Origin of the sequence: Burkholderia sp. MSMB1459WGS (assembly GCF_001534535.1) — a bacterium.
Classification (GTDB): Bacteria; Pseudomonadota; Gammaproteobacteria; order Burkholderiales; family Burkholderiaceae; genus Burkholderia.
This window is the reverse complement of record NZ_LPMU01000023.1, coordinates 57,672-114,310: the sequence shown is the minus strand read 5'-3', so window position 1 is coordinate 114,310 and position 56,639 is coordinate 57,672. Positions and strand designations below refer to the sequence as shown.

General features: G+C 68.6%; 50 protein-coding genes and 1 pseudogene (1 of these 51 only partly in view). 29 read left to right on the top strand and 22 right to left on the bottom strand.

Annotated features, from left to right (window positions below; genetic code table 11):
* Window positions 1–823: the 3' portion of a LysR family transcriptional regulator gene (locus tag WT97_RS08255; RefSeq protein ID WP_060036009.1), read on the top strand. Its footprint begins 152 nt before the window's first position; 823 of the gene's 975 nt are visible here — the last part of the coding sequence; its start codon lies beyond the left edge, outside the window; the stop codon is at window positions 821–823.
* A gap of 57 nt (window positions 824–880) precedes the next feature.
* Here WT97_RS08255 and WT97_RS08250 read toward each other — a convergent pair whose 3' ends face one another.
* The 4 genes from WT97_RS08250 to WT97_RS08235 form a co-directional block, all read right to left on the bottom strand.
* Complete coding sequence (locus WT97_RS08250) at window positions 881–1,942, bottom strand: asparaginase (RefSeq protein WP_060036010.1); 1,062 nt, start codon at window positions 1,940–1,942, stop codon at window positions 881–883.
* A gap of 256 nt (window positions 1,943–2,198) precedes the next feature.
* A complete protein-coding gene (locus tag WT97_RS08245) occupies window positions 2,199–3,221 on the bottom strand; it encodes a DUF2891 domain-containing protein (RefSeq protein ID WP_059795685.1) in 1,023 nt (340 codons plus the stop codon).
* Window positions 3,222–3,240: 19 nt separating this feature from the next.
* A complete protein-coding gene (locus WT97_RS08240) occupies window positions 3,241–4,191 on the bottom strand; it encodes a DUF979 domain-containing protein (RefSeq protein WP_059500799.1) in 951 nt (316 codons plus the stop codon).
* On the bottom strand, window positions 4,188–4,877 hold the full coding sequence (locus WT97_RS08235) for a DUF969 domain-containing protein (protein WP_060036011.1): 690 nt from the start codon (window positions 4,875–4,877) through the stop codon (window positions 4,188–4,190). The genes WT97_RS08240 and WT97_RS08235 overlap by 4 nt, the downstream gene beginning before the upstream one ends.
* 271 nt (window positions 4,878–5,148) lie before the next feature.
* Between WT97_RS08235 and WT97_RS08230 the strand changes: the two genes are divergently transcribed.
* Window positions 5,149–5,373, top strand: a complete 225-nt coding sequence (locus tag WT97_RS08230) for a hypothetical protein (protein WP_060036012.1) — start codon at window positions 5,149–5,151, stop codon at window positions 5,371–5,373.
* Between the two features lie 324 nt (window positions 5,374–5,697).
* On the opposite strand, the gene WT97_RS34850 is transcribed toward WT97_RS08230, so the two are convergent.
* Window positions 5,698–5,916, bottom strand: a complete 219-nt coding sequence (locus tag WT97_RS34850; protein ID WP_257127255.1) for a hypothetical protein — start codon at window positions 5,914–5,916, stop codon at window positions 5,698–5,700.
* A gap of 179 nt (window positions 5,917–6,095) precedes the next feature.
* Here WT97_RS34850 and WT97_RS08225 point away from each other — a divergent pair, with 179 nt between their 5' ends.
* Both WT97_RS08225 and WT97_RS08220 read left to right on the top strand, forming a co-directional pair.
* Window positions 6,096–7,097, top strand: coding sequence for a chemotaxis response regulator protein-glutamate methylesterase (locus WT97_RS08225; RefSeq protein WP_059500800.1), 1,002 nt, complete (start codon window positions 6,096–6,098; stop codon window positions 7,095–7,097).
* A gap of 76 nt (window positions 7,098–7,173) precedes the next feature.
* The gene (locus WT97_RS08220) at window positions 7,174–8,226 is read left to right on the top strand and encodes a PleD family two-component system response regulator (RefSeq protein ID WP_059795636.1); all 1,053 of its coding nucleotides are present in this window, start codon (window positions 7,174–7,176) and stop codon (window positions 8,224–8,226) included.
* Between the two features lie 19 nt (window positions 8,227–8,245).
* Here the strand turns inward: WT97_RS08220 and WT97_RS08215 are convergent, their stop codons facing one another.
* Window positions 8,246–10,495, bottom strand: coding sequence for a bifunctional diguanylate cyclase/phosphodiesterase (locus WT97_RS08215; protein ID WP_059500802.1), 2,250 nt, complete (start codon window positions 10,493–10,495; stop codon window positions 8,246–8,248).
* Window positions 10,496–10,975: 480 nt separating this feature from the next.
* Between WT97_RS08215 and WT97_RS08210 the strand changes: the two genes are divergently transcribed.
* The gene (locus tag WT97_RS08210; protein ID WP_060036013.1) at window positions 10,976–11,698 is read left to right on the top strand and encodes a haloacid dehalogenase type II; all 723 of its coding nucleotides are present in this window, start codon (window positions 10,976–10,978) and stop codon (window positions 11,696–11,698) included.
* A gap of 30 nt (window positions 11,699–11,728) precedes the next feature.
* On the opposite strand, the gene WT97_RS08205 is transcribed toward WT97_RS08210, so the two are convergent.
* A complete protein-coding gene (locus tag WT97_RS08205; protein WP_060036014.1) occupies window positions 11,729–12,688 on the bottom strand; it encodes a LysR family transcriptional regulator in 960 nt (319 codons plus the stop codon).
* 158 nt (window positions 12,689–12,846) lie between these two features.
* On the opposite strand from WT97_RS08205, the gene WT97_RS08200 reads away from it, so the two are divergent.
* The 3 genes from WT97_RS08200 (at window position 12,847) to mmsB (ending at window position 16,721) form a co-directional block, all read left to right on the top strand.
* Complete coding sequence (locus WT97_RS08200) at window positions 12,847–14,166, top strand: MFS transporter (RefSeq protein ID WP_059500805.1); 1,320 nt, start codon at window positions 12,847–12,849, stop codon at window positions 14,164–14,166.
* Between the two features lie 114 nt (window positions 14,167–14,280).
* Window positions 14,281–15,807: a CoA-acylating methylmalonate-semialdehyde dehydrogenase gene (locus tag WT97_RS08195; protein WP_060036015.1), complete on the top strand. Its 1,527-nt coding sequence runs from the start codon at window positions 14,281–14,283 to the stop codon at window positions 15,805–15,807.
* Between the two features lie 23 nt (window positions 15,808–15,830).
* Window positions 15,831–16,721, top strand: a complete 891-nt coding sequence (mmsB, locus tag WT97_RS08190) for a 3-hydroxyisobutyrate dehydrogenase (protein WP_060036068.1) — start codon at window positions 15,831–15,833, stop codon at window positions 16,719–16,721.
* Window positions 16,722–16,839: 118 nt separating this feature from the next.
* Here the strand turns inward: mmsB and WT97_RS08185 are convergent, their stop codons facing one another.
* From WT97_RS08185 to WT97_RS08170, 4 genes are all read right to left on the bottom strand, one after another.
* Window positions 16,840–17,172, bottom strand: a complete 333-nt coding sequence (locus WT97_RS08185) for a hypothetical protein (protein ID WP_059500807.1) — start codon at window positions 17,170–17,172, stop codon at window positions 16,840–16,842.
* A 136-nt stretch (window positions 17,173–17,308) separates the two neighbouring features.
* On the bottom strand, window positions 17,309–19,795 hold the full coding sequence (locus tag WT97_RS08180; protein WP_257127548.1) for a c-type cytochrome: 2,487 nt from the start codon (window positions 19,793–19,795) through the stop codon (window positions 17,309–17,311).
* Window positions 19,785–20,288 (bottom strand): (2Fe-2S)-binding protein, encoded by a 504-nt coding sequence (locus WT97_RS08175; RefSeq protein ID WP_060036016.1) that lies wholly within the window; start codon window positions 20,286–20,288, stop codon window positions 19,785–19,787. Before WT97_RS08175 ends, WT97_RS08180 begins: the two co-directional genes overlap by 11 nt.
* A gap of 175 nt (window positions 20,289–20,463) precedes the next feature.
* Window positions 20,464–21,621, bottom strand: a complete 1,158-nt coding sequence (locus WT97_RS08170) for an FAD-dependent monooxygenase (protein WP_060036017.1) — start codon at window positions 21,619–21,621, stop codon at window positions 20,464–20,466.
* Window positions 21,622–21,919: 298 nt separating this feature from the next.
* Between WT97_RS08170 and WT97_RS08165 the strand changes: the two genes are divergently transcribed.
* The 5 genes from WT97_RS08165 (at window position 21,920) to WT97_RS08145 (ending at window position 27,733) form a co-directional block, all read left to right on the top strand.
* A complete protein-coding gene (locus WT97_RS08165; protein WP_006483547.1) occupies window positions 21,920–22,672 on the top strand; it encodes an Asp/Glu racemase in 753 nt (250 codons plus the stop codon).
* 24 nt (window positions 22,673–22,696) lie between these two features.
* Window positions 22,697–23,527: an alpha/beta fold hydrolase gene (locus tag WT97_RS08160; protein ID WP_060036018.1), complete on the top strand. Its 831-nt coding sequence runs from the start codon at window positions 22,697–22,699 to the stop codon at window positions 23,525–23,527.
* 42 nt (window positions 23,528–23,569) lie between these two features.
* Window positions 23,570–24,610 (top strand): hypothetical protein, encoded by a 1,041-nt coding sequence (locus tag WT97_RS08155; RefSeq protein WP_059792076.1) that lies wholly within the window; start codon window positions 23,570–23,572, stop codon window positions 24,608–24,610.
* 19 nt (window positions 24,611–24,629) lie between these two features.
* Window positions 24,630–25,283 (top strand): isochorismatase family protein, encoded by a 654-nt coding sequence (locus WT97_RS08150; protein WP_059792094.1) that lies wholly within the window; start codon window positions 24,630–24,632, stop codon window positions 25,281–25,283.
* A gap of 164 nt (window positions 25,284–25,447) precedes the next feature.
* A complete protein-coding gene (locus tag WT97_RS08145) occupies window positions 25,448–27,733 on the top strand; it encodes a xanthine dehydrogenase family protein molybdopterin-binding subunit (RefSeq protein ID WP_060353266.1) in 2,286 nt (761 codons plus the stop codon).
* A gap of 18 nt (window positions 27,734–27,751) precedes the next feature.
* Here the strand turns inward: WT97_RS08145 and WT97_RS08140 are convergent, their stop codons facing one another.
* Window positions 27,752–28,198 (bottom strand): MarR family winged helix-turn-helix transcriptional regulator, encoded by a 447-nt coding sequence (locus tag WT97_RS08140; protein WP_060036020.1) that lies wholly within the window; start codon window positions 28,196–28,198, stop codon window positions 27,752–27,754.
* A gap of 535 nt (window positions 28,199–28,733) precedes the next feature.
* On the opposite strand from WT97_RS08140, the gene WT97_RS08135 reads away from it, so the two are divergent.
* Both WT97_RS08135 and WT97_RS08130 read left to right on the top strand, forming a co-directional pair.
* Window positions 28,734–30,041: an MFS transporter gene (locus WT97_RS08135; protein WP_059500815.1), complete on the top strand. Its 1,308-nt coding sequence runs from the start codon at window positions 28,734–28,736 to the stop codon at window positions 30,039–30,041.
* Between the two features lie 295 nt (window positions 30,042–30,336).
* Window positions 30,337–31,098: a DUF4397 domain-containing protein gene (locus WT97_RS08130; protein ID WP_059500816.1), complete on the top strand. Its 762-nt coding sequence runs from the start codon at window positions 30,337–30,339 to the stop codon at window positions 31,096–31,098.
* 63 nt (window positions 31,099–31,161) lie between these two features.
* On the opposite strand, the gene WT97_RS08125 is transcribed toward WT97_RS08130, so the two are convergent.
* A complete protein-coding gene (locus WT97_RS08125; RefSeq protein WP_059500817.1) occupies window positions 31,162–31,713 on the bottom strand; it encodes a DUF3005 domain-containing protein in 552 nt (183 codons plus the stop codon).
* A gap of 189 nt (window positions 31,714–31,902) precedes the next feature.
* Here WT97_RS08125 and WT97_RS08120 point away from each other — a divergent pair, with 189 nt between their 5' ends.
* The 6 genes from WT97_RS08120 to WT97_RS08095 all read left to right on the top strand — a co-directional run bounded on the left by WT97_RS08120 (window position 31,903) and on the right by WT97_RS08095 (window position 37,655).
* A complete protein-coding gene (locus WT97_RS08120) occupies window positions 31,903–32,151 on the top strand; it encodes a hypothetical protein (RefSeq protein ID WP_257127549.1) in 249 nt (82 codons plus the stop codon).
* 251 nt (window positions 32,152–32,402) lie between these two features.
* Window positions 32,403–33,953 (top strand): NCS1 family nucleobase:cation symporter-1, encoded by a 1,551-nt coding sequence (locus WT97_RS08115; protein ID WP_059500818.1) that lies wholly within the window; start codon window positions 32,403–32,405, stop codon window positions 33,951–33,953.
* Between the two features lie 22 nt (window positions 33,954–33,975).
* Window positions 33,976–34,704 (top strand): aspartate/glutamate racemase family protein, encoded by a 729-nt coding sequence (locus WT97_RS08110; protein WP_060036021.1) that lies wholly within the window; start codon window positions 33,976–33,978, stop codon window positions 34,702–34,704.
* A gap of 61 nt (window positions 34,705–34,765) precedes the next feature.
* The gene (locus WT97_RS08105; RefSeq protein WP_060036070.1) at window positions 34,766–35,941 is read left to right on the top strand and encodes a LysR family transcriptional regulator; all 1,176 of its coding nucleotides are present in this window, start codon (window positions 34,766–34,768) and stop codon (window positions 35,939–35,941) included.
* Window positions 35,942–36,110: 169 nt separating this feature from the next.
* A complete protein-coding gene (locus WT97_RS08100; RefSeq protein WP_059792063.1) occupies window positions 36,111–36,542 on the top strand; it encodes a DUF1090 family protein in 432 nt (143 codons plus the stop codon).
* A gap of 126 nt (window positions 36,543–36,668) precedes the next feature.
* Complete coding sequence (locus WT97_RS08095; RefSeq protein ID WP_060036071.1) at window positions 36,669–37,655, top strand: ABC transporter substrate-binding protein; 987 nt, start codon at window positions 36,669–36,671, stop codon at window positions 37,653–37,655.
* Between the two features lie 29 nt (window positions 37,656–37,684).
* Here WT97_RS08095 and WT97_RS08090 read toward each other — a convergent pair whose 3' ends face one another.
* A complete protein-coding gene (locus tag WT97_RS08090) occupies window positions 37,685–38,059 on the bottom strand; it encodes a phage protein NinX family protein (protein WP_059500822.1) in 375 nt (124 codons plus the stop codon).
* 119 nt (window positions 38,060–38,178) lie between these two features.
* On the opposite strand from WT97_RS08090, the pseudogene WT97_RS32405 reads away from it, so the two are divergent.
* A pseudogene (locus tag WT97_RS32405) lies at window positions 38,179–38,370 on the top strand (TauD/TfdA family dioxygenase); the annotation flags it as partial.
* 45 nt (window positions 38,371–38,415) lie between these two features.
* Here the strand turns inward: WT97_RS32405 and WT97_RS08085 are convergent.
* Window positions 38,416–40,077: an ABC transporter substrate-binding protein gene (locus WT97_RS08085; protein ID WP_060036022.1), complete on the bottom strand. Its 1,662-nt coding sequence runs from the start codon at window positions 40,075–40,077 to the stop codon at window positions 38,416–38,418.
* A 371-nt stretch (window positions 40,078–40,448) separates the two neighbouring features.
* On the opposite strand from WT97_RS08085, the gene WT97_RS08080 reads away from it, so the two are divergent.
* Together WT97_RS08080 and WT97_RS08075 are read left to right on the top strand one after the other, a co-directional pair.
* Complete coding sequence (locus WT97_RS08080; protein WP_060036023.1) at window positions 40,449–40,856, top strand: DUF427 domain-containing protein; 408 nt, start codon at window positions 40,449–40,451, stop codon at window positions 40,854–40,856.
* Between the two features lie 205 nt (window positions 40,857–41,061).
* The gene (locus WT97_RS08075) at window positions 41,062–42,054 is read left to right on the top strand and encodes a sulfonate ABC transporter substrate-binding protein (RefSeq protein WP_060036024.1); all 993 of its coding nucleotides are present in this window, start codon (window positions 41,062–41,064) and stop codon (window positions 42,052–42,054) included.
* 39 nt (window positions 42,055–42,093) lie between these two features.
* Here WT97_RS08075 and WT97_RS08070 read toward each other — a convergent pair whose 3' ends face one another.
* Complete coding sequence (locus tag WT97_RS08070; RefSeq protein WP_060036025.1) at window positions 42,094–42,678, bottom strand: putative glycolipid-binding domain-containing protein; 585 nt, start codon at window positions 42,676–42,678, stop codon at window positions 42,094–42,096.
* Window positions 42,679–42,874: 196 nt separating this feature from the next.
* Here WT97_RS08070 and WT97_RS08065 point away from each other — a divergent pair, with 196 nt between their 5' ends.
* Window positions 42,875–43,783 (top strand): LysR family transcriptional regulator, encoded by a 909-nt coding sequence (locus tag WT97_RS08065; protein WP_060036026.1) that lies wholly within the window; start codon window positions 42,875–42,877, stop codon window positions 43,781–43,783.
* A 3-nt stretch (window positions 43,784–43,786) separates the two neighbouring features.
* Here WT97_RS08065 and potE read toward each other — a convergent pair whose 3' ends face one another.
* The gene (gene potE, locus WT97_RS08060; RefSeq protein WP_060036027.1) at window positions 43,787–45,172 is read right to left on the bottom strand and encodes a putrescine-ornithine antiporter; all 1,386 of its coding nucleotides are present in this window, start codon (window positions 45,170–45,172) and stop codon (window positions 43,787–43,789) included.
* 61 nt (window positions 45,173–45,233) lie between these two features.
* On the bottom strand, window positions 45,234–47,534 hold the full coding sequence (locus WT97_RS08055) for an Orn/Lys/Arg decarboxylase N-terminal domain-containing protein (RefSeq protein WP_059792055.1): 2,301 nt from the start codon (window positions 47,532–47,534) through the stop codon (window positions 45,234–45,236).
* 506 nt (window positions 47,535–48,040) lie between these two features.
* Here WT97_RS08055 and WT97_RS08050 point away from each other — a divergent pair.
* Window positions 48,041–50,221, top strand: coding sequence for an ornithine decarboxylase (locus tag WT97_RS08050; protein ID WP_060036028.1), 2,181 nt, complete (start codon window positions 48,041–48,043; stop codon window positions 50,219–50,221).
* A gap of 115 nt (window positions 50,222–50,336) precedes the next feature.
* Here the strand turns inward: WT97_RS08050 and WT97_RS08045 are convergent, their stop codons facing one another.
* The 3 genes from WT97_RS08045 to WT97_RS08035 form a co-directional block, all read right to left on the bottom strand.
* The gene (locus WT97_RS08045; protein WP_060036029.1) at window positions 50,337–51,494 is read right to left on the bottom strand and encodes an iron-containing alcohol dehydrogenase; all 1,158 of its coding nucleotides are present in this window, start codon (window positions 51,492–51,494) and stop codon (window positions 50,337–50,339) included.
* The gene (locus WT97_RS08040) at window positions 51,491–51,826 is read right to left on the bottom strand and encodes a putative quinol monooxygenase (RefSeq protein WP_059500888.1); all 336 of its coding nucleotides are present in this window, start codon (window positions 51,824–51,826) and stop codon (window positions 51,491–51,493) included. The genes WT97_RS08045 and WT97_RS08040 overlap by 4 nt, the downstream gene beginning before the upstream one ends.
* A 243-nt stretch (window positions 51,827–52,069) precedes the next feature.
* A complete protein-coding gene (locus tag WT97_RS08035) occupies window positions 52,070–52,789 on the bottom strand; it encodes an SDR family oxidoreductase (protein ID WP_060036030.1) in 720 nt (239 codons plus the stop codon).
* Window positions 52,790–52,923: 134 nt separating this feature from the next.
* Here WT97_RS08035 and WT97_RS08030 point away from each other — a divergent pair, with 134 nt between their 5' ends.
* The 3 genes from WT97_RS08030 (at window position 52,924) to WT97_RS08020 (ending at window position 56,191) form a co-directional block, all read left to right on the top strand.
* Entirely contained in the window at window positions 52,924–53,901 is a 978-nt protein-coding gene (locus WT97_RS08030) for a LysR substrate-binding domain-containing protein (RefSeq protein WP_060353265.1), read from the top strand.
* A 233-nt stretch (window positions 53,902–54,134) separates the two neighbouring features.
* Window positions 54,135–55,523 (top strand): nucleobase:cation symporter-2 family protein, encoded by a 1,389-nt coding sequence (locus WT97_RS08025; protein ID WP_059500831.1) that lies wholly within the window; start codon window positions 54,135–54,137, stop codon window positions 55,521–55,523.
* A 242-nt stretch (window positions 55,524–55,765) separates the two neighbouring features.
* Window positions 55,766–56,191, top strand: coding sequence for an NUDIX hydrolase (locus tag WT97_RS08020; RefSeq protein WP_060036031.1), 426 nt, complete (start codon window positions 55,766–55,768; stop codon window positions 56,189–56,191).
* A 59-nt stretch (window positions 56,192–56,250) separates the two neighbouring features.
* On the opposite strand, the gene WT97_RS32395 is transcribed toward WT97_RS08020, so the two are convergent.
* Entirely contained in the window at window positions 56,251–56,463 is a 213-nt protein-coding gene (locus tag WT97_RS32395) for a hypothetical protein (RefSeq protein WP_082725156.1), read from the bottom strand.
* Window positions 56,464–56,639: the final 176 nt, after the last annotated feature.

Here is a 56,639-nt window from a genome sequence, read left to right as displayed (position 1 = left end):
GGCGCTCGGGGTCGCGCTGCTGCACCGCTCGACGCACAGCGTGACGCTCACCGAAGCCGGCCATATCTATCTGGAGCGCGCGGTCACGCTGATCGCCGATCTCGACGACACGCTGCGCGTCGTCGCCGAGCTGAATGCGCAGCCGAGCGGCCCGCTGAAGCTCACCGCGCCGGTCGCGTTCGGCCGCCGTCACCTCGCGCCGCTGATCGCGCCGTTCCTGGCGCGCTATCCGACGATCCAGCTCGACGTGCGGCTCACCGACAACCACAACGACCTCGTGGCCGGCGGCTTCGACCTCGACATCCACGAAGGCGAGAACTACCTGGACAACCTGGTCGTCCACCGGCTGTCGCGCAACGACAGCATCCTGTGCGCGACGCCCGGCTACCTCGACCGCTGCGGGCGCCCGGCGACGCCGGACGACCTGAAGCACCACAACTGCCTGCGCTACGTGCATCCGGAAGGCGATCCGCGCTGGGCTTTCGTGAACGGCGACACCCAGCACAGCGTGCTGCCGGCCGGCAATCTCGTCACCGACCATTCGGAGCTGCTGCTGGAAGCGACCTGCGCGGGGCTCGGCATCGCGGAATTCGAGATCTGGCTGGTGCGCGACCTGCTCGCGAGCGGCCAGCTCGAAGCCGTGCTGCCGCGCTACCGGCTGCAGAACCGGCTGACCGGCGAATTCATCTACATCGCATATCTGGCGAACCGGCGCAGCTCGGCGAAGCTGCGCGTGCTGAAGGATTTTCTCGTGGAACACCTCGCGCAGATCGGCGAGCTGTCGGATCGGGAACTGGCGAAGCTTCACCACGCACGCGCGTAGCGTGCGCCGATGCACGGCCCGGATCGCGGGCTGGCGGCATCGGCGCGGCGGCCGCGTTCAGGCCGCCTGCAATTCGAACGGGAACGTCACGTGCCCGAACTCGACTCCCTGCGTGTTGAGCATCCGCGGCCGGTGAAAGCCAGCCAGTTGCGCGCGCTGCTCGGCCGTGCCGATCTGCAGCCGCTCGAGGATTTCGCTCACGACCATATAGAGCACGTCGAGATTGCCGTCCTCGATCTTCACCGAGATGCCGAGCGCGCCGTCCGCGCCGAGTTGCCGCGTGCGTTCCGACGCGCGCACGCCGATCCCGTAGCACGCATCCGCGCCGAGCTTGCCGACCACCTGCCCGCCGAACGCGTTCATCAGCACCGTGCAATAGCGCCCGTCGCCTGCGACCAGTTCCGGATAGGCGGTCATCGCACGGTGAATGCGCGCCAGTGCGCGCACGCGATCGGTGAGCGCGCCGCCCGCTTCCGCCGCGTCCGCGCCGTCGGCCAGCGACGCGTACAGGCGCGCCAGCCGATCCAGCGAGAACGCCGGCGTCGGCAGGTTGCAGCCGTCGATGCCCCAGTCGACTTCGTCGTCGCGCAGGCCGCACGCGTCGGCCACCGCGTGCTTCACGCGCACCTGCATCGGATGGTCGGGCAGATGGTAATCGGCGATCGCGGCGCCGATCGCGCGCGCGCCCGCCAGCATCCCGACATGCTTGCCCGAACAGTTGCTGCATACGCTAGTCGGCGTGTAGTCGCGCTTGATCCATGATCGGTACACCGCGTCGGACAACGGCGGATGGCCGCCGCAGCGCAAATCCGATTCGTGCGCGTCGACCTTCTCGAGCATCGCGCGCGTGCGTTCGATGTGACGGTCCTCGCTGCTGTGCGACGCGCACATCAACGCGATGTCCGCGTCGTCGAAGCCGAAACGTTCCGGCGCGCCCGTCTCGATCACCGACAGCGCCTGGGCCGGCTTGGCGGCCGACCGCGCGAGCGTCATCCGGAACGGATCGCCGAACCGGGCCAGCAGCCGGCCGCGGGCGTCGACTACCGCCACATGGGCGACGTGCGTGTTCTCGATCGCATTGCCGCGGTACGTGACGACCGCTGCGCGTGGGGTGTCCATCCTCTTCTGTCTCCTTGCTCGGGGGCCTGATGCCGGGGCCCGTCCAACCGGTACGGCAGTGTAGCGAGTCGTCGTCGCCGCGCGTCGGTCCCGTCATGGAAAGCGGTGTTGCGCACGATGCAAAGCCGGTCGAACGGCAGCGGCAACGCGTCGATTGGCTGCCCATCGGGATGGCGCCACACGTCGCGGTCGATCCGGCATTCGGCGCACGGCAGGTCGGACGGTGCCCGGTCCTGCCCGGCCGGGCGATTTCGCGCTACGCGTCCAGCGCGAGCAACGCGAACGTCGCGAGCCAGTGCTCGCCCATGTAGTCGCCGGCCACGTGCGCGAGTGCGCTCGCGAGATGCCGGTCGGCCGCGTCGAGCAGCTTCGCACGCCGTGCATCGCCTGCCGGCAGCGCGCCGGCCAGCGACCGCTGGCACCACGCGCGGCTCAGGTTCAGCCCGTCGAGGTGCGCGATCTTGCCGTCGCTGCGGTCGCTGACGGTCGCCGGCTCGAACAGCGTCGCGGGCTCGCCGCGCGCGAGGTCGGGCAGGAAGCGCGCGAACCAGCCGTCGAATTCGGCGGCCGGCAGCACGCGCCGCATCAGTTCGGCCTCCATCAGCGCGGGCGACAGGAATTCGTCGCCCGACGGTTCCCACGCCTGGCATGCGACGTCGTTCAGGTGCCAGCGCTTCGCGGTATCGACGATCAGCGCGGCAAGCCCGTCGCGCTGCGTGTCGCGGGCGAAATCGAGCGCGAGCGCCAGCGCGAACGCGGTGTTGAAGTGCGTGCCGACACGCAGCGGATAGGTCGCCTTCGGCAGGAAAGTCTCGAAGCGCGACACGAACAGGTCGGCCAGCGGCGCCATCGTCTTCGCCCAGCGCGCGGCCTGCGGCAGCACGCCCTTCAGCGCGAGCCGCTCGAGCTGCGCGGCGAGCGCGAGCAGCCACGCCCAGCCGTACGGCCGCTCGAAGCCGGCGTTGTGCGGCCGCGCGAGATACGCGCGCTCGCCGGCGACGTTCGCGTCGGTGAAATGCGCGTCGACGATCGCGACGATGCGTTCGGCTTCCGGCAATGCCGGGTAGCGTTCGAGCACGCGCAGCACGAGCCAGTAGCCGTGCACGCACGAGTGCCAGTCGTAGCTGCCGTAGAAGATCGGATGCAATGCGCGCGGCCCCTGCACGTCGTGCGGACCTTCGAGCGCATGCGTGAGCTTGTTCGGATATTCGCGGGTCAGGTGCGCGAGCGCGAGCGACGCGAATTTCGACGCGAGTTCGGGAGTGAGTCGGTCGGTCATGAGGATCTCGTCCATCGAGTCAGAAGCGGAATACGAACGCGTACATCAGCAGCGTGTTCACGGCCAGCAGCAGCACGGCCGTCGGCCACTGCATCTTGATCACGCCGTTCTTGTCCTTCAGTTCGAGCAGCGCCGCGGGCACGATGTTGAAGTTCGCGGCCATCGGCGTCATCAGCGTACCGCAGAAGCCGCTCAGCATCCCGATCGCGCCCATGATCGCCGGATTGCCGTGGAACTGATGGACGATCAGCGGCAGGCCGATGCCCGCCGTCATCACCGGGAACGCGGCGAAGCCGTTGCCCATGATCATCGTGAACAGCGCCATGCCGACCGTGTAGGCCGCGACCACCGCGAACGGCGAATCGATCGGCACCCATTCCTTCACGAGCCCCGACACCACCCCGCCAACGCCCGCGATCGCGAACAGCGCGCCGAGCGCCGCGAGCATTTGCGGCAGGATCGCGGCCCAGCCGACCGCATCCATCGTATGGCGCGCTTCCTTCAGCGCGTGCACGGGCGAATCGCGCAGCATCGCGAGCGCGACGACGAACGCGACGATCGTGCCCAGCACGAGCGAGATCAGCGTCACGCTCTTCGGGTCGACGAACGGCACGAGTTTCAGTGCGAACGTGCCGATCAGCGTGACGACCGGAATCAGCAGCGCGGGCAGGAACAACCGGTTGCCGAAGCGTTGCGCGAGCGTCTCGCGCCGCACGGCCGCCGCTTCGCCGGCCTCGTCCGACCGGCCGCGGCCGAGCCTGCCCGAACCGGCGATCAGCGCGAGCGCGATCGCGAGGCAGCCCGTGACGAAATGCGGCAGCAGCGCACCGAACAGGAACGTGACCGCGTAGATGGCCCAGAACGCGAAATTGACGACGCGCCGCGGGTTCGTGCGGTCCGTCAGGTTGAAGTACGCGAACGCGGCGAACATCAGCCCCGCGAGCGTGTACAGCGATTCGAGGCCGATCATCGCGCGCCCTCCTGCTTCACCAGGCCGAAGCCGCGCGCGAGCCGGCGGTCGAGCAGCGCAAGGCGCGTGCAGTGAATCAGCAGCGCGGCGATCGCGGTCGGGATCGCCCACACCGACAGGTGCAGCGGCTCGATGGCGATGCCGTTCTGTTCGAGAAAGCCCTTGATCAGCAGGATCGACTGGATCGCGATGAAGATGTCCTCGCCGAAGAACACGGCGACGTTGTCGGCGCCCGACGCGTGCGCGCGGATCTGCTGTCGCACCGACTCGGGCAGCTCGCCGTGCCGGCTGACCGCGGCGGCCTCGGCCATCGGCGCGATCAGCGGCCGCACCATCTGCGCGTGGCCGCCGAGCGACGTGAGACCGAGTGCGGCCGTCGCCTGGCGCAGCACGAAATACAGCATCAGCACGCGGCCCGTGGTGGCCGCATGCACGCGCGAGATCATCCGCTTCGCCTGCTCCTTGAGCCCGTTGCGCTCGAGCAGCGCGATCACCGGCAGCGTGAGCCAGATCAGCCCCATGTAGCGGTTCTCGGCGAACGCCTTGCCGAACGCGCCGACGATGTCGACGAGATTCAGCCCGCCCGCCAGCCCCGTCGCGATCCCCGCGATCGTGACCACCAGCAGCGCATTGAAGCGCAGCGCGAAGCCGATCACGACGATCGGCACCCCAATCAGCACCAGCATTTCTCCTCCGTGTGTCTGGACGCGCGGCACGTCGGCAACGCGTTGGCGGCCCGGTTTGCATCGGGCTCGGACGGCGAAATCTAACACGAGACTTTATCGATAAAAAGTCGACAATTTGCCGATTCGGGTAAACGTTGAAGCCGGCGGATACCGTGCGCGCGCCGTGTGTCGAGCGCATTTCATCGGACGAATCGGGTCGGCCCGCGCGCGTGGCGCAGCCCCGGGACGGCGACTACACTGAAAGGCATCGGCAACGTACGGGAGAGCCGCCATGATTGACGTATTCCAGACCATCGGCAGCCGCGCGTTCTCCGCTCATCTGGCGAAGGACGGGATGGTGACGCTGATGGAGCAACACCATGAAGTCGACCGCGTGACGCTCGCGACCGCTTATGCCGCGCTCGTCGAGGAAGCCGAGCAGGAAGGCGACCTGCGCGACGCGACGGTCGAAGGGATGATGCGCGCGCTGATCCAGGGCTACGCACGTAGCCATTGACGGTGCGGCGGGCGCGTACGCTGCGCGGCCCGATGCTCTCGACGGCCCGGTACGGCTCGCTACGGCCCGCCACGCGGCCGGCGCGCGCCCGCGCCCATGCCGGACCCACCGGCCCTCGCGCGGTTGCCGGTCGTCAGCCTGCGTGAAGCGCCTCGGCAAGTTCGCTGCCGCGCCATTGCCGGCGCGATCGCGTTCCGTCATGAAGGCTTCGGCCTCGTCGCGGCCGGCACACGGGATCGTGCTGAAATAACGCGCGCGCTGCGCATCGCGTTCGACCGGACAATCGCGGTAGATCGACGCATATCCGCTCTCGATGTAGATCCTCTACGGCAAACGGCCGTCGCGCGCGGTCGCGACCGGTGCGAACGGCGCGCGGCTGACGACGAGCAGGGTTTCGCGCGCGGTCCTCGGGATCCCGCTTTCTTTTTTTCGATGCCGGCACGGTAACATGCGGACTTTTGCGGCCTGTCCGGACAGGATCGACTGGCCCGCTTGCAGGCAATGCGGCACAGTCATAGAGGAAACGCACTGAAACGGCATCATGCGCTCATTTTTCGATTGCCGCCGCCCGCGCTGCATGACAGCATTCGGGCGTCGTCAACCGAAAAGAATGCCGCGCCGTCCGGCCGCCGATGCCGCCCGGCAGCGAGCGCCGAACAGGCTGCCCCCTCCATGAACCCGGCCCACCTCCAACACTACGAACCGACCGGAGAATTCCGCTTGTGAACATCGGCATCGTCAACGACCTCCCGCTTGCCGTCGAGGCGATGCGCCGCGCGATCGCGCGACGGCCCGAGCACCGCGTGCTGTGGGTCGCGACCGACGGCGCGCAGGCCGTCGAACTGTGCGCCGCGCAGCCGCCCGACATCGTGCTGATGGACCTGATCATGCCGAAATTCGACGGGATCGAAGCGACACGTCGGATCATGCGTTCCGAACGACCGTGCGCGATCCTGATCGTGACGAGCTGCATCGGCGCGAACGCGTGGCGCGTGTTCGAGGCGATGGGCGCCGGCGCGCTCGATGCGGTCGACACGCCGCGGCTCGGCGACGGTGCCGCCGGCGACACGACGAAACTGCTGCTCGCGAAGATCGACCAGATCGGCCGCCTGCTCGACGCGCCGGGCGGCACGCGCGTCGCCGGCGCGGCCGCGCGCGGCGGCGGCCCGCTGGTCGCGATCGGCGCATCGGCCGGCGGCCCCGGCGCGCTCGCGTCGATCCTCGGCAGCCTGCCGGCCGATTTCAATGCGCCGATCGTGATCGTGCAGCACGTCGATCGCGCGTTCGCCGAAGGCATGGCGCAATGGCTCGACGGTCAGACGCGGCTCGCCGTGCGCGTCGCGCGCGAAGGCGACCGCCCGCAGCCAGGCGTCGCGCTGCTCGCCGCGACCGACGATCACCTGCGCATCACGCGCGCCGGCACGCTCGAATACACGCGGGAACCGGCCGCCACGCCGTATCGGCCGTCGGTCGACGTGTTCTTCAACAGCCTGACCGAGCACTGGCCCGGCCGCGTGATCGGCGTGCTGCTCACGGGGATGGGACGCGACGGCGCGATCGGCCTGAAGGCGTTGCGGATGAAGGGCTACCATACGATCGCGCAGGACGAGGCGACGAGCGCGGTGTACGGAATGCCGAAGGCGGCGGCGACGCTCGGCGCGGCGCGTGCGATCCTGCCGCTCGGGCGCATCGCGGGCGAGCTGGCGGCGCTCGCGCGGCTCTGAACCCGACGATGACCGCGCGCAACACCCATGCCTGCCCCTGCAACGACCGCGACAACCGCAACGACCCGCATCGATCATGACGATTGACCTGACTCGCCCGCCGGGCGGCCCGACCGCGTCGCCCGCCGACGCGCCGGCGATGGTGTTGCTGGTCGACGACCAGACGATCGTCGCGGAGGCCGTGCGGCGCGCGCTCGTCGACGAGGAAGGCATCGACTTCCACTACTGCCCGCGCTCGGACGACGCGATGGCCACCGCGATCGAGACGCGCCCGACCGTGATCCTGCAGGATCTCGTGATGCCGGGCATCGACGGGTTGAGCCTCGTGCGGGCGTACCGTGCGAATCCGGCGACGCGCGACGTGCCGATCATCGTGCTGTCGACGCAGGAAGAGCCGGTGATCAAGAGCGCCGCGTTCGCGGCCGGCGCGAACGACTATCTGGTCAAGCTGCCCGATCGCATCGAACTCGTCGCGCGCATCCGCTACCACTCGCGCTCGTACATGAACCTGCTGCAGCGCGATGAAGCCTATCGCGCGTTGCGGCAATCGCAACAGCAACTGCTCGAGGCCAATCTCGAACTGCGGCGCCTCACGCACTCCGACGGCCTGACCGGCCTGTCGAACCGGCGCTATCTCGACGAATACCTCGCCGCCGAGTGGCGGCGCGGCGCGCGCGAACGCAGCGAGCTGTCGCTGCTGATGATCGACGTCGACAACTTCAAGCTGTACAACGATACGTACGGGCACGTGTCGGGCGACAGCGTGCTCAAGCAGATCGCATCGACGATCGAGCGCTGCCTCGGGCAGTCTGGCGATCTCGCCGCGCGTTTCGGCGGCGAGGAATTCGCGGTCGTGATGCCGGCCACGTCGCCGGGCGCCGCACGGCTGCTCGGCGAGAAGATCCGGCTCGCGGTCGAAGCGCTGCGCCTGCGGCATGCTCACTCGTCGACGGGCAACCACACCGTGACGATCAGCATCGGCGGCGCGAGCATCGTGCCCACGCCCGGCCTGCCGACGACACTCCTGATCGAGGCGGCCGATCGCGCGCTCTATCGCGCGAAGCACGAAGGCAAGAACCGGGTCGAGATCGATCCGCCGCCGGGCGCGGGCGGGTTCGGCGCGCGCTAGCGGGACACCCGGCACGCGCTTATGCGGCGCCGAGCCGGCGCGCGTAGTCGTTCGCGTCCAGCGGGCGGCTGAACAGATAGCCTTGCTGCATGTCGCAGCCGATCTGCTGCAGGAACCACGACTGCGCCTGCGTCTCGACGCCTTCGGCCGTGACCTTCATCCCGAGCGAATGGGCCATCGCGACGACCGCCTGCGTGATCGCGACCGAGTCGTGATGATCGGGCACGCCCGACACGAACGAACGGTCCACCTTCAGGTTGTGCAGCGGAAAACGCTTCAGGTACGCGAGCGACGAATAACCGGTGCCGAAATCGTCGACCGAGATCCGCACGTTCATGTCCGTGAGCGCTTCGAGCATCGGCAGCACGGTATCCGTGTCGTTCATCAGCACGCCTTCGGTGATCTCGAGTTCGAGCGCGGACGGGTCGAGCCGCGTTTGCGCGAGACAGCGGGCGACCGACTCGACGAGCCCTTCGTGAAACTGCCGCGGCGACAGGTTGACGGCCAGCATCAGGTCCGGCGCGATCGTGCGACGCCATTCGGCCGCCTGCCGGCACGCGGTTTCGAGCACCCACTGGCCGATCGCGACGATCAGCCCCGTGTCTTCCGCGACCGGAATGAATTCCGCCGGCGACATCGGCCCGAGCTCGGGGCTCGTCCAGCGCAGCAGCGCCTCGGCGCCGACCGTGCGGCCGCTGCGCGCATCGACGACGGGCTGATACGCGAGCCGCAGCATGTCCGACGCGAGCGCGCGCCGCAGCGACTGCTCGATCGCGAAGCGGCGCTGCAGCCGCAGGTTGAGCTGGGCGGTGAAGAACGTGAAGTGGTTGCGGCCGCGCTGCTTCGCGTCGTACATCGCCGAATCGGCGTTGCGCATCAGCGTCACGGCGTCGTCGCCGTCGCGCGGCGCGACGCTGATCCCGATCGATACGCCGAGCCAGTATTCGTTGTTCGCGATCGCGAACGGCTTCGCGATCGCCTCGATGACCTCGCGCGCGAGCACCGCGAGATGCTCGGGATCGTCGCAGTCGTCGACGAGGATCACGAACTCGTCGCCGCCGACGCGCGTGAGCGCGTAGCGGCCATCCGCGCAGGCCGCGAGCCGCGCCGCGACGCTGCGCAGCAGCGCGTCGCCCGCGTCGTGGCCGGCCGTGTCGTTGACCTTCTTGAAGCCGACCAGATCGATGAACAGGATCGCGACGCGCGCGGGCCCGGCCGCCGCATCGTGCACGTCGAACAGCTCGCGCATGCGGTCGCCGAGCCAGCGGCGGTTGTAGAGGCCCGTCAGCGCGTCGCGGGTCGCCAGATACCGCAACTGCTGCTGCGCTTCGCGCACCGGGCCGATGTCGTTGAACGACACGAGCACCGAGTCGGCCTGCGTCTCGCCCGGCCTCACGATCGGCACTGCGTTGCCGCGCACCCAGATGATGTCGGCGTCCGCGAGGCCGAAGCCGACCGTGTAGCCGAGCTGAGGCTTGCCCGTCTTGAGCGCGATCCGGCTCGGCCAGTCGTCCGGCGCGATCGGCGTGCCGTCTTCGTGCAGCTTGCGCAGGACCACCGTCGACAGCCGGCGCCCGACGAGCTCGCCCTTCACGCGCAGCATCCGGTTCGCGCTCGGGTTGCTCGCGACCACGACACCGTCGCGCGACACGACGAGGATTCCTTCATTCAGGCTGTTGACGACGAGCCGGTGATGTTCCTCGCTGCGTGCGAGTTGCCGCGCGATCCGGTCCTGGTGCACCGCGAGGCCGACGCTGTTGCCGATATCGCGCAACAGCGCGGTTTCCTCGTCGCTCGGGCGGCACGGCCGGTGGTGATAGATGGCGAACGCGCCGAGCACGACGCCGGCCTCGTCGAGGAACGGCACCGACCAGCACGCGCGCAAGCCCAGCGGCAACGCAATGGCGCGGTAGTCGGCCCACCGCGGATCGGTTTCGATGTCCTCGACGGCGATCATCCGGCGCTCGTACATCGCGGTGCCGCACGAGCCGGCCGCGGGCCCGATCGGCGCGCCGTCGATCGCCGCGCTGTACTGCGCGGGCAGCGACGGCGCCGCGCCGACGCGCACGTGCACGCCGTCCGTATCGAGCAGCAGGATCGTGCACGACGCGCCGTCGCCGAGCAAAGCCTCGGCACGCCGGCAAACTTCGGACAGCAGTTCCGGCAGCGGCGTGTTGCGCGTGATCAGTCTCAGCACGCTCTGCTCGGACGCGAGCACTTCCGCGGCGAGCCCGAAGCTGTAGCGAGAACTTTGCGGTTCGGTATTCAAGCTGAATCCTGCCGTCTGTCCGACCGGGTCTGATGCGCCCGATTCGTTATCGATATTTCGTACCCTGTCCCGCCTCGGGTTTACGCCGATGCACGGTGCGCCCCGTTTGCGCGCCGTGCCAGAGCGCGCCGAAATGTATTTAACACCAATCCGCAACGATCGGCACACCTCGTTCCATCAGGGGATACGCTCGGTTGCCGCGCGGCTCGCGGGCGGCGGCCGGTGCGACGACAGGTTGCTGCGCTGCACGAAGGCGCAGGCGCGCTGCCCGCCGATCCTTCCGGATGTGCTCGGCCACGCAATCGAATCTGCAGGCGCGCCCGCGGCAGCGACCCGCGCCGCGACGGAAACACCGCGCCACGCATCGCGGCCTTCCGGGCCGCGTTTTCGTATCCGTGATTCAATGTCGATCGGACCGATGTCGCGCCATCCGGCGGCACGGCGAGGTGAACCCCATCGAACGACCTTCACTGGATCACCATGACGAACCCCACCGAAATCAAGGCGCTCGTTTTCGATGTCTTCGGAACGATCGTCGACTGGAGAGGCGGTGTCGCACGCGGCGCCGCCGCATTCCTGGCGCGCCACGCGCCGACGCTCGACCCGTTCGCGTTCGCCGATGCGTGGCGCGCCGAGTATTCGCCGTCGATGGAAGAAATCCGCAGCGGACGCCGCCGCTACGTGCGGCTCGACGTGCTGCATCGCGAGAACCTCGTGCGCACGCTCGACCGCTTCGGGATCGACGACGTGCCCGATGCCGACATCGATGCGCTCAATCTCGCGTGGCATCGACTCGATCCATGGCCCGATGCCGTCGCCGGGCTGCAACGACTGAAGCAGCGCTACATCGTCGCGCCGCTGTCGAACGGCAATATCCGGCTGATGGTCGACGTCGCGAAGCACGGCGGGTTACCGTGGGATGCGATTCTCGGCGCCGAGGTGGCGCGCGCGTACAAGCCGTCGCCGGCCGTCTATACCGAAGCGGTCGAGATTCTCGGTCTCGCGCCGGCCGAGCTGTGCCTGGTGGCCGCGCACAACGGCGATCTGGCGGCCGCGCGCCGGCTCGGGCTGTCGACCGCGTTCGTGCTGCGGCCGACCGAGCACGGGCCCGGCCAGACGACCGATCTGCAAGCCGACGACGCGTGGGATTTCGACGTCAGGGATCTGAACGAGCTGGCGGATCGGCTGGGTTGCCCGGGTTGAAGGCCAGCGGCGCGGCCGGCCCGTGCACCGCTATTCCGGCTCGCCGACGAAGCGCAGCGTCCCCGACTCCCCCGACAGCAACGCGCGGTTCGCGTCCGCCGCCGCGCGCAGGTAATCCCACAGCGCGGTCACGCGCCGCAGCTTGCGCAGATCCTCGCGGCACGTCAGCCAGAAACACCGCGTGACGACCACGTCGTCCGGCAGCACGGGCGCGAGCGCCGGCTGCGCGGCCGCCATGAAACACGGCAGGATCGCGAGGCCGCCGCCCTGCAACGCAGCGAAATACTGCGCGATCACGCTGGTCGTGCGCAAGCCCGCCGTCGCGCCGGGCACCGCGCGGTCCAGGTACAGCAGCTCGTTGCTGAACGCGAGATCGTCGACGTAGCTGATGAACGCGTGCTGCGCGAGATCGTCAGTACACGCGATCGGCGCGTGGTTCGCCAGATAGTCGCGCGTCGCATAGAGCCGCAACTGGTAGTCGCACAGCTTCGTGACCACGTAAGGCCCGCGTTCGGGCCGCTCGAGCGTGATCGCGAGATCGGCCTCGCGCTTGGGCAGGTTGACGAAATGCGGCACCGGCAGCAGGTCGACCGTCACGTGCGGATGCGCGGCGCGGAACCGCGCGAGCTGCGGCGCGAGGAAAAAGCAGCCGAACCCCTCGGTCGACCCGATCCGCACGTGGCCCGACAACGCCTCGCCGGTATTCGCGATCTGGTCGCACGCGGACTGCACGGTCGTCTCCATCGCATCCGCATACGCGACGAGCCGCTGCCCTTCGGCCGTCAGCGTGAAACCGCCGGAGCGCGACTTGTCGAACAGCAGCGTGCCCATCGCGGCCTCGAGCGCGCGGATGCGCCGCGCGACGGTCGTGTAGTCGACGCCGAGCCGCTTCGCGGCGCCGCTCGCGCGCTGCGTGCGCGCGACCTCGAGGAAAAAGCGCAGGTCGTCCCAGTTCAGGTTGCCGGAAACCGGCTCGGTGGCATGTCGCATGGGCGAGGGAAAAGGCGGGCGTCTCCGGGCCGGCCGTCGACATGCATAAATGCATATCCAACCGGTTTCTTTATCGGTACATCGTGAATCTGCGCATAACTATACTCGACCGTGACCTGCGGACCACGAGCCGCGGCAACAACTACCACGGAGACACCATGCAGACCCGATCCACCCTCGACGAGCATGCGACAATCGCGACGCCGGCCCCCGGGCGCACCGCGAAGCACTACCTGCTGGCCGGCTGGGCCAGCATGGCCGGCACGACGATCGAGTGGTACGACTTCTTCCTCTACGGCACGGCCGCCGCGCTCGTGTTCAACCGCATCTTCTTCCCGTCGCTGGACCCGGTCGTCGGCACGCTCGCCGCATTCGGCACGTTCGCGGTCGGCTTCATCGGGCGGCCGATGGGCGGCATCGTGTTCGGCCACTTCGGCGACCGCATCGGCCGCAAGTCGATGCTGATGATCACGCTGCTGCTGATGGGCGTGCCGAGCATGATCATCGGGCTGATCCCGTCGTACGACAGCATCGGCTACTGGGCTGCCGCGCTGCTGATCGCGATGCGCTTCCTGCAGGGGATGGCCGTCGGCGGCGAATGGGGCGGCGCGGTGCTGATGGCCGTCGAGCACGCGCCGAAGGGCCGCAAGGGGCTGTTCGGCAGCCTGCCGCAGACGGGCGTCGGGCTCGGGTTGATCCTGTCGTCGGTGGCGATGGCCGCGGTGGCCGCGCTGCCGGAAGCCGACATGCTGTCGTGGGGCTGGCGCGTGCCGTTCCTCGCGAGCATCGCGCTCGTCGGCCTCGGCTGGTTCATCCGCGCGAAGGTGCCGGAATCGCCCGACTTCGAGAAGGTGCAACGCCAGGGCAAGGCCGAGAAATCGCCGGTGACGGCCGCGCTGCGCCGCCATCCGCGCGAAGTGCTGACGATCGTCGGCGCGCGCGCCGCCGAGAACACCTGGTTCTACATGGTCGTCACGTTCGCGCTCGCTTACGCGACGCAGCAACTGCATTTGCCCAAAGCCGAGATGCTGCATGCGATCACGGCCGGCGCGGTGCTGTCGCTCGTCACGATGCCGCTGTGCGGGCACCTGAGCGACCGCATCGGCCAGCGCCGGATGTTCGCGCTCGGCCTTGTGCTGATGTGCGCGTTCGCCGCGCCGTTCTTCATGATGCTCGGCACGCAGCAGACGTCGTACGCATGGTGGGCGATCGTGCTCGGCCTCGGCGTCGTGTTCCCGATCCTCTATGCGCCGGAATCGCTACTGTTCGCGCAGCAGTTCCCGGCGGAAATCCGCTACAGCGGCATTTCGCTGTCGGTGCAGCTGGCCGGCGTGATCGGCGGCGGCTTCGCGCCGATGATCGCGACGTCGCTGCTCAAGGCCGGCGGCGGCCAGCCGCACTATGTGATCGCGTACCTCGTCGGCTTCGGCGTGTTCGCGCTCGTCTGTACCTCGTTGATGCGGCCGGCGCGCGCATAGCACCCCGCGCGCATTCAGTCGATTTCAGTTCAACCTGTCGTCCGCCGCGGCCGCACGCGCGGCGGACGCAGGCCACCCTTTTGCCTCGCACCACCGTTTCCCGGAGAGAGTTCCATGAACGCCGCAGTTCCCCAGACCGCCCTCGCCCTGCCCACCGCCAAGCTGCTGATCGACGGCGCGTTCGTCGATTCGCAAAGCGCCGAATGGGGCGACATCGTCAACCCCGCGACGCAGGAAGTCATCGGCCGCGTGCCGTATGCGACGCTCGACGAGGTCGATGCCGCGATCGCGTCCGCGCAGCGCGCATTCCATACGTGGAAGACGACGCCGATCGGCGCGCGACTGCGCATCATGCTGAAGTTCCAGGATCTCGTGCGCCGCAATCTCGAACGGATCGCGCACACGCTGACGGCCGAACAAGGCAAGACACTGCCCGATGCGCAGGGCGACATCTTCCGCGGCCTCGAAGTGGTCGAGCACGCATGCTCGATCGGCACGCTGCAGCAAGGCGAATTCGCGGAGAACGTCGCGGGCGGCGTCGACACCTACACGCTGCGCCAACCGATCGGCGTGTGCGCGGGCATCACGCCGTTCAATTTCCCCGGGATGATCCCGCTGTGGATGTTCCCGATGGCGATCGTGTGCGGCAACACGTTCGTGCTGAAGCCGTCGGAGCAGGACCCGCTGTCGACCATGCAGCTCGTCGAACTCGCGATCGAGGCCGGCGTGCCGCAAGGCGTGCTGAACGTCGTGCACGGCGGCAAGACGGTGGTCGACCGCCTGTGCACGCACCCGGACATCAAGGCGATCTCGTTCGTCGGCTCGACGCGCGTCGGCACGCACGTGTACAACCTCGGCAGCCAGCACGGCAAGCGCGTGCAGTCGATGATGGGCGCAAAGAACCACGCGGTCGTGCTGCCCGACGCGCATCGCGAGCAGACGATCAACGCGCTCGTCGGCGCGGGCTTCGGCGCGGCCGGCCAGCGCTGCATGGCAACGTCGGTCATCGTGCTGGTCGGCAAGGCCCGCGACTGGCTGCCCGATCTCGTCGACAAGGCGAAGGCGCTGAAGGTCAACGCGGGCGCCGAAGCCGGCACCGACGTCGGCCCGGTCGTGTCGAAGGCGGCGAAAGAACGCATCCTGTCGCTGATCGACGCCGGCGTGAAGGCCGGCGCGACGCTGCTGCTCGACGGCCGCGACGTGAAGGTGCCCGGCTACGAGCAGGGCAACTTCGTCGGCCCGACGATCTTCTCGGGCGTGACGACCGACATGTCGATCTACACCGAAGAAATCTTCGGCCCGGTGATGGTGGTGCTCGAGGCCGACACGCTCGACGACGCGATCGCGCTCGTCAACGCGAATCCGATGGGCAACGGCGTGGGCCTGTTCACGCAGAGCGGCGCGGCCGCGCGCAAGTTCCAGAGTGAGATCGACGTCGGCCAGGTCGGCATCAACATTCCGATTCCGGTGCCGGTGCCCTATTTCAGCTTCACCGGCTCGCGCGGCTCGAAGCTCGGCGATCTCGGCCCGTACGGCAAGCAGGTCGTGCAGTTCTACACGCAGACCAAGACGGTCACCGCGCGCTGGTTCGACGACGACGCGACGGCAGGCGGCGTGAACACGACGATCGCGCTGCGCTGATGCAGCGCACGGGGAACCTCGACATGGACATTGCATTCATCGGACTCGGCAACATGGGCGGCCCCATGGCCGCCAACCTGCTCAAGGCCGGCCACGCGTTGACGGTGTTCGACCTCGACGCGCACGCGGTCGACGCCGCGGTGCGCGCCGGCGCGACGGCGGCCGGCTCGCCGCGCGACGCGGCTGCGCGCGGCGCCGTCGTGATCACGATGCTGCCGGCCGCGCAGCACGTGCGCGCCGTCTACCTCGGCGGCGACGGCGTGCTGGCCGGTGCGCGCGCCGGCGCGACGCTGATCGACTGCAGCACGATCGATCCCGGCACCGTGCGCGCGGTGGCCGAAGCCGCCGCGCAGCGCGACTTTCCACTCGCCGACGCACCCGTGTCGGGCGGCACCGGCGGCGCGCAGGCCGGCACGCTGACCTTCATGGTCGGCGCGGACGGTGCGCTGTTCGAGCGCATCCGCCCGGTACTGCTCGACATGGGCAAGAACGTCGTGCACTGCGGCGGCACCGGCACCGGGCAGATCGCGAAGATCTGCAACAACCTGCTGCTCGGGATCTCGATGATGGGCGTGGCGGAAGCGATGGCGCTGGGCGCCGCGCTCGGCATCGAGCCGGCCGTGCTGGCCGGCATCATCAACACGTCGACCGGCCGCTGCTGGAGTTCGGACGCGTACAACCCGTATCCGGGCGTGAGCGACACGGCGCCGGCCGCGCGCGGCTATGCGGGCGGCTTCGCGGCGAACCTGATGCTGAAGGATCTCGGGCTCGCGACCGAAGCCGCGCGCAGCGCGCATCAGCCGGTCTGGATGGGCGCGCTCGCGCAGCAGCTGTATCAGTCGATGAGTCAGCAGGGGCTCGGCACGCTCGACTTCTCCGCGTGCGTGAAGCTGTACGAGGCGCAGCCGGCCTGACCCGCCCGGCCGTCGCCGGACGTGCGCCGACCCGCGATGTGCCCGAATGGCGTCGCGGGTCGGTTTGCATGCGGGGGGAGAAGGAAAACGGGGGCGGCGTAATCATGCCGCCGCTCGGTCAACCGCGCGGGTTCGACGCCGTTTCGAAGGTCGGATGGCACTCGAACGCGAGTTCGGAACGTGCGTCGATGCGGCGGCCGCCGGTCAGCGATTCCTGCTTCATGCTCGCGCGCATCCCGCGCTGCGTGCAGTAGTTGGTGGCTTCGCTGACGGCCTTCGCGTGGGCGTCGGCCCATGTCGTCGACACGCCGACCGTGTGCGTCGTCACGGTGAACACGTTCGGGTTCGACGTCGCGGTCACGTCGGAAGCAGTCGAACACGCGGCGAGCAAGCATGCAGCAGCCGCAATGGTCAACCATCGCAAGGTTCGAAAAGAGACTGGAATGGACATGGAGGGCAAGCGCACGCCGGGCGACGTGCATTGAGCAACATAGGCGACAGTATGCCTGCTCGATCGCCGGAGATCATGCCCCTTTCGGTGAACACATTGTTTCGAATGGTTAAACGATGGCCGAATCAGGCAAGATTTACAGCCGTCGCCGGCCATCGTTTTCGTCCGGCAGGTCATTTCGCCCGGCGCGCCCGCCGGCCGGGGCGCTCACGCCGGCGCGACGGTCAATGCGCCCCGCCTGCCGGATTCTCGCGGACGCTTCCGCGAGGTTTCGCCACGCCGGCTGCCCCGGCGCATAGCGGGCGCGAATGTAGGCGGCAAGCTCGGCCATCTGGCGGTCGTCGAACGCATCGCCGAAGCCCGGCATGTAGCCGAGCCCGTCGGTGGCCGGCTGGTCGATCCCGTGGTGCAGCACGCGCAGCAGGTTGTCCGGCGTCGCCTGGCTGACGCTCGTGTTGAGCCCCATCAGCGGCCGCACGCCGAAATGCCCGACACCGCCCGATTCCGCGTGACAGACCGCGCACGCCGCGTCGAACGCGCGACGGCCGTTCTCGAGGCCGAGCGTCGCGATCGTTTCCGCGCCGCGCGCGTGGCGGCTGGCCGCGTCCGCGGCGACTGCCGCGTCGACGGGCGGCGACAGCGACGCCAGATAATGCGCGATCGCCCGCACGTCGGACTCGGGCAGCGCCGCGAGCCCCGCGACGACGGGCGCCATCGGCCCGGCCGCGACGCCGTGCTGCGCCGAGAAGCCCGTGCGCAGATAGTCGAACAGCGCGCCTTCGGTCCACGGTACGGGCGAAGCCGGCGACGCGACGAGCGGCGGCGCGACCCATCCTTCCGCCTCGCCGCCCGCCAGGTAGGCAAGCCCGCCCTTCTCCGCACCGAGCGCGTTGCGCGGCGTGTGGCAGGCGCCGCAGTGCCCCGCGCCGTCGACCAGATACTTGCCGCGATTCCACGTCGCCGAGCGCGCCGGGTCCGGCGCAAATGGCCGCGCATCGTGAAACAGCCAGTTCCAGCCGGCCACGAGACGCCGCCGGTCGAGCGGGAACGGCAGCTTCGTTTTCGGCGGCTCGTGCCTCACCGGCGGCTGCGACATCAGGTACGCATAGAGCGCGAGCAGATCGGGCTCGCTCAGCTTCGCGAACGCGGTGTACGGGAACGCCGGATACAGGTGCGAGCCGTCGCGAGAGATGCCTTCGCGCATCGCACGGGCGAACGCCGGATACGACCACGTGCCGATGCCGGTTTCCGGATCGGGCGTGAGATTCGTCGTGTAGATCGTGCCGAACGGCGTATCGAGCGCGAGGCCGCCCGCGTTGGCCGCACCGCCGGGCGCCGTGTGGCACACCGCGCAATCGCCGGCGAGCGCGACCTGGCGGCCGCGTTCGAGCGTCGCCGCGCTCCACATCGCGCCGTCCGCGCCGCCCGGCGCAACAGGCGCGATCGGCGCGGGGCCCGGCAGGATCGCGCACGCCAGCCCGATCAGCCCGCCGACCACGCCGCCCGCGCCGCCGCCGGCCAGCCAGCGGCGCCAACGCGATGCGCGGCGCGCGGCCGCCCGCGGCCGGTCGCCGACATCCGCCGGCGCCGGTTGCGCGAGCGCGGCGCGAATGTGCGCGGCGTCGAACGGCGGCGCACGAAAACGCACGCCCGTTGCGTCGTACAGTGCATTGGCGATCGCGGCCGCGGCCGGCGCAACTGCCTGCTCGATTCGCCGCGCGTCGTATGCGGACAGGTCGCCGTATGCGCGATGCGCGGCTGCATCGACTGCAACCAGCTCGTGCGCGAACGCGTCGGGCCGCGCGCCGGCATCGGTCTCGTCGTACGCGGGCCGCGCGGACAACCGTGCCCCCATCACGCGCGATATCGCGGCCTCGATCTGCCACGCCGGCAGGCCCGCCGTCGACGTGTCGCCCGGCTCGCCCGCGCCCTGCCCGGCCACGACGCGCCGCACCGAAACATCGCCCGTCGCGCAATCGACTTCGAGATCGACGACCCACGCGGACCAGTGCGAATCGTGGCCGGCATCGTCGCCGGGCGCGACTGCGCGCGCATCGACACGCTCGCCGTCGAAAGCGAAACCGCGACCGCTGACACGCGACGCCGCGTTCGCCCGGGCCGCAGCCGGCACGCCCCACGCAGCGCGTTCGCTGACCATCCGGATCGTTTCGCGCGGGCCCGCATCCCGCGCGACGTCGAGATGCTGCAACCGCAACGCGACCGGATCGCGCCGCAATGCGCCCGCGAGTTCGTCGACGAAGGATTCGCGGGCAAAGGCGTGGGCGTGACCGGGAATCGCGCCGTCGGCGTCGGCCAGCTCGATCGACGTCTGCGCGTGCCGGTACACGAATGGCGATGCGGAGCCGGGATCGGCGCGTTCCTCCGCTGCGCGAGCATCGCCCGCGCCTGCGCCGGCCGCCTGCGCACGATAGCGCCAGGCCGCCATCCGGCCGTCGGGCGCGGTCCGCGTTTCGATATCGAACGATGCATGCGTGCGCGCATCGCCGAGCGGCCACGCGTAGCGCGCGTGGTGCGGACGCGATGCGTCGGCGGCCGCTTCATCGTGCGGCGCCGGCTCCGTCACGCGCGCCGGCGCCGCGGGCAGATCCGCATCATGCTTCATCGCCGCCTCGCAGATAGCGTGCGGCGCGACGCACCGCGCGGATGATCTCCAGATGCGTGCCGCAGCGGCACAGGTTGAAGCGCAACGCATCCCGAATCGCCGCATCGTCGGGCGCCGGGTTGCGGTCGAGCAGCGCCTTCGTGCTCGTGATCATTCCGTTCAGGCAGTAACCGCATTGCGCGGCCTGCTCGTCGATGAACGCGCGCTGGATCGGATGGGGCGCGTCGCACGACCCGAGCCCTTCCAGCGTCGTGACGTCGCGCCCGTGCGCGGCGGCGGCCGGCACGACGCACGAACGCGTGGCCTGCCCGTCGACGAGCACCGTGCACGCACCGCACTGCCCGAGCCCGCAACCGTATTTCGGGCCGTTGAGCGTGCAATCGTTGCGCAGGACCAGCAGCAGCGGCGCGTCGGGCGCGGCATCGGCGAAGGTATGCGGCGTGCCGTTCACGCGAAACGCCAGCGGCCGCGACGGAGAAGCGGGATGGGACATGAATGGATCCGGAATACGGCGTGCGGGCCGGAGTCGGCCGGCGGCGGACACGGCCGCCGGCTGGCGCCTGCCGGCGCGCCTGACATATAACACGCCGAAATGCGCGCGTTGCGACGCATCGATTCCCGCGCCGGCGAAGCGGCAGCAACGCGCCGCGGGCGCCGGCGCCCGCGCGTCAGGCCGCGGCCGCCACGTTGCCGCGCGACGGCGCTTCGAGCGGCACGTCGAACACGTCGTAACCGAACACCCACGACGGATCCTCGTTGGTGCGCAGCCACGTGTTGTTGTGCGACACGAGTTGCACCTTCGACGCGCGCGCCGCACGGTTCGCCTCGTACAGCGCGAACGCGCCCGCATGGTCGCCGATGCCGACTTCGTCGAGACAGCGCGCGAGCATCGCGGCGTCCTCGATCGCCATCGCCGCGCCCTGCGCCATGTGCGGCTTCATCGGATGGCACGCGTCGCCGAGCAACACGAGACGGCCGCGGCTCCACAGCGGCAGCGGATCGCGTTCGAGCAGCGGCCATTTGGTGATCGACGGCGATACGTCGATCAGGTGCTGGATGTCGGCATGGAAACCGGCGAACGCCTCGCGCATCTCGTCGCGGCTGCTGTCGACCATCGACACGCCTTCCGGCCACTCGGCCTGCGGCACCCCCGTCACGTAGTAGTACTCGTCGCGCTTCTCGGTCACGTAATAGACCATCATGTGACGATCCTCCGACCACCACTTCACGCACATGTCGTACGGCTTGTTGCCGAGCAGCGAGGCGGGGAACACCGCGCGGTGCGCGACGTAACCGGTGTAGCGCGGCGGTTCCGCACCGAGCAGATGCTCGCGGAGCCGCGAATTCACGCCGTCCGCGCCGATCGCGATGTCGGCCGTCTCGACGCTGCCATCGGCAAACGTGAGGCGCACCTCGTTGCCGGTATCCTCCACCGCCGCGAGCCGCTTGCCGAAGCGAATCGTGCCGGGCGTCACCGCCTGCGTCATCAGCGCGTGGAAATCGCCGCGATGCACGGTCAGGTAGCTCGCGCCGTAGGTCTTGCGCGCGTAGTCGCCGAGCAGAATCCGCGACAGCACGTCGGCCGTCTGCCAATCGCGGCTGTACCAGCAATCCGGATGCGAACCCATCGTTTCCAGCGCGCCCTCGCAGCCGATGCGCCGCATGATCTTCATCACGTTCGGACCGAGATGGATGCCCGCGCCGAGACGCGAGAACGCGGGCGCCTGCTCGTACAGCGCGACGTCGTAACCGCCGCGCTGCAGCAGCGCCGCAGCGGCCGTGCCGCCGAGGCCGGCGCCGATGATTGCGATACGGGGTTTGCTCATGCGGATCTCCTGATCGTGGGCCCGTTGCCGAACGCGGCGCGAGGACGGGCGGATTGAATGGCGTTCATGTAGCGTACACACTCAATTTATTCAGGACAAGCGGATTGTCGATCGACGCCTCGGCATTCGGGAAAACACCAATAAATCGTCGAAAATACGCGTACACAAACAATCCATCCATGCCGGACGTCATTTTGATCCATTGCCATTTTCAAATGTACACACTAGACTTTGCCCAACATCCGGCGATCCCGCGCCAGCGTGCCGCCCCACCCTTACCGACACGGAGCCTCCCGTCATGAGCAAGACCTACCGCATCGGCCAGATCGTGCCGAGTTCCAACACGACGATGGAAACCGAGATCCCCGCGATGCTGCGGCTGCGCGAAGCAATCCGTCCCGAGCGGTTCACGTATCACTCGAGCCGGATGCGGATGAAGAAGGTCGTCAAGGAAGAGCTCGCGGCAATGGATGCCGAATCCGACCGCTGCGCGGTGGAACTGAGCGATGCGCGCGTCGACGTGCTCGGCTACGCGTGCCTCGTCGCGATCATGGCGATGGGGCACGGCTACCACCGCGTATCGCAGGCGCGCCTCACGAAGCACACGGCCGACAACGGCGCGCAGGCGCCGGTGCTGACGAGTGCGGGTGCGCTCGTCGATGCGCTGAAGGTGATCGGCGCGAAGCGGATCGTCGTCGTCGCGCCGTACATGCTGCCGCTCACCGAGCTGGTGGTCGACTACATCCGCAACGAAGGCTTCGACGTGCTCGCCTACCGCGCGCTGGAAATCCCCGACAACCTCGACGTCGGCCGCCACGATCCGGCGCGCCTGCCCGACATCGTGAAAACGCTGCCGTACCAGGATGCCGATGCGATCGTGCTGTCCGCGTGCGTGCAGATGCCGTCGCTGCCGGCCGTCGCGAAGGTCGAGGCGATGACGGGCAAGCCGGTGATTACCGCCGCGATCGCGACCACCTACGCGATGCTGCGCGAACTCGATCTCGAGCCGGTCGTGCCCGGCGCCGGCGCGCTGCTGTCGGGCGCGTACTGAGTGCCACCACTTCGGAGACTCCCCATGCCCTCGACTTTCCTGTACGGCGCGAACGTCCGCGCCAACGGCATCCGCCAGCACTACCTGCGCTACGGCGGCGCGACCGGCGCACGCGCATCGCGCCCGGCAATCGTGCTGATTCCAGGCATCACGAGCCCCGCGATCACCTGGGGCTTCGTCGGCGAGACCTTCGGCGCAGCATTCGACACCTACGTGCTCGACGTGCGCGGCCGCGGGCTGTCCGAAGCATCGCCGGCGCTCGACTACAGCCTCGATGCGCAGGCGGACGACGTCGCGACGTTCGTCGCCGCGCTCGACTTGCCGCGCACGAGCCTCGTCGGCCATTCGATGGGCGCGCGGATCGCCGCGCGCGCAGCCCGGCGCGGCATCCGCGGGCTCGCGTCGGTCGTGCTCGTCGACCCACCCGTGTCGGGCCCGAACCGCCGCGACTATCCGGGCAAACTGCCGTGGTACATCGACTCGATGGCGCTCGCGCGCGCCGGCACGGACGCCGAAGGCATGCGCGCGTTCTGCCCGACCTGGACCGACGCCGAACTGCGGTTGCGCGCCGAATGGCTGCATACCTGCGACGAGCGCGCGGTGCGCACGTCGTACGAAGGCTTCCACACCGACGATTTCCACGCGGATGCCGCGCAACTGGCCGTGCCGTCGCTGCTGATCACGGCCGAGCGCGGCGATGTGGTGCGCGACGACGATGTCGCCGAACTGCAGCGCGCGACGCCGTCGATGCGGCACGTGCGCGTGCCCGATGCCGGCCACATGATCCCGTGGGACAACGCGGCGGGCTTCTACGCGGCGTTCGGCGATTTCCTCGGCGCACCGCTCGCGGCCTGAGCGCGCGGCGCCCGCCTCTTTCCTTCTTTACCGGAGCCGACGATGCCAGTCAGCGACACCCAATTGATCGACGCGTGGAAGCAGGTCCTCACGCTGTCGCGCCTCGAACCGGGCCAGACCGTCACGATCCTGACGAGCGCGGCCACCCATCCCCAGACGCTGTCGTGCGCGCTGATCGCGACGCAATCGCTGGGCGCGATCGTCAACCGGCTCGACCTGCCGCCCGTCAACGGCGACAAGGCGTTCAGCCGGGATCCGCTCGCCTACCTCGGCACGACGCCGCTGACCGGCAACAAGGCCGCGATCGCCGCGCTGCGCGAGAGCGATCTCGTGCTCGACCTGATGACGCTGCTGTTCTCGCCGGAGCAACACGACATCCTGAAATCGGGCACGAAGATCCTGCTCGCGGTCGAGCCGCCCGAAGTGCTCGTGCGGATGGTGCCGACCCTGGCCGACCGCACGCGCGTGCTCGCCGCATCGAAGAAGATCGCGGCCGCGCGCGAGATGCGCGTGAGCTCGGCGGCCGGCACCGCGCTCGTATGCCCGCTCGGCGAGTTTCCGCCGACCGCCGAGTACGGCTTCGTCGACGCACCGGGCCGCTGGGACCACTGGCCGAGCGGCTTCGCGCTGACTTACCCGAACGATCGCACCGCACGCGGCACGATCGTGATCGATCGCGGCGACATCCTGCTGCCGCAGAAGCACTACGTGCGCGAGCCGATCGCGCTGACCGTCGAAGGCGGCTACGCGACGCGCATCGAAGGCGGCGTCGACGCCGACCTGCTGCGCGACTACATGGAAACGTTCGCCGACCCCGAAGGCTATGCGATCTCGCATATCGGCTGGGGGCTGCAGCCGCGCGCACGCTGGTCGACGCTCGGGCTGTACGACCGCGAGGCGACGATCGGGATGGATGCGCGCGCGTTCGAGGGCAACTTCCTGTTCTCGCTCGGCCCGAACAACGAAGGCGGCGGCAACCGCACGACCACCTGCCATATCGACATCCCGCTGCGCCGCTGCACGGTCGAACTCGACGGCGAGACCGTCGTGCGCGACGGCCGCGTGACCGATCAACCCGCCTGACCGACGAGTGCCCGACACCATGAACGATCTTTCCCGTCACGCCGAAGCGAACGTGTATCGCCAGCAGGGCTTCGGCACGCCGCTGCCGCCGCACGGCAACCTCGGCCTGCTGATCGTCGACTTCGTGGTCGGCTTCGCCGATCCGGCGACGTTCGGCGGCGGCAACATCGCGCCGGCGATCGCGCGCACGACGCGTGCGCTCGCGCTGGCGCGCGAACGCGGCTGGCCGGTCGCGCACAGCCGCATCGTCTACGCGGACGACGGCAGCGACGACAACGTGTTCTCGCTGAAAGTGCCCGGCATGGCGACGCTGACCGAGCATCATCCGAACAGCGCGATCGTGCCCGAACTCACGCCCGCGCCAGGCGAACTCGTCGTGCGCAAGACCGTGCCGTCCGCGTTCTTCGGCACGCAGCTCGCGCCGTGGCTCGCGCAGCGCGCGGTGCAGACGCTGCTCGTCGCAGGGGCCGTGACGAGCGGCTGCGTGCGCGCGAGCGTCGTCGATGCGATGTCGCACGGGTTCCGCCCGCTCGTGCTCGCCGATTGCGTCGGCGATCGCGCGATCGCGCCGCACGACGCGAACCTGTTCGACATGCAGCAGAAATATGCGGCCGTGATGCCGCTCGACGATGCGATCGCGGCGATCGACGCCGTCCAGGCCCGCGCGCGCTGAGTCGCGACGGATCGCGGGCGGCACGCGTGCGAGTGCATCGTGTGCCGCCCGCGATTGACGCTGCGCTTTTGGCGACCTAGATTGACTCGACGCGCGCCGCCGCCCGAACGCTTCGCACCCCCATCGCCCGCCGGCCGCGCCACCCCTCGACAGGACCTCTCCCCGTGAACCGCTCCGAACTGCTCGCGCGCACCGGCTGCCTGACCGTGATCCGGCCGCCCGCGCCGCCCGTGAAGCCGGCGCCCGGTCAGCCGGGCAGCCTGTCGTCCTACGTGCCGGCGCTGCCCGAAATCTTCGTCGCGATTCTCGATGACGGCCGCATCCTCGCGTTCAACGGGCACGTCGATCTCGGCACCGGCATCCGCACGTCGCTCGCGCAGATCGTCGCCGAGGAACTCGACGTGCCGGCCGCGCGCGTGACGATGGTGCTCGGCGACACGGCCGCGACACCGAACCAGGGTCCGACCATCGCGAGCGCGACGATCCAGATTTCCGCGACGCCGCTGCGCTGCGCGGCCGCGCAGGCTCGTCACGCGTTGCTGGCGCTCGCGGCCGAGCGGTTCGGTGTCGACGCGGCACGGCTGGACATCGACGATGGAACGATTTCAGCCGATGGGCAGGCGATGACGTTCGCCGCGCTCGTCGCCGGGCAGCGGATCGCGCTGACGCTCGACCCGAACACCCGCACGAAGGACCCGGCTCGATACCGGATCGTCGGCCGCTCGTCGCCGCGCGTCGACCTGCCCGCGAAAGCGACCGGCCAACTCACGTTCGTACACGACATGCGCGTGCCGGGCATGCTGCACGGCCGCGTCGTGCGGCCGCCGTACGCGGGCCACGACAGCGGCCCGTTCGTCGGCACGTCGCTCGTGGACGTCGATCGCGCGTCGGTGGCCGATGTGCCGGGGCTCGTGGCCGTCGTCGCGATCGGCGATTTCGTCGGCGTGGTGGCCGAGCGCGAGGAGCAGGCGATCCGCGCCGCGCGCCAGTTGCGCGTGACGTGGCGGCCGCTTCCCGCGCTGCCGCCGCTCGACGAGCCGGCCGCCGCGATCGCCGCCGCGCCGGCCGGACGCCGCGTGCTGCTCGACGAAGGCGACGTCGACGCCGCGCGAACGGAACCGGACACGCTCACGCTGTCGCGCACCTACGCGTGGCCGTTCCAGATGCACGGCTCGATCGGCCCGTCGTGCGCGCTCGCCGACTACCGCGCACCTGGCGACGGGCAAATCACCGTGTGGTCCGGCACGCAGAACCCCGTATCGCTGCGCTACGACCTCGCGACGCTCGTCGCGCGCGACGAAGCCGATGTCGACGTGGTCCGGATGGAAGCGGCCGGCTGCTACGGCCGCAACGGCGCGGACGACGTGTGCGGCGACGCGCTGCTGCTGTCGCGCGCGGTCGGCCGCCCGGTGCGCGTGCAGTTGTCGCGCGCGGACGAGCATCTGTGGGAACCGAAAGGCGCGGGCCAGTCGATGCAGGTGACGGGCACCGTCACGCGCGACGGCCGCCTGCTCGGCTACGACTTCACGACGCGCTACCCGTCGAACGACGCGCCGCTGCTCGCGGCGCTGCTGACCGGCGCGATCGCGCCCGAGCCGCGCGTGTTCGAGATGGGCGACCGCACGGCCGTGTCGCCGTATGCGAGCCCGCATCGCCGCTTCGTCTGCGAGGATCTCGCGCCGCTCGTGCGCGCAGCGTGGCTGCGCGGCGTGTCGGCGTTGCCGAACTCGTTCGCGCACGATGCATTCGTCGACGAATGCGCGGCGCTGACCGGCGTCGATCCGCTCGCGTTCCGGCTGCGCCATCTGCAGGACGCGCGCGCGACCGAGCTGCTGCAGGCGGTGGCCGATCGCGCGGGATGGACCACGCGCGCGCCGCGCGCGCCGACCGAACGCGACGAATCGCGGCTCGTGCGCGGCCGCGGGATCGCGTATGCGCGCTACGTGCACAGCCGCTTCCCCGGCTTCGGCGCGGCGTGGTCGGCCTGGGTCGTCGACCTGAGCGTCGATCGCGTGTCGGGCGAGATCCGTATCGAACGAGTGACGGTCGGTCAGGACACGGGCACGATGATCAACCCGGACGGCGTGCGCCACCAGATCCATGGCAACGTGATCCAGGTATTGAGCCGCACGCTGAAGGAGCGCGTGCGGTTCGCCGACGGCAAGGTCGCGTCGCGCGAATGGGCGAGCTACCCGATCCTGACGTTCGCGGAAGTGCCGGACGTCGATGTCGTGCTGATGCCGAGGCAAGGCGAACCGCCGCTCGGTGCCGGCGAATCGGCATCGGTGCCGGGCCCGGCCGCGATCGCGAACGCGCTGTTCGATGCCACCGGCGTACGCTTCTACGCGCCGCCGTTCACGCCCGAAACAGTGCGCGCCGCGCTGCGCGAGGCCGGCCGGCTGATGAACGCCGACGCGGCCCGCGCATCGGCCACGGCGGGCGCGACGTAGGGCAGCCTGCGCCGCGCATCACGCGTCGCCGTCTTCTTCCATCATCTTGCGCAGCAGGAACTGCAGCGCGACCCGTTCGCCGGGATTGAGCGCGCCATACGTGCGCTCCGTCACCTGCCGCGCGAACGGCACCGTGCGATCGATCAGCGCGAGGCCGGCCGCGGTCGTGCGCACGATCAGCTTGCGACCGTCGTTCGGGTCGGGCGACACCTCGACCAGCGCGCGTGTCTTCAGGCGCTCGACGACGCCGCGAATCGTCGCCTGATCGATCGCGGTCGCCTTGACGATGTCGTTCAGCGAGCACGCCTGCCGTTCCTTGACCGCGCACAGCGTCACGAACTGCGCGGCCGTGAGATCCGAATCGGGGATCGCTTCCTGGAAAATCGAAACGTGCCGCTGATACGCGCGGCGCAGCAGATGCCCGACCTGATCGTGAAAATCGTACGAATCCTTGGAAGACGCCATGAGAGTGCGGGCCCGCGCCCGCATGCAAATGAAAGACAAGCAGTGTACACCCTCAAATCCGCACAACCGGCGCAGAACGATCGCGTCATTGCGGTGCATCGCGATTCGCGGCATCGCATGCAGATTGCGCGTGACGGTCGCCCGAGCGCAGCGGTCGCCCGCTCGTCGCATCGGCGCGCCGGGCCGGCCGCGCACCGTCGCGGCGGCTGCCGCAGAACCCTTCGCGCACTGCTGCCGGCTTTCGTGCACACACTTCAATTTTGAGTGCATACGCACGAATTTCGTGCATGCCGGCACGCGTGCCGCAGCGTTTTCAGCGCACGCTTCATATCGTCCATAACCCCTTTTAAAACACAGATTTTCCCGGTCTGACGCTGACATTCCGATGGCCGGATTCATGCCTGTGCGATTCGGTATTTTCTAGTGTGTACGCTATGTATTTGACGTGATATACAGACTCCAGTGCGCAGCGGAACGTCCGCTCGCGTCGATCGAGCCACCCATTCATCCGTCACATTCGAACAGGGGCAGTCCCATGTCTACCGCACACCCGAGCGCCGCCGTTTCCGCCGACGACGCGCTGCACGGCCCTCTCTATCGCAAGGTCACGCTGCGCCTCATCACCCTCTTCTGCCTGTGTTACTTCGCGGCCTATCTCGACCGCATCAACATCGGGCTCGCAAAGCTCCAGATGCTCGATGCACTGAAGTTCAGCGACACCGTGTACGGCCTCGGCGCCGGCCTGTTCTTCGCCGGCTACATCCTGTTCGAAGTCCCAAGCAATCTGGTGCTGCAACGCGTCGGCGCGAAGCTGTGGATCGCGCGGATCATGATCACGTGGGGCCTGTTGTCCGGCGCGACGATGTTCGTGCACACGCCGATGCAGTTCTACGTCGTGCGCTTCCTGCTCGGCGCCGCCGAAGCCGGTTTCCTGCCGGGCGTGCTGCTGTACCTGACGCAGTGGTATCCCGATGCGCGTCGTGCACGGATCGTCGCGCTGTTCATGGTCGGCTTGCCGCTGTCGAGCATGATCGGCAGCCCGATCTCCGGCTGGATCATGCGTGCGTTCGACGGCGTGCACGGGCTCGGCGGCTGGCAGTGGCTGTTCCTGCTCGAAGCGCTGCCGTCGGTGCTGCTCGGCTTCGCGGTACTGCGCTGGTTGCCCAACGACATCGAATCCGCGCAATGGCTGAACGCCGACGAGAAGCGGGTGCTGCGCGCGAATCTCGACGCCGATCCGGCCGGCAACAAGAGCCACGCGCTCGGCAAGGCCTTCTCCGATCCGAAGGTATGGGCGCTCGGCCTGATCGACCTGTGCGTGCTGCTCGGTCTGTATGCGGTGAGCTTCTGGCTGCCGACGATCCTGCGCGACACCGGCGTGAAGGACGCGTATCACATCGGCTGGCTGATGGTGATCCCGAACGCCGCCGCCGTGCTCGCCACGCTGTACTGCGGCGCCAGCTCCGATCGCGCGCGCGAACGCCGCTGGCATATCGTCGTCCCGTTCATGGTATCGGCCGTCGCACTGGCGATCGCGGCTTCGTCGTCGCACGGCACGCTCGGCACGGTGCTGCTGTTCTCGCTGATCAACGCCGGCGCGGCCGCCGCGATGCCGGTCGTGTGGGCGCTGCCGTCGACTTTCCTGAAGGGCTCGGCCGCCGCCGGCGGCATCGCGTTCGCATGCTCGATCGCGAACCTCGGCGGATTCGGCAGCACCTATTTCATCGGCTGGCTGCGCGACACGTTCCACTCGCAAAGCGCGGGGCTGGTCGGTTTCGCCGCGTGCATGCTGGTCGGCTGCGCACTCGCGCTCGCCTATCCGGCCCGGCTCGTGAACCGCTGACGCTTCGCGCCGCACGCGCAACACTGCCTTTTTACAACCGCGCCGATCGCGCGGTCTGCCCCCTACGTCCCCCGCGTCATCCCGCGCACGCCGCCCCGCCGGTGCGTGCGCGCTTCCCGCCGCCACGCCGCCGCCGTTCGCCGATTTTCGCACCGCGCAGGCACGTCGATTGCGCCATCCCCGCGCCCGCCCTCCGGCGGACAGCCATCTTCCTTCCAACCGGCGCTGCGACCCGCGCGGCTTTTTGCGCGGCGGTCCCGCATCGCAATGCAGGTTTCCTGAACGAGAGGACGACATGAAATCAATACGAACGATAGTGGCCCTGTGCTCGGTCATTTCCGTGCTCGCAGCATGCGGCGGCGGCGACGACGCCGGGACCGTACTCGGCATCTCGAAGCCGCAGGCGCGCTTCATCAACGCGGTGCCGGCCGGCCCGAACCTCGACTACTACCTGAATGCGAAGATCGACCAGTCTGGCGTCGCATACAAGGGCGTGACGCGCTATCACGACATCGATTCGGGCACGCAGAACGCCAGCTACGACGTGTCCGGCACGACCACGACCGTTGCATCTCAATCGTTCAGCGCGGCGAACGGTCACCACTACACGACGATCGCATTGCCGAGCACGACGTCGCTGATCTCCGTCATCGACGATCCGTACGACAAGGGCCTGCTGTCGGACAAGGCGCGCGTGCGCAGCTTCAACGCATCGCCGAATGCGCAGAACGTGGACGTCTACGTCGTGGCGCCGGGCACCGACATCACGACCGTCAGCCCGACGATGGCGGGCGCAGCCTACCAGAATGCCGTGCCGGCAACGACGCAGGATTCGGTCTACCTGAACGGCGGCACCTACCAGGTGGTCGTCACGACGGCCGGCAGCAAGTCGCCGATCCTGAAGACCGCGCCGGTCAGCATCGGCAACAACGCCGACTGGCTGCTCCTGACGATTCCGTCGGGTGGGGTCGGCGACGTGACGCCGAACGACATTCACGTACTCGTCGCGCAGGGCAACGACGCCGATACGTCCGCGCAGGAGCTGGGGCCGCAGTAAGGGCCGAAAACGGTCGCGGCGGCCGGTGCGACACGCATCGGCCGCCGTATGTCGAATCCCGGATCAGTCGTCGGACCGTTCGAGGCAGATCACGTGCTCGGCGCGCGTCCCGTCGCCGTGCTCGATATCGACGTCGCCGACATGGCGCACGCGCCAGCCCGGCCGCGTCGCGATCTGCGGCATGTTGCCGGACGGCCGGCTCTCGATCCCGCCGAGCCCTTCGTCGGGCGTATCGATCGCTTCGTCGAGCGACGCGTTCGAATAGATCACGTTGTCCTGCAGTTCCGACGCGCCGGTGCGCGCTTCCATGCCCTTGCCGTCGACGTCGACCGTGTTGTCGGTCATCGCCATGTTCGCGTTGTCGAGCGTGACGATCCGTCCAGCGGCGCGGCGCACGGGGTCGCCGCTGTCCACCGCATGCGCGTCGACGTCGATCGCCGGCAGGCCGGTCGGCATTTTCCCGGCGACCGCCTCCGGCGTCAGCGGACGCCGCGCCGTCTGCGCGGCCTGGGTCGCCGCGTCGGGCATGTCGCCGGCCGCCGGCGTCTTCACCGGGCTCTTCTCGATCTGTTCCCGCTGCTTTTCCGGGGTAGGGTTCGATTCCGCGTTCTGCATCGCACCTCCTTGGCCGGCCCCACGGACGCCAGCGTCACGCCAGCGCCGCCGGGCCGGAAATCGCTACAACGGTCCTTGCAAATCTTTCATGCACACGGCCACCCACGCACGCCATCCGGCGCGCGTGCCGCCGGCACGGCACCCGCAGGCGGACTGCGCGCTCGCGCGCCGCCCGCCCGACCTTCAACCGTGCGTCAGCCGCCGCTCGCGCCGGCCGGCCCGGAAGCCGCGCCCGGCATGCTTGCACCGGTATCGCCGCTGCTGCCGGCCGCCCCGCTGCTGGGCATGCCCGATGGCGCGGTCGAAGGCGCGGCCGACATGCCGCTCGCTGCACCCGAGTCGGAACTGGCTGCGCCGTTGTCGCCCTTCTTCTGGCAACCCGCGCCTGCCGCCAGGCCCGCGATCAGGATGCCGGCGAAGACGGCTCGCGATACGTGACGAAATGAATATCGCTGCATGACACCTCCGCTGATGTCGATGTGGATGGAATCCTCTGACCCGCAATTTGCGTGCCGCCCCACCGCCGCGGCCGCGTGCGGCGCATTCATTTTTCGAATGACGCCCAGCCGAATATTTAATTTCCCATCGCCGGGGCCGCCGCCCATACTCGCGAACAAATCCGAGACATAACGTCCACGGCGGCCCGGCCCGCGCTGCGTACACCCGCGGCGCGGTTTCGCGCCCCGCACATGGAAGGAGACAACGGCGTGCAACTGGAAGCCATTCACCGCACGGGCCTCGCGCTCGGCGCGGACGACGCATCGCATCGAACCGACACGGCCGCGCGCGATCCCGCGCTGAGCCCGCGGCTGCACAACCCCGATCTCGCGCCGACCAAGGCCGAAGGCCGCACCTGGGGCCGCTACAGCATCTTCGCGCTATGGACCAACGACGTGCACAACATCGCGAACTACTCGTTCGCGATCGGATTGTTCGCGCTCGGCCTGTCGGGCTGGCAGATGCTCGCGTCGCTCGCGATCGGCGCGGTGCTCGTGTACTGCTTCATGAATCTCACCGGCTACATGGGCCAGAAAACCGGCGTGCCGTTCCCGGTGATCAGCCGGATGAGCTTCGGCATCTACGGCGCGCTGCTGCCCGCGATGATTCGCGCGGTGATCGCGATCGCATGGTTCGGCATCCAGACCTATCTCGCGTCGGTCGTGCTGCGCGTGCTGCTCACCGCGATCTGGCCGGGCCTCGCCGCGTTCGACCAGAATGCGATCTTCGGGCTTTCGACGCTCGGCTGGATCACGTTCGTCGCGATCTGGCTGGTGCAGATCGGCATCCTCACGTACGGGATGGAAACGGTCCGCAAGTACGAAGGGCTCGCGGGCCCGGTAATCCTCGTCACGACGCTGTCGCTCGCCGCGTGGATGATCAGCCGCACCGGCGGCCATCTCGCGATGTCGATCGGCAAGCCGATGACCGGCCTGAAGATGTGGACGGAAATCTTCGCGGGCGGCTCGCTGTGGCTCGCGATCTACGGCACGCTGGTGCTCAACTTCTGCGATTTCGCGCGTTCGTCGCCGAGCGCGAAGACCGTGCGCGTCGGCAACTTCTGGGGCCTGCCGGTCAACATCCTCGTATTCGCGACGATCAGCTTCGTGCTCGCCGGCGCGCAGTTCGAGCTGAACGGCCACATCATCCACAGCCCGACCGAAATCATCGCGACGGTGCCGAACAAGCTGTTCCTCGTGCTCGGCTGCCTGGCCTTCCTGATCGTGACGGTGGCCGTGAACATCATGGCGAACTTCGTCGCGCCGGCCTTCGTGCTGACGAGCCTCGCGCCGCACCGCCTGTCGTTCCGCCGCGCGGGCCTGATCAGCGCGACGATCGCCGTGCTGATCCTGCCGTGGAACCTGTACAACAGCCCGATCGTGATCGTCTATTTCCTGTCCGGCCTCGGCGCGCTGCTCGGCCCGCTGTACGGGATCATCACGGTCGACTACTGGCTCGTGCGCAAGCAGCGCGTGAACGTGCCCGAGCTCTATACCGAAGCGCCGACCGGCGCCTACTTCTACACGCGCGGCGTGAACCGCAAGGCGCTCGCGGCGCTCGTGCCGTCCGCGCTGATCTCGATCGCGCTCGCCGTCGTGCCGGCCTTCAGCGCGATGACGCCGTTCTCGTGGCTGCTCGGCGCCGCCATCGCGGGCGGCGTGTACTGGCTCTTGGCCGATCGCAAGCGGCACTACGAAGCGCGCTCGGGCGAACACATCGCGGTCGCCTGCGCGCACCACTGACACACACGCATACGGAGTCACGATGAGGATCCTGGTAGTCAACGTCAACACGACCGAGTCGATCACCGACGCGATCGCCGCACAGGCGCAGGCCGCCGCGTCGCCCGGCACGGAGATCGTCGGGCTGACGCCGCGCTTCGGCGCGGAGTCGATCGAAGGCAACTTCGAGAGCTACCTCGCGGCGATCGCCGTGATGGATCGCGTGTTGAACTACGACGAACCGTACGATGCGGTGATCCAGGCCGGCTACGGAGAACACGGCCGCGAAGGGCTGCAGGAACTGCTGACGGTGCCCGTCGTCGACATCACCGAAGCGGCCGCCAGCGTCGCGATGCTGCTCGGCCATCGCTACTCGGTCGTCACGACGCTCGACCGCACGGTGCCGCTGATCGAGGATCGCCTGAAGCTCGCCGGGCTCGATGCGCGCTGCGCGTCGGTGCGCGCGAGCGGCCTCGCGGTACTCGAGCTGGAAGCGGATCCGGCCCGCGCGATCGAATCGATCGTCGGCGAGGCGCAGCGCGCGGTGCAGGACGATCGCGCGGAAGTGATCTGCCTCGGCTGCGGCGGCATGGCCGGCCTCGATCGGCAGATCGAGGAATGCACGGGCGTGCCGGTGGTCGACGGCGTGTCGGCGGCGGTCGCGCTCGCCGAGTCGCTGGTGCGCCTGAAGCTGAAGACGTCGAAGGTTCGCACGTACGCGCCGCCGCGCGCGAAGCGGATCGTCGGCTGGCCGGGAACCTTCGCGAAATGACGGGCCGCCGGCCGGTTGCCATATGGCGCGCACGCCCCGTCTCGCCGGGACGCGTATCGGCATGCGCAACCCGCTAGACCGGACGGCCCTGCCCCGCGGCGCGTCCGACGCCGCGGGCGCGCTCGACGTGCTCGATGCACGGCTGATGCGCATCCTGCTCGCGCTGCTGACCGAGCGTACCGTGTCGCGTGCGGCCGTGCGCCTGAACATGTCGCAGCCGGCGACGAGCGCCGCGCTCAAGCGCCTGCGCACGCTGCTCGGCGACCCGCTGCTGGTGCGCAGCCGCTACGGGATGGTGCCGACCGAGTTCGGCGCGCGCCTGATCGAGCCGCTGCGCAATGCGCTGCGCGTGATCGACTTCATCCGCATCCAGCAGCCGCGGTTCGACGCGCGCACGTCGGTGCGCACCTACCGGATCGGCTGCCCCGACTACCTGAACGTGCTGTTCGTGCCGAAGCTCGTCGCGCTGTTTCGCGAGCGGGCGCCGAACGCGCAACTGGTGTTTCATCCGCTCGGCGACGGGTTCGACGACGAACGCGCACTGGCCGACGGCGAGCTCGACGTCGTGATCGACAACCGGCCCGCACGCCGGTCGCGCTTTCGGCAGGACGACCTGTTCGACGATCGCGTCGTGTGCCTGATGCGCGCGACGCATCCGCTCGCGCGGCGCGGCGCGATGACGGCCGCCGGGTTCGCGGCGGCGCCGCAGCTGTGCCCGACGCCGTCGTGGCTCGAAGCGTCCGGCGCGATCGACCGGCAGCTCGAACGCGTGGGCCTGCAGCGGCGCATCGCGGTCACGCTGCCGCACTTCGAGCTCGCCGCGCATGCGCTCGTGCGCACCGACCTGATCCTCACCACCACGTACCGGCTCGCGCGGCACTACGCGAAGCTGCTGCCGCTCGCTGCGGTCGCGCTGCCGGCCGAGCCGCCGGACATCGTGTACCGGATGACGTGGAACGAAGCGGGATCGTGCGCGGAAGGCGGTCGGTGGCTGCGCGGACTGATCGCCGAAGCGACGCGCGCGTGGCTCGACGCCGAGGCGACGCTGCCGGCAGTCGCCGCGGTCGCCGCTTCCGGGGCCGATGCGGACATCCCGGCAACCGCGCCAGCCACCGCCGATCCGCCCGAGCCCGTCCGGCGCACGCGCCGCGGACCGGCCACGCATTGCCATGCGTCGCATCCGGCACGCGTCGCGCAGGCGGCACGCGTCCATCGCATCGCGACGAAGTCGCACTGACCGACGCCGCACCCGGGCCGCAAGCGTGCGCTCGGACGCCACGCCGCATGTCAGACCGGTCCTATTTACCCGCGCCGCGACGACTCGCCAGAATGACGCATTGAACACGTGCCGACGGGCGTCGCCTCGCGAACGCCCGTAGCCGCTTTATCGAATCGAGGAAATCCGCATGAAGAACGCACTCGTCGCGCTGGCCGTCCCGGTCGCGCTATTCGCGAGCGCCGGCACATTCGCCGGCACTCAGGACTGCTCGACACGCATCCGTGCGCTGAACACGCAGATCGACAACGCGAAACGGTTCGGCAACATGCAACAGGCGATGCGCCAGCAGGCCGCGCTCGATCGGATCACGGCCAACTGCACGGACGCCGGCCAGCTCGCGCGCGCCGAACGCAAGCTGACCGACAAGGCGCGCGACCTGCGCAATGCGGAAGACGAGGTACGCGACGCACAGGCGCGCGTCCGCGAAGCCGAAGCGCTCGGCGACGCAAGGAAGCTGAACCATGCGCAACGCAAGCTCGCAGACAAGCAGGCGAAGCTGCGCAACGCCACGCGCGACCTGCACGACGCGCAGGTCGATCGCGACGCGCTGAAAGGCTGACGGATCGAAACGGCGTGTCGCGCGAATATGCATTTCACGATTCGATGTTTGTCGGCCGGAAACCGATTCCGTAATCTGCCCGGCAGCCGCGCCGCCCGCGCGCGGATCACCGAGGACACACCGCCGATGACCCACTCTTTCGCCACGGCACGCCGCCGCACGCTGCAGCGCCTTGCCGCCCTCGCCGCCGCGCCGCTCGCGAGCGGCCTCGCGCTGCCCGCGAGCGCGGCCGGCGCCGACCTGTCGGGCGTCACGCTCGTGCTCGGCGACCAGGCCGGCGGCCTGCGGGCGCTGGCCGAAGCGGCGCGCGTGCTCGACGGCACGCCGTACCGGTTCCGCTGGGCCAACTTCCAGGGCGCCGCGCCGCTGTTCGAAGCGCAGCGCGCGGGCGCGATCGATCTCGCGCCAGCCGGCGACCTCCCCGTCCTGACGGCCGCGCTCGGCGATCCGTCGTTGCGGATCGTCGCGACGCGCGTCGGCTCGCCGGCGTCGCTCGGCATCGTCGTGCAGCCCGACTCGCCGGTTCGCACGGTGGCCGACCTGAAAGGGCAAACCGTCGTCGTGTCGTCCGCGCGCGGCAGCATCTCGCAATACCAGTTGTACGGCGCGCTGCGCGAACACGGGCTCGCGCCGCGCGACGTCGACGTGCGCTTCGTGCTGCCGGTCGACGCGTTCGCCGCGTTCGAGGCGAAGCGGATCGGCATCTGGGCCACGTTCGATCCGTACTACGGGCATGCGGTGCGACGCGGCGCGCGCATCGTCCGCGACGGCAGCGGCATCAATTCGGGGCTCGCGTTCCTCACGTCGCCGATCGAAACCCTCGACGATCGCGGCAAGCGCGCGGCGCTCGCGGACGTGCTCGCGCGGCTCGCCCGTGCGGGCCAATGGGCGCTCGCGCATCCCGCCGACTATGCGAGCGTCTATGCATCGCTCACGCGCCTGCCGCCCGACGCGGCCACCGATATCGCACGGCGGGCCGCGCTCGCGCAGCGCAGCCTCAGCGGCGCCGACATCGACGTGCTGCAGCGCGTCGCCGATCGCGCGGCGGCGGACGCGATCCTGCCGCGCCGCGTCGACGTCGCGTCGATCGCCATCCGGAACGTGGCGGCCTGAGTGGCGCCACGCGGGGCGCGGGCACGCGTTCAGCGCGGCCGCGCCATATCGAGATCCGGCACGTCGTCGCCGAACGTCGACGCGACGAGCGTGCGCATCGCGGCGATCAGCAACGTCGGCCCCGACTGGTTGAACGTGCAGCGCTCGCCTGCGGCCGGCACGGCCCGGTGCAGCACCGCGCGCCAGACGCCCCGCCCGCCGTCGCGCTCGAACGCGGCGAACGGCAGCCGCTCGACGAGCGGGCCGCCGTCCGCCCACGACGACGACGGCGCGAACGGCGTCGGCGCGCCGCCCGGCTCGCGAATCACCGTGCATGCCGACGTGTCGACGCGCGGCTCGACGAGGTCTTCCGCCATCGCCACCCAGTAATCGAGCGTCGCGCCCGTCAGGTCCTGGACTTGCATGGCCGTCTCCGTATGACCGTTCTGTCGAACGACGTCCTGGCTGCCGTGTGCACGACGACGAGGACGCGTCCCATGCGCGACAGGGTTGCGTCCCCCGTCGCCCTGCGACAAGCATAGTTCAACCGCGCTGCATCGCGTTCCGGGACGACCGTGCGACCGCGCATCTCACGCCCGTCGACATCTTCGATCTCGACTCCGACCGCCAGCTCTATCGCACGATACTCATCGGCGACGTGCCGGTCGGCCCCGACGGACGGCCTTCGATCGCGCACGAAGGCACGCCGGTCGAAACGGCGTCAGCCGTCGCCCTCGGCCGACGCTGCGAACGTCGGCTCGCGCGCGCCGGCTTTTCTCCGTCAATCGAGCCACACGCCGTCGAACCGGTGTCCGCCGAGCGGCGAGAACGTCAGCCCGTGTACGCGCCTGGAAATCGGCAGCGACACGATCGACGTCGCGATCGGCGTGAACGGCACCTGGTCCTTGAACACCACCTGCGCCTGCTCGTACAGCGCCGTGCGCTTCGCGACATCCGCATTCGAACGCGCCGCCGTCACGAGTTGCTCGAAGTCCTTGTTGCACCACTTCGCGAGATTGCTGCCGTGCACCGCGTCGCAGCCGAGCAGCGTGCCGAGCCAGTTGTCGGGGTCGCCATTGTCGCCCGACCAGCCGTACAGGATCGCGTCGTGCTGGCCGTCGTGTTTCGCGCGGCGGTTGTATTCGCCCCATTCGTAGCTGACGATCTTCGCGCGCACACCGATCTTCGCCCAGTCCTGCTGGATCAGTTGCGCCATCAGTTGGGCATTCGGGTTGTACGGGCGCTGCACGGGCATCGCCCACAGCGTCAGGTCGAAACCGTTCGGAAAGCCGGCCTGCGCGAGCAGCGCCTTCGCGGCCGCCGGATCGCGCGGCGCGTCCTTCAGGCGCGGGTTGTACGACCATTGCGCGGGCGGCATCGGGTTCGTCGCGATCGTCGCGTCGCCGTTGAACACGGTCTTGATGATCGCCGCCTTGTCGATCGCGATGTCGAGCGCGCGCCGCACGTCGACGCGATCGAGCGGCGGATGCTGCGTGTTGTACGCGACGAAGCCGACGTTGAAGCCCGTCCCCGAGAACAGCGTCAGCTTCGGGTCGCGCCGCACCGTCTCGAGATCGGCCGGCCGCGGAAACACCGACACCTGGCACTCGCCGGCCACGAGCTTCTGCAACCGCGCAGCCGGATCGGGCGTGATCGCGAACACGAGGCGTGCGAGCTTCACGTCGTCCGGTTTCCAGTAGTCGGGATTCGCGTCGTAGCGGATCAGCGCGTCCTTCTGGTACGTGCGCAGCAGGAACGGCCCCGTGCCGACCGGGAACTGGTTGATGTCCGACTCGCGATGGCGTGCGGCGAGCTGCGACGCATATTCGGCCGACAGCACCGACGCGAACGCCATCGCGAGATTGCGCACGAAGACGACGTCGGGCGACTTCAGCACGAAGCGCACCGTATAGTCGTCGACCTTCTCGATGCGCTCGATGTTGCGGTCGAAGCCGAGATCGCTGAAATACGGGAAGCTGACCGGATAGGCCTGGCGAAACGGATCGTCCGGGTCGAGCATCCGGCGGAACGTGAACACGACGTCGTCGGCCTGGAACGGCCGGGTCGGCTTGAACCACGCGGTCGTCTGGAATTTCACGCCGCGCCGCAGATGGAACGTGATCGTGCGCTGATCGGACGACACGTCCCAGCTCGTCGCCAGCGACGGTACGAGATCGAGCGTACCGCGCTTGAATTGCACGAGCCCGTTGTAGATCGTGTACGTGCTCGCATCGAAATCGGTGCTCGTCGTGTGCTGGCCGGGGTCGAAGCCGGCCGGGCTGCCTTCGGAGCAGTACACGAGTGTCTTGCCCGCGGGTGCCGCGAGTGCGTGCGGCACGGCGCCGGCCAGCAGCAGCGACGCGGCCATGCAGCGCAGCGCGGCGCCGGCATGCGTTACGCCGCGCGTACGGCGCGCGGCTGACGAAACGAAAGGATTCTTCATGGTGAGAGAGGCAAGCAAGAGGTGCCATGCGAATGACGACCGTCGATCTTCGCGCGCATCCCGCCGATCGCTTACCAATTAATTCCGCGTTGCTTATCGTCGCGGATGCATCCCGCTGCCCCTGCATGGGAATGTCCATGCGAGCGCCGTGGACTTGCTCGCGGAACACCGCCGCGACGCCCGGCCCGGCGTCATGACGCAGCGCCGTTCGCTCACGGTCGCGGGCATCCTTCCGGCCCCCTGCAGGTTCCGCCGAATTGGCGCATCGTATCGGTTGGCCAACGCCGGCACCGGTGCGCGGGAATCCGCCGGCGCACGCATGCCGGCACGGCGCACCCGCCGATGCGCCGCCCGTTCCTGGAGGATCACGCATGTCGCTCAACCCCGATACGCCGTCTCGTCCCGTGAAGTCGCCGGGCCCCGATCATCCGATCCTGATCGAACCGCACTCGTCGCGCGTGGTCGTGAAGGTCGCCGGCAAGGTCGTCGCCGATACGCGCCATGCACTGGTGCTGCGCGAGGCCAGCTATCCGGCGGTGCTGTACATTCCGCGCGAGGATGCCGACATGTCGCTGCTCGAACGCACCGACCACGCGACCTACTGCCCGTACAAGGGCGATTGCGCGTACTACTCGATTCCGGCCGGCGGCGAACGCGCGACCAATGCGGTGTGGACGTACGAGCATCCGAATCCAGCAGTCGAATCGATTCGCGAGCACCTCGCGTTCTATCCGGACCGCGTCGATTCGATCGAGGAAAGCCTGCTCGTCACCGCCTAAGCGCGGTGCCCTGCCGCGTCACCGTTCACGTATCGTCCGGCTGCTGATTTGCATATGCGGATTCATTGGTTGGCCGCCGTCCCGCCTGGCCGTATCGTCTTGAGTCCGGCGCGGGCCGGCCGCGCGCATCGCTCGCGACCGGCCGCGTCCCGTGCCGATCGCGCCATGCCCGCGCGACCCGTGAACCCGCCAGCAGGACGCCTCGATGAACGACACACCGCATGCAGACCTTGAAACGACCCCGGCGAACCCGCGCCGCCGCCGGTGGCTGCACGGCGCGGCCGCCGGGCTGGCCGGGCTCGCGCTCGGGCCGCTCGCGGCCGCGCCCGCACGCGCCGACGCCAGCGGTACGCGATTGCGCATCGGCTTCCAGAAATACGGCAACTTCGTCGTGCTCAAGGCGCGCGGCACGCTCGAGAAGCGTCTCGCGAGCCAGGGCGTCACCGTGCAATGGCTCGAATTCCCGGCGGGCCCGCAACTGCTCGAGGGGCTGAACGCCGGCGCGATCGACGTCGGCACGGTCGGCGAAACCCCGCCGATCTTCGCGCAGGCCGCCGGCGTCGATTTCGTCTACATCGGCAACGAGCCGCCCGCGCCGCAGGGCGAGGCGATCGTCGTGCTGCCCGATTCGCCGATCCGCACCGTCGCGCAACTGCGCGGCAAGAAGGTCGCGTTCAACAAGGGCTCGAACGTCCACTATCTGCTCGTGAAGGCGCTCGAGCACGCGGGCCTCGCGTATGCCGACATCCAGCCGATCTACCTGACGCCGGCCGACGCGCGCGCCGCTTTCGTGCAACGCAGCGTCGATGCGTGGGTGATCTGGGATCCGTATCTGGCCGCTGCCGAACGGCAGCTCGGCGCCCGCGTGATCGCGAACGGCGACGGGCTCGTGCGCAACACGCAGTACTACCTTGCCGCGCGCAAGTACGCGGCCGCGCACCCGCAGGTGCTGCGCGCGCTGCTCGACGAAGTCGACGCGGTCGATCGCTGGGCGCGCGATCACGTGCCCGAGGTGGCCGCGCAACTGTCGCCGCTCGTGGGCCTCGACGCGCCGACGCTCGAAGTCGCGCTCAAGCGCGCCGGCTACGGCGTGCAACCGATCGCCGATGCGACGGTCGCGTACCAGCAGAACATCGCCGACGCGTTCAGCGCGCTGAAGCTGATTCCGGGCAAGTTGTCGGTGGCGAGCGCACGTTGATGCGTCACGGCGCAGGCGCGCGATTCGCGATGCGACGCATCACGAAGCAGGCGCCGCACCGATACGCCGCCATTCGTCGTAGTCGGTGACGAGGCCCGCGTCGTCGATCGCGATATCGGCCGCATAGGTACCGCTCTCGTAGCGATACACGTGCGACGCCGTGCGCGTATAGCGCTGCACGCCGCGCACGATGTCGAAATCCGGAAACCGCAGCCACGCGGTGCGAATCTCGGCCGACTCGCCGACGGCAAGCGCCAGCCGCCGGATCGGCAGCGTATTGGTCGACGGACTGAAGCCGAGATCGATATCGGTTGCGCCCGCAAGCATCGGCGCAGCGACGCCGTCGATCGTCCACTGCCCGGCATCGCAGGCGATGCTCCATTGCCGTGGCGGCGCCGTGCCGGTCCACTGCGTCACGCACGCCGAGCGCGTGAGCCAGTCGGCCCCGCATGCGATCGTGTAATCGATGCGAAACGGCGTGCCGTCGATCGCGCCCGTCACCGCCCCCGACAGCGCGATGCCCGTTTGCGACTCGTCGAGCTGGCACCATTCGGCCGCCTGCCACGTCTGCACGATCTGCCATGCGACGCAGTGCGTGCGTCGGGCTTCATTCCGTTGCGTCATGTCGGGTCTCCTGTCGGTCGCGCGGAAGGAAATCGATTTTCGCTCACGGCGTGGGCGAACGCACGCGGCTTCGACAGCGCGGGTCGCGTTCCGGCCGATAGTCAGTATCGGCTCGATACACACCGTGGCCCCGCGCCGCTTTGGTACCATCCGTCGATCGGTAAAAATCGGACCGGAAGACAAAAGGCGCGACTTCATGGATTTGTTGGCGACGATGCGCATCTACGTCAGGGTCGTGGAGCGCGGCACGATGTCCGGCGCGGCGCGGGATCTCGACATGGGCCAGCCGGCCGTCAGCGAGCGCATCGAGAAACTCGAAAGGCATCTCGGCACGCGGCTGCTGATGCGCAGTGCACGCACCCTCGCGTGCACGGAGGAAGGCCGCATCTTCTACGAACGCAGCAAGGCGCTGCTCGAAGCGGCCGAACTGGCCGTTGCATCGGTCTCGAAGACGGAGAATGCGCTCGACGGCGCGATCCGGCTCGCGGCGCCGCAATGTTTCGGCGAGGTCGTGATGCCGGGCGTGCTGATGCAGATCCGCACCGCGTATCCGAAGCTGCACATCGACCTGGTGCTGAACGACGATATCGTCGATCCGGTCACGGAGGGCGTCGACGTGTCGATCCGGGTCGGCCAACTCGGCGACGGCGGGTTCGTCGCCTACGCGCTCGGCGCGGTCGGCCGCGTGCTCGTCGCCGCGCCGTCGTATCTCGACCGGCACGGCCCGCTCGACACGAAGGCCGATCTCGCGAACCATCCGTTCATCCGCGTGAAAGGCGTGTTCGCGAACGAACAGGTGCCGTTGCAGCGTGACGGCAGCGCAATCGAGTACGCGCGCATCCGGACGGTCATCACCACCAGCCACTGGCGCCCGATGTACGACACGATCGCGGCGGGCGGCGGCATCGGCGTGGTTCAGTCCCCGGCTTGCGCCGATGCGCTCGCGCACGGCCGGCTCGTCCGCCTGCTTCCGCACTACGACATCCCCGAGTTCGCGCTCAACGTGCTGGTGCACGCGCAGCGGCCGCTGCCGCCACGCGTGCGCGCCGTCGTCGATCTGCTGAAAAGGGCACTCCCGCCGCTGCTGGCGCACCGTCAGCGGTAGCCATCACGCCTGCAGCGATTTCCCCGGCTCCTTCACGTGCGCATCGACTTCCATCTGGTAGAAGCGCGCGCTGACGAAGCCGAACAGCGTCCAGCCGAGGAACACGCACAGGCCGCCGAGCATCAGCGCCTGCTCGCCCGAGCTGAACAGCGCATAGAAACTGTACGCGGTCGCGATCATCGCGATCACGTTCGTCACCAGCGCCTTGCCCGGCGGCACCTTCGCGACCTTCTGGATCGTGATCAGCGCGGCCATCGACATCACGTAAGGCACGAGGTTCGTGACGACCGCGAGATCGACGATCTTCTGGAACTGGCTGCTCAGCTCCGGGCTGATCGTCATCAGCGCCAGCGCGACCTGCGCGACCAGCAGGATCACCATGCCGACGATCGGCGTGCCGGTGCGCGTCGCGCGTGCGAACACCGGGAGGAAATAGCCGACGTCCGCCGAGCTCTTGAACACCTGCGCCACCGTGAACTGCCACCCGAGCAGCGAGCCGATGCACGCGATCACCATCAGCGCGGTGACGATCGTGCCGACGGTCGGCGTGAACATCGTCGCGAACGCGATGCCGAACGGCGCATTCGACTTCGCGAGGATCGCATTGGGCACGATGCCCGCGATCACGTTGGTCGACACGATGTAGAAGATCGCCGACGCGATCGTGCCGCCGAGCACGGCGATCGGCACGTTGCGCTCCGGATTCTCCACGGCGTCCGAGTTCGCGCACGCCGATTCGAGCCCGAGGAACGCCCACAGCGTCACCGCGATCGAGCTGCCAACTGCCGGCCCGAACGGCATGCCGTGCGGATTCCACGCCGCGCCCCAGGTCGCGCCGCTGAACCAGAACCAGCCGATCAGCGACACGACGACGACCGGAATGATCACGCCCCACACCGTCACCGCGCCGATCCGGCCGGTGATGCGCGAGCCGCCGAAGTTCGCGACCGTCGTCAGCACGAGCAGGAAGATCGTCCACAGGCCGGTCTGCAGCGGCGACAACGTCGCGTCGAACAGCACGGTGCCGTAGCCGACCGCCGTGACGCCGATCGCGACGTTGGCGATCACGAGCGACAGCCCGTACGTGTAGTTCGCCATATAGTTGCCGGCCTTGCCGAACGCGTACTCCGCGTAGCCGCCCATCCCGCCCGGCTTGCGGCTCAGCATCCCGCAGCGCGCGAACGCATAGGCCAGCGCGAGCGAGCCGCCGGCCGTGACGATCCATGACAGCAGCGAGATCGTGCCGACCTGCGCGAGCTTCGACGGCAGCAGGATGATGCCGGAGCCCATCATGTTGACCGCCGTGAGGATGGTGAGCTGCCAGACGTTCATCCGGCTCTTCGGCGCGGCCGCCGGTGCCGCGTCGGACATGCGCGCTGCGTTTTCCATGATGTCGATCCTTCGATGTGAGGCCGCCGCGCGGCCGGTCGCTCGTACGCCCGGCCGGGCTTCAGGCCGTCAGGCAATACACGCGGTACGTGCCGTCCTCGACCTCCACGCCGTGCGTGTCGTGCGCGAACCCCGGGAACCGCCGGTCGTACGCTTCGAGCGCCTTCAGGTAGCCGAGCACCGGGCCGCCGGCCGGCCCCGCGTTCTCGCCCGGCATCAGGAGCGGGATACCCGGCGGATACGGCACGACGCCGGTGGCCACCGTGCGCCCGGCCAGCTCGTCGAGCGTCACCTGCTCGATGCGGCCCTGCACGAGATGCTCGTACGCGCGCACCGGGCTCATCTCCGGCTTCGGCAGGATCGAGAACGCCTCCGACATCAGGCGCGTCGTGCCGAGCTGCTCCATCGCCGCGAACATCGTGTCGGCCAGGTCCTTCAACCCCATGCCCGCATAGCGCGATCCATGCGCCTTCGCGAGCGACGGAATCGCCATGTCGAGCGGCAGGTTCGCGTCGTAGTCGCGCTTGAAATCGCACAGCGCGCTGACGAGCGAACCCCACTTGCCCTTCGTGATGCCGATCGAGAACAGGAACAGGATCGTGAAATCGGTCGTCTTCTCGACGACGATGCCGCGCGCATCGAGATACGCGGTGACGACGCTCGCCGGAATGCCGACCGGCATCAGGCCGCCGGCCGGCGCGACGCCCGGCGTGACGATCGACACCTTGATCGGATCGAGCATGCAGTAGCCGTCCTCGATGTTGCCGAAGCCATGCCATTGCGCGCCGGGGCGCAGCACCCAGCACGCCGGGTCGCTCGCGAGCAGTTCGGGCGGCGCGTCGTGGAACGGCAGTGTGCGGCCCGTGCGCGCCTCCAGCACGGTGTCGGGCTGCCAGCATTCGAAGAACCAGTCGCCCTTCGCGCCGAATTCGCCGTTCATTCGCGCGATCATCTGCCGGAACGCGACGGCCTCCTCGATCGACTCGCGCGTCAGCGCGGCGCCGCCGGGGCCGTCCATCATCGCGGCCGCGACGTCGTTCGACGCGATGATCGCGTAGTTCGGCGACGTCGACGCGTGCATCATGAACGTTTCGTTGAACTGGCCATGCGGGATCGGGCTGCGGCCGTCGCGCACGTGGATGTACGACGCCTGCGACAGTGCGGTCAGCAGCTTGTGCGTCGACTGCGTCGCGAACACCGTGGGCCGGTCCGCATGATGGTCGCGCGGGTCGCCGTGCATCGCATGGCGGTCGCGGTAGATCGGATTGAACCGCGCGTAGCCGTACCACGCCTCGTCGAAGTGCAGCCGGTCGACGCTCGCGCCGAGCAGCTCCTCGACACGCGTCACGTTGTAGCAGAGGCCGTCGTACGTCGAGTTCGTGACGATCGCGTGCTTCGGCTGGCGATCCGCCAGCCCCGCTGCGAGCGGGTTCGACGCGATCGCCTCGCGGATGGCCGCCTGCGTGAGGCGCTCCGCGGCGATCGGCCCGATGATCCCGTAGCGGTTACGCGTCGGCACGAGGTACGTCGGGATCGCACCCGACATCGTCATCGCGTGCTCGGCCGACTTGTGGCAGTTGCGATCGCACAGCGCGATCTGGTCGCGGCTCACGCTCGCCATCAGGATGATGCGGTTCGACGTCGACGAGCCGTTCGTCACGTGATACGTGCGATGCGCACCGAACACGCGTGCCGCGTAGCGCTCGCTTTCGCCGATCGGGCCCGAGTGGTCGAGCAGTGAGCCGAGTTCGCCCACCGAGATCGACAGGTCCGAGCGGAACAGCGATTCGCCGAAGTATTCGAAGAACGCGCGGCCGACCGGCGATTTCAGGAAGCCGGTGCCGCCGGTGTGGCCGGGTGTATGCCACGAGTATTCGTAGACGCGCGAGAACTTCGCGAGCGCGCCGAACATCGGCGGCAGGACGGTCGAGCGATAGCGTTCGATCGACGCGTGAATGCGCCCGCCGATGAAGTCGGCCGTATCCTCGAGCAGCCACACGAAATCGTCGACCTTGCCCATCACCGCGGCCGGTACCGACGACGCGACGCTGCGGTCGGCTAGCAGGAAGATCGGCACGCTGCCGTTGCGATGCCGGATCGCGTCGACCACGGCCTCGGACGGCCCGTGGCCGTCCACGCCGAGATCCCAGTCGAGCAGCACGCACTGGATCGACGGATCGGAGCGGATCAGCACGATGGCGTCGTCGGCGGACGTGGCCGTCAACACGTCGATACCGCGTTGCACGAGCTCCGCGCTCAGCGTGCGGACCGCGCGCCCGGTTGCGGTTTCCTGCGCGATTTCGTCGTCGACCAGTAGCGCACGCATGCCGAGACGACGAATGCCGCCGACGGATGTATTCATGGTATTGCCCTCGCTGTTGCGTTGCTTCGATTGGTATCGTTCGTCTCACGAGCACGCGGACAGCAGGCCACGGGCAGCGGCATGAGACGCTCGCAATTCCGGCTTGATTCGCCATCCAATTCGGAGCCGACTATGCCATAGATGCTTTTCTCTGAAAAGCTGACGATTCGGTAAAACCATCGGCGCCTTTCAAATCGGATTTCATCATTGGATCATTTTTATGTGCGCCGCAGCATGCCAATTCCGGATTGTTTGATCATGCTCATGCCGCAATGACATTGCCGATTCGGTTCGATTGAATTCGCGGGATTTTGTTGCTACGATCGGCTGCGCCGGACACGGCCCGATCGCGGCGGTGCCGCGCCGCGCAAGGCTTCTGATGCAGTGCGCATTCGGCATTCAGCATTCGCGGGACCGTTTCGATCGGCTGCAGCGCGTGTCGGGCCCGGATTGCGCGCCGATGTGAATGCGGCTCCCGTTTCCAGGTCATTTACCGGAGAGTTCGCGTGAGCCTGTTGAAAATCGCAGTCGAGCCGGCGCTGATCGGCGCCTTCCTCACCACGCACGAACAGGTCGACGTATTTCAGACCGATTTCACGAATATCGCGGCAATCGTCGTTGGAATCGATTCCGCGGAAAAGGTGCTGAAAACCGTCGAAAGAACCGGTTTCGCGATTCCGTTCTTCGTCGCGGTCGAGCCCGACCAGGAAGTGCCGCCGTCGGTCCTGCCGCGCGCGAGCGGCGTGATCCAGCTTCGGCACGGCGGCCGCCATTACTACGGCCGGCAGATTTCCGCCGCCGCCGACATCTACAGCGAGAACCTGCTGCCCCCGTTCTTCAAGGTCATGCGCGAATACGTGCAGCGCGGCTACGTCGAATTCGACTGCCCGGGCCACCAGGGCGGCCAGTTCTTTTCGAATCATCCGCTCGGCCGGATGTTCTTCGATTTCTTCGGCGAAACGCTGTTTCGCGCGGACCTCTGCAACGCGGACGTCCGGCTCGGCGACCTGTTGATCCACGAAGGGCCCGCGCTGGAAGCGCAGCGCAACGCCGCACGCATCTACAACGCGGACAAGACCTACTTCGTGCTGAACGGCACGTCGACGTCGAACAAGGTCGTCACGAGCGCGCTGCTCGCGCCCGACGATCTCGTGCTGTTCGACCGCAACAACCACAAGTCGGTGCACCTCGGCGCGCTCGTGCTGTCCGGCGCGCGTCCGGTCTATCTGGAGACCGCGCGCAACGCGTGGGGCCTCATCGGCGGCGTCGACAGCGCGGCGCTCGGCGAGGCGCGCATTCGCGACGCGATCCGCGACGTCGCGCCCGAGCGCGCCGACCTGCCGCGCCCGTTCCGGCTCGCGGTGATCCAGCTCGGCACCTACGACGGCACGATCTACAACGCACGCGAAATCGTCGACCGGATCGGCCATCTGTGCGACTACATCCTGTTCGATTCGGCGTGGGTCGGCTACGAGCAGTTCATCCCGATGATGCAGAATTGCTCGCCGCTGATGCTGACGCTCGGCCCCGACGATCCCGGCATCTTCGTCACGCAGTCGGTGCACAAGCAGCAGGCCGGCTTCTCGCAGACGTCGCAGATCCACAAGAAGGACAGCCACATCGAAGGCCAGAAGCGCTTCTGCGATCATCGGCGCTTCAACAACGCGTACATGATCCACGCGTCGACGAGCCCGTTCTACCCGATGTTCGCGGCGCTCGACGTCAACGCGCAGATGCACGCGGGCCCGGCCGGCAAGCGCCTGTGGCGCGACTGCGTCGCACATGGCGTCGATGCGCGCAAGCTGCTGCTGAAAACCTGCCGCCAGATCCGCCCGTTCGTCCCGCAGCAGATCGACGGCCGCCCGTGGGCCGATTACCCGACCGAGCAGATCGTCGACGACCTGCGCTTCTTCCGCTTCCATCCGGCCGACACGTGGCACGGCTTCGAAGGCTATGCGGACGACCAGTATTTCGTCGATCCGTGCAAGCTGCTGCTGACCATGCCCGGCATCGATCGCGATACGCATGAATACGCGCCGTTCGGCGCACCGGCGCCGATTCTCGCGCGCTATCTGCGCGAGCACGGCGTCGTGCCCGAGAAAGCCGACCTGTACACGATCCTGTTCCTGCTCACGCCGTCGGAGAGTTTCGGCAAGCTGCAGCATCTGGTCGCGCACCTCGCGCAGTTCGAGCGCCATCTCGATCAGGACACGCCGCTGCGCGAAGCGATTCCATCGCTGTGCGAAGCATATCCGGAGCTGTACGGCACCATGCGCCTGCGGCAGCTGTGCCAGCGCATGCACGATTTCTACCGCAGCCACGACATGAAGCATCTGCAGAAGCAGATGTTCCGGCGCGCGCAGTTCCCGAAGCAGGCGATGCTGCCGCAGGCCGCGAATGCCGAGCTGATCCGCAACAACGTCGAACTCGTCACGCTCGACCGCATCGCGGGCCGGATCGCGACCGAAGGCGCGCTGCCCTATCCGCCCGGTATCTTCTGCGTGGTGCCGGGTGAAGTGTGGGGCGGCCCGGCGCTCGACTACTTCCGCGCGCTCGAAGCCGGGATCAACGCGCTGCCGGGCTTCGAGCCGGAAATCCAGGGCGTGTACCTGCAGACGAAGCCGGACGGCACCCGGCAGGCCTCGGCGTACGTGGTCGCGGCCGGCGCGGACGCGGCGCGCCTGTAAGGACGGTGGGCGGCTGCGGGCGCGTCGGCATGCGCATGCGTTACAGCACGGCCCGCACGGCAGGCCGCGTGCGCATCGTGACCCGTGACGGCCAACGCCGTGCGCGCGCCGCCCCTCACCACGCCTGCCGGTAAATCTGCAGCGCGTCGGCCTCGGTCACCTCGCGCGGATTGTTCACGAGCAGGCGTGTCTGCAGCATCGCGTCCGACGCCATCCTCGGCAGATCGGCCTCGCCGATGCCGACCTCGCGCAGCGTGCGCGGAATGCCCGTCGCGACGATCAGCCCGTCGATCTCGGCGATCAGCGCATGCGTTTTCGCTTCATCGCTACCCGTGGCCGACGGCGCGACGATGGCCGCCAGTTCCGCATATAGCGGCGCGGCGGCCGGCGCGTTGAAGCGCAGCACGTGCGGCAGCACGAGCGCATTCGACAGCCCGTGCGGCACATGAAAGATGCCGCCGACCGGATAGGCCAGCGCATGCACGGCCGCGACCGGCGCATTCGCGAACGCCTGCCCCGCGAACATCGCGCCGACCAGCATCGCTTCGCGCGCGTGCCGGTTCTGCCCGTCGTCGCATGCGGCAAGCAGGTTGCGCGACAGCAGCGTCAGCGCGTGCGTGGCCAGCATGTCGGATACCGGATTCTTCAGCCGCGCGGACGTGTACGCCTCGATCGCATGCACCATCGCGTCGATGCCGGTGGCGGCCGTCGCCGCACGCGGCAGGCCGAGCGTGAGTTCCGCGTCGAGGATCGCGACGTCCGCGAACAGATGCGGCGATACGACGCCCATCTTGCGCGCCTCGCCGACCGTGACGATCGACACGGCCGTGACCTCGGAGCCTGTGCCGGCCGTGGTCGGCATCTGCACGAGCGGCAGCCGCGCGCCGGCGACCTTGTCGACGCCGTACATGTCGGCCAGCGCCTGCTGCCCCGGCGCGAGCACCGCGATCAGCTTCGCGACGTCCATCGACGAGCCGCCGCCCAGGCCGAGCACGATCTCGGCATCGGCCGCGACGGCCCGCTCGGTCGCTTCGAGCACCACGTGCTCGGGCGGATCGGCGATCACGTCGTCGATCACGGTGACCTGCCAGCCGTGCGCGGCGAGGCTCTCCAGCGCGGGCGCGAGCACGCCGCTGCGATGCAGGAACGCGTCGGTGACCACGCACAACCGCGCGAGCGCCGGAAAGCGTTCGCGCAACAGCGCGCCGAGCCGGCGCGCGGCGCCGAATTCGACGATCTGCGTCGGAACGGTACGGAATTGAAACGGGTTCATCGGGTGCCTCCCGGTGGCGTCGCCGTGCCGGTGTCCGGCTGCACCATGTAGCGGATCACGTCGCGACGATCGAGCAACGGAATGATCGCGCCGACGCCGATCCGCTGGAAATGCGGCGTTTCCCGATGCGCATCGAGGCCGTCCGCATCGCGGTAGCGCTCGAGGATCACGATGTGGTCGGGGTTCTCCGGCGACCGGAAGTACGCGTAGTCGAGATTCTTCGGCTCGGCCCGCGTGGCCGGCGCGAGCTCCGCGAGCAGTTCGACCACGCGGTCGCCGTTGCCGGGCTTCGCGAAGTAATGCGCGATCACCTGCAGATAGGGTTCGTTCATGCTGCGCTCCAGGTTCGACACAAGGCCGTCACGACGGGAGCGCACACCATCCGCCATGAACCGGACGGATTCAAACGCGATGAGGCGGCACCGTATCGCTGACGCGTCGTCGCATTGTATTGAATCGGCACGGCCTTCGCAGCGCCGCGGCCGGGCCGCGAACATCGGGCCCGATCCCGCACGGCACGCTCACGGCAAGCCAGAGCCCGGCCGGCCGCCGCGAGCTTTGGGCCACCATCCTGCTCACCACGGCACCGTCCGCCCCAGATAGTCGAGGTACTCGAGCCCGGGCCGCGCCCGCTTCGCCAGCAGCACGTCGACGAGGCTCGGCACGCTCTCGTCGATGGTCAGGCGCGCGTCGGGGCCGCCGAGTTCGGTGCGGACCCAGCCGGGCGCCATCAGCGCCAGCGCGCGGCGCGTATCGGCCTGACGCACCGCGAAGCTGCGCATGAACTGGTTCAGCGCGGCCTTGCTGCCGCGGTACACCTCGCGCATGCCGGTAACGTTGTTCGCGACGCTGCCCTGTCCCGACGACATCGCGCCGATCAGCCCGTCGTCGGTCACGAGATCCTGCAGCGTCTCGATCACCCGCATCGGCGCCAGCGCATTCGTGATCATCACGCGCACGAATTCGTCGGTCGTCACTTCGCCGATCGTTTCATTCGGATCGTTGGTCGTGCCGGCATTCACGAACAGCATGTCGAAGCGCCGGCCCGACAGGCGCTCGCGCAGTGCGGCCAATTGCGCGGGCTCGCAGATGTCGAGCGTGCTGATCTCGACCCGGCCGTCGAACCGGTCGGCCAGGTCGTGCAGCTTCGTGCGCCCCGATCCTTCGCGCACGGTGCCCGTCACGTGCCAGCCCTTGTTCAGGAATGCCTCCGCCATCGCCAGCCCGAGGCCGCGCGACGCTGCAACGAGCAGGATCGCGGGAGCGTTTCGTCGATTCGATTCGGTCGATTGCATGGTGTTTCGCCTTTGCCCTGTTTCGTGACGCACCCACTATAGGCGCACACTGCGACAGGCGCCAGACGCATCGAATGCAATCCATCGTTGCATCGAACGCCATGCCAAACCCCGCAGTGGCGTATCCTGTTCGCATGGAAGACATCGACCTGAACCTCGTCACCGCACTCGACGCGCTGCTGTCGGAGAGCAGCGTGACCGGCGCCGCGCGCCGGCTGGGCCTGAGCACGTCGGCGATGAGCCGCACGCTCACGCGGCTGCGCATCGCGACCGCCGACCAACTGCTCGTGCGCGCGGGGCGCAAGCTCGTGCCGACGCCACACGCCGCCGCGTTGCGCGACCGCGTGCATGCCGTCGCGAGCGACGCGCGCGCGGTGCTGCGTCCGGCGACCGCCGACGTCGACTTCGCCACGCTCACGGCCACCTTCACCATCCGGGCAGCCGCATCGTTCATGGAAATGCTGGCCGGCCCGGTCGTCGCCGCCCTGGCCGACGTCGCGCCGCACGTGCGTATTCGCTTCGTCCCGAAACTCGACCGCGATCCGCAAGCGTTGCGCGACGGCACCGTCGACCTCGAAATCGGCAAGCGCGGCGACGACGCACCCGAACTGCACACGCGCATGCTCTTTCACGACTGGCACGTCGCGGTGGCGCGCGCCGGCCATCCGCTGTTCGCGTCGGCCCGGATCACGCCCGCGCGCTATGCAGCCTGCCGTCACGTCGTTTCGGCCCAGTTCGGCGATTTCGGCGGACCGACCGACGACTCGACCGGCGCGATCGCCCCTGGCCCCGCCGTGCACGTCGTCGTGCCGAGTTATCCGGACGCGATGCGTGTCGCAGCCGGCACCGACCTGATCGCGCTGGTGCCGCACTCGAGCCTCGGCAACGCGTGCTCGCCGGGACTCATCGAAGCCCTCGGGCTGCGCAGTTTCGAGATCCCGGTCCGGCTGCCGGCGATCCTCGTGTCCGCGCTGTGGCATCCGCGCATGCACGGCGACCCCGTACATCGCCGCCTGCGCGACACGGTCATCGCCGTCTGCCAGCGCGCGTATCCCAATTCCCGCCCGCCACGTACGGCGGCGCGCGGCAACGAAGCACGCGCCGCAGGCTGACGTTCCGCGGCCCGGGCCGGCCGCCGCCGCCGTCGAGGTGCAGGATTGCGCCATTCGCGAAGCGGTTGCTCGACAGGACCGCGATCGCCTGGCAGCGATGCGCCGATCGCCGGGTGCCGAACCGGCCCTTTTCCACGTTCCGCCGAATCCCCACTATTGCGGCACGGCCGGGCGGCGCCGGCGGGCCCTTCGGCTAAAATGCCGCACTTTCCACCTTGTCCGGCCCGCTCGCCATGCAACCCGCCTCCTCCGCCCAATCCGCCTCCCATGGCGCCGACGCCGCAGAAGCGGCCCGCGACCTCGTCTACGGCCCGAACGACCGGCCGGCGCCGATGGTCGCCTTCGTTGCCGCGCTGCAGCACCTGCTGGCGATCATCGTGCCGATCGTCACGCCGGGCCTGCTGATCTGCCAGGCGCTCGGCGTGTCCAGCCGCGATACGACCCTGATCGTGTCGATGTCGCTGGTGATTTCCGGCATTGCCACCTTCGTCCAGTGCAAGCGCTTCGGCCCGCTCGGCGCCGGCCTGCTGATCGTCCAGGGCACCAGCTTCAACTTCGTCGGCCCGCTGATCGCCGGCGGCAGCCTGATGGTCAAGCAGGGCACGCCGGTCGAGACCGTGATGGCCGCGATCTTCGGCGTCGTGATCGCCGGGTCGTTCGTCGAGATGGGCGTGTCGCGCATCCTGCCGTTCGTGAAGCGCCTGATCACCCCGCTCGTCACCGGCATCGTCGTGCTGCTGATCGGCCTCACGCTGATCAAGGTCGGCCTCATCAGCATGGGCGGCGGCTACGGCGCGATGGCCAAGGGCACGTTCGCGAGCGCGGAGAACCTCACGCTGTCGGGCCTCGTGCTCGGCACGATCATCCTGCTGAACCGCGTGCCGATCGTCTGGGTGCGCAGCACCGCGCTCGTCATCGCGCTCGCGATCGGCTATTTCGCGGCTGCGTTCCTCGGCCGCCTCGACTTCACCGGCATGCACCAGGCCGCGCTGTTCCAGGTGCCGACGCCGCTGCACTTCGGCATCGGCTTCTCGTGGGCGCTGTTCGTACCGATGCTGATCATCTACCTCGTCACGTCGCTCGAAGCGATCGGCGACGTGACGGCCACCAGCAAGATCTCGAACGAGCCGGTCGAAGGGCCGGTGTGGATGCAGCGCATCAAGGGCGGCGTGCTCGTCAACGGTGCGAACTCGCTGCTGGCCGGCGTGTTCAATACGTTCCCGAGCTCGGTATTCGCGCAGAACAACGGCGTGATCCAGATCACCGGCGTCGCGAGCCGTCACGTCGGTATCTGGATCGCGGGCATGCTGGTGGTGCTCGGCCTGTTCCCGGTCGTCGCCGGCGTGCTGCAGGCCGTGCCCGAGCCCGTGCTCGGCGGTGCGGCGATGGTGATGTTCGGTGCGGTGGCCGCGTCGGGCATCAACATCCTCGCGGGCGTCCACCTCGATCGTCGCGCGCTGCTGATCATCGCGGTGTCGCTCGCGCTCGGCCTCGGCGTGTCGCAGGTGCCGGACATCCTGAACAGCCTGCCGCATGCACTGAAGAACGTGCTGGAATCGGGCGTCGCGACGGGCGGCATCTGCGCGCTCGTGATGAACTGGTTCCTGCCGGCAAAGAAATAAAGGCAATCGCGGTGCGAACCGCATGACGACGTGCCGGGCGCGATGGGGCGCGATGGGGCGTGATGGGCCGCGCCGGTCGTCGTGCCAAGGCCGAACGGCGTCAGGGGGCCGGCGCACGCCCTGCCGCCGGCCTTGCGCTTTCGGCGTGTCACGCGACGGCCGGCCACGCATCGGCGACCGTCAATCGTCAAACCCGGTCAGGCTGCCTTGGCCGATCGAGTCGCGCTGGTTAGAATCACGACATGCCCCAGATCCTCGCGCCCGACAACGCCCCCGAAACGACTGCCGCCCCGATCAAGGAACGCGCGACCGTCGTCTGCTATCGCGACGAGCGCGTGTTGCTCGTCACGCGCGCGGCATCGCGCTGGGCGCTTCCGGGCGGCACGATCAAGCGCGGGGAGACGCCGCTCGAAGCCGCGCATCGTGAGTTATGCGAAGAAACCGGCATGACCGGACAGGATCTGACGTACTCGATGCAGTTCACCGGGCTCGCGAAGATCCATCACGTGTTCTTCGCGGAAGTCGCGCCGGACCAGACGCCGCAAGCGAACAACGAGATCGAGAAATGCAAGTGGTTTCCGATCGACGGTGTCGACCGTCTGCGCGCGAGTATTCCGACGAAGCGAATCGTCGAACTCGTCTACAACCACGAAATCCGCACGACGTAACGCATCCCGAGCAGTCGGCCGGCTCGAGTCGATTGTCGTGATCGGAGGTGAGCGAAGGTTCAGTACGAGCGCTTTCTTCGCAGTTCGTGCGTGGAATAGACGACGAGGAAGATACCCAGCATCGTGACGCCGGACGCCAGAAAGTCGTTTGCGCTTCCCGCACCGTGCAGCGCCGCCGGGAAAATACCGAGACTCAATCCCGTGCCAGCAAGAAGCAATCCTGCTGCCACGCCCCAGATCGGTCCGGCGGTCTTGTCGGTCTTATTTTTCATACGGCAACTCGTCTATACAGTCATGGCCTGATCGGTATCGGCAAGAAAGCGTCGCGTCTACCTTCAGTCATTCCACTATAGCCGGGAAATAATTCTCATACTTCTAGTGCTTTTCCCCATCAAGTTTGCGCGGTCGCGACCGTTGCGCGGGGTCGTGCGCGACGCGAGCGTGCGCA

What these genes read in the sequence shown, in the direction of transcription:
- WT97_RS08250 (WP_060036010.1), bottom strand. Translation starts at nt 1,942, where the DNA reads ATGGACACCCCACGCGCAGCGGTCGTCACGTACCGCGGCAATGCGATC.
- WT97_RS08245 (WP_059795685.1), bottom strand. Translation starts at nt 3,221, where the DNA reads ATGACCGACCGACTCACTCCCGAACTCGCGTCGAAATTCGCGTCGCTC.
- WT97_RS08240 (WP_059500799.1), bottom strand. Translation starts at nt 4,191, where the DNA reads ATGATCGGCCTCGAATCGCTGTACACGCTCGCGGGGCTGATGTTCGCC.
- WT97_RS08235 (WP_060036011.1), bottom strand. Translation starts at nt 4,877, where the DNA reads ATGCTGGTGCTGATTGGGGTGCCGATCGTCGTGATCGGCTTCGCGCTG.
- WT97_RS08230 (WP_060036012.1), top strand. Translation starts at nt 5,149, where the DNA reads ATGATTGACGTATTCCAGACCATCGGCAGCCGCGCGTTCTCCGCTCAT.
- WT97_RS34850 (WP_257127255.1), bottom strand. Translation starts at nt 5,916, where the DNA reads ATGATGCCGTTTCAGTGCGTTTCCTCTATGACTGTGCCGCATTGCCTG.
- WT97_RS08220 (WP_059795636.1), top strand. Translation starts at nt 7,174, where the DNA reads ATGACGATTGACCTGACTCGCCCGCCGGGCGGCCCGACCGCGTCGCCC.
- WT97_RS08210 (WP_060036013.1), top strand. Translation starts at nt 10,976, where the DNA reads ATGACGAACCCCACCGAAATCAAGGCGCTCGTTTTCGATGTCTTCGGA.
- WT97_RS08205 (WP_060036014.1), bottom strand. Translation starts at nt 12,688, where the DNA reads ATGCGACATGCCACCGAGCCGGTTTCCGGCAACCTGAACTGGGACGAC.
- WT97_RS08200 (WP_059500805.1), top strand. Translation starts at nt 12,847, where the DNA reads ATGCAGACCCGATCCACCCTCGACGAGCATGCGACAATCGCGACGCCG.
- WT97_RS08195 (WP_060036015.1), top strand. Translation starts at nt 14,281, where the DNA reads ATGAACGCCGCAGTTCCCCAGACCGCCCTCGCCCTGCCCACCGCCAAG.
- mmsB (WP_060036068.1), top strand. Translation starts at nt 15,831, where the DNA reads ATGGACATTGCATTCATCGGACTCGGCAACATGGGCGGCCCCATGGCC.
- WT97_RS08185 (WP_059500807.1), bottom strand. Translation starts at nt 17,172, where the DNA reads ATGTCCATTCCAGTCTCTTTTCGAACCTTGCGATGGTTGACCATTGCG.
- WT97_RS08180 (WP_257127548.1), bottom strand. Translation starts at nt 19,795, where the DNA reads ATGAAGCATGATGCGGATCTGCCCGCGGCGCCGGCGCGCGTGACGGAG.
- WT97_RS08175 (WP_060036016.1), bottom strand. Translation starts at nt 20,288, where the DNA reads ATGTCCCATCCCGCTTCTCCGTCGCGGCCGCTGGCGTTTCGCGTGAAC.
- WT97_RS08170 (WP_060036017.1), bottom strand. Translation starts at nt 21,621, where the DNA reads ATGAGCAAACCCCGTATCGCAATCATCGGCGCCGGCCTCGGCGGCACG.
- WT97_RS08165 (WP_006483547.1), top strand. Translation starts at nt 21,920, where the DNA reads ATGAGCAAGACCTACCGCATCGGCCAGATCGTGCCGAGTTCCAACACG.
- WT97_RS08160 (WP_060036018.1), top strand. Translation starts at nt 22,697, where the DNA reads ATGCCCTCGACTTTCCTGTACGGCGCGAACGTCCGCGCCAACGGCATC.
- WT97_RS08155 (WP_059792076.1), top strand. Translation starts at nt 23,570, where the DNA reads ATGCCAGTCAGCGACACCCAATTGATCGACGCGTGGAAGCAGGTCCTC.
- WT97_RS08150 (WP_059792094.1), top strand. Translation starts at nt 24,630, where the DNA reads ATGAACGATCTTTCCCGTCACGCCGAAGCGAACGTGTATCGCCAGCAG.
- WT97_RS08140 (WP_060036020.1), bottom strand. Translation starts at nt 28,198, where the DNA reads ATGGCGTCTTCCAAGGATTCGTACGATTTTCACGATCAGGTCGGGCAT.
- WT97_RS08135 (WP_059500815.1), top strand. Translation starts at nt 28,734, where the DNA reads ATGTCTACCGCACACCCGAGCGCCGCCGTTTCCGCCGACGACGCGCTG.
- WT97_RS08130 (WP_059500816.1), top strand. Translation starts at nt 30,337, where the DNA reads ATGAAATCAATACGAACGATAGTGGCCCTGTGCTCGGTCATTTCCGTG.
- WT97_RS08125 (WP_059500817.1), bottom strand. Translation starts at nt 31,713, where the DNA reads ATGCAGAACGCGGAATCGAACCCTACCCCGGAAAAGCAGCGGGAACAG.
- WT97_RS08115 (WP_059500818.1), top strand. Translation starts at nt 32,403, where the DNA reads ATGGAAGGAGACAACGGCGTGCAACTGGAAGCCATTCACCGCACGGGC.
- WT97_RS08110 (WP_060036021.1), top strand. Translation starts at nt 33,976, where the DNA reads ATGAGGATCCTGGTAGTCAACGTCAACACGACCGAGTCGATCACCGAC.
- WT97_RS08105 (WP_060036070.1), top strand. Translation starts at nt 34,766, where the DNA reads ATGCGCAACCCGCTAGACCGGACGGCCCTGCCCCGCGGCGCGTCCGAC.
- WT97_RS08100 (WP_059792063.1), top strand. Translation starts at nt 36,111, where the DNA reads ATGAAGAACGCACTCGTCGCGCTGGCCGTCCCGGTCGCGCTATTCGCG.
- WT97_RS08095 (WP_060036071.1), top strand. Translation starts at nt 36,669, where the DNA reads ATGACCCACTCTTTCGCCACGGCACGCCGCCGCACGCTGCAGCGCCTT.
- WT97_RS08090 (WP_059500822.1), bottom strand. Translation starts at nt 38,059, where the DNA reads ATGCAAGTCCAGGACCTGACGGGCGCGACGCTCGATTACTGGGTGGCG.
- WT97_RS08085 (WP_060036022.1), bottom strand. Translation starts at nt 40,077, where the DNA reads ATGAAGAATCCTTTCGTTTCGTCAGCCGCGCGCCGTACGCGCGGCGTA.
- WT97_RS08080 (WP_060036023.1), top strand. Translation starts at nt 40,449, where the DNA reads ATGTCGCTCAACCCCGATACGCCGTCTCGTCCCGTGAAGTCGCCGGGC.
- WT97_RS08075 (WP_060036024.1), top strand. Translation starts at nt 41,062, where the DNA reads ATGAACGACACACCGCATGCAGACCTTGAAACGACCCCGGCGAACCCG.
- WT97_RS08070 (WP_060036025.1), bottom strand. Translation starts at nt 42,678, where the DNA reads ATGACGCAACGGAATGAAGCCCGACGCACGCACTGCGTCGCATGGCAG.
- WT97_RS08065 (WP_060036026.1), top strand. Translation starts at nt 42,875, where the DNA reads ATGGATTTGTTGGCGACGATGCGCATCTACGTCAGGGTCGTGGAGCGC.
- potE (WP_060036027.1), bottom strand. Translation starts at nt 45,172, where the DNA reads ATGGAAAACGCAGCGCGCATGTCCGACGCGGCACCGGCGGCCGCGCCG.
- WT97_RS08055 (WP_059792055.1), bottom strand. Translation starts at nt 47,534, where the DNA reads ATGAATACATCCGTCGGCGGCATTCGTCGTCTCGGCATGCGTGCGCTA.
- WT97_RS08045 (WP_060036029.1), bottom strand. Translation starts at nt 51,494, where the DNA reads ATGAACCCGTTTCAATTCCGTACCGTTCCGACGCAGATCGTCGAATTC.
- WT97_RS08040 (WP_059500888.1), bottom strand. Translation starts at nt 51,826, where the DNA reads ATGAACGAACCCTATCTGCAGGTGATCGCGCATTACTTCGCGAAGCCC.
- WT97_RS08035 (WP_060036030.1), bottom strand. Translation starts at nt 52,789, where the DNA reads ATGCAATCGACCGAATCGAATCGACGAAACGCTCCCGCGATCCTGCTC.
- WT97_RS08030 (WP_060353265.1), top strand. Translation starts at nt 52,924, where the DNA reads ATGGAAGACATCGACCTGAACCTCGTCACCGCACTCGACGCGCTGCTG.
- WT97_RS08025 (WP_059500831.1), top strand. Translation starts at nt 54,135, where the DNA reads ATGCAACCCGCCTCCTCCGCCCAATCCGCCTCCCATGGCGCCGACGCC.
- WT97_RS08020 (WP_060036031.1), top strand. Translation starts at nt 55,766, where the DNA reads ATGCCCCAGATCCTCGCGCCCGACAACGCCCCCGAAACGACTGCCGCC.
- WT97_RS32395 (WP_082725156.1), bottom strand. Translation starts at nt 56,463, where the DNA reads ATGAAAAATAAGACCGACAAGACCGCCGGACCGATCTGGGGCGTGGCA.